The organism is Amycolatopsis speibonae (genome assembly GCF_042647925.1).
GTDB classification, from domain to species: domain Bacteria; phylum Actinomycetota; class Actinomycetes; order Mycobacteriales; family Pseudonocardiaceae; genus Amycolatopsis; species Amycolatopsis speibonae.
This window is the reverse complement of the sequence record NZ_JBHRWK010000005.1, coordinates 1-53,878: the sequence shown is the minus strand read 5'-3', so window position 1 is coordinate 53,878 and position 53,878 is coordinate 1. Positions and strand designations below refer to the sequence as shown.

Sequence of the window (53,878 nt, the reverse complement as noted above, 5' to 3'; positions counted from 1 at the left end):
CGATCGCGACCATCGACAACACGACCAGCACCGGATCCAGTGAGACCCAGGTGGCGATGCCCGGCGGCCCCGGTTCGGGCAGTTCCGGGCGCAGCGCCGGGCCCGCCGGACCGAAGGCGATCCCGAGACCGAGCGTGACCACCACGGCGGTGAACGCGACGCGGGACGCCTCCCGGCGCCGGGCGAGCAGCCAGCCCGCCGCGGGCAGTGCCAGCAAGGCCAGCGGCGAGGTGAGGACGGCCGCGAGAAGGCACAACGCGGCGAGGACGTCGTGCCATGGCCGCGCTCGCGCGCGAGGGGTGGCGACGAGGACCAGCGCCGCCAGGATCCAGGCGACCGCGAGATGTTCGACGATCGCCACCCGCTGCAGCCCGATCGCGAGCGGCGAGACAGCCATCAGGACGACGGCCGTGGTCGCCGCCCAGAACGGCAGGCCCAGCCGCCGGGCGAGCACCCACAGCAGGACCGTGCACACCACGGCGGCGAGCACCATCGTCTCGCGGACGGCCGTGACCGGCACGGTGTTCCGGTCGAACGCCCGCGAGATCAGCGCGTACCCGGCGAGCTGTGCCCAGCCGAACGGCGACGTCCCGGTGTCACCGGTGTCGGTGAAGGAAGTGAGGTGGCTCAAGGCGAAGACGTGCGCGACGGTCGCCGGCTCGGTGGTGGGTGACGGCGTTTGCGAGATCAGGTTGAGCACCCGCGCGCCGCCGGTGAGCACAAGGAGCGTGAGGACGACATCGATCGACAGCAGGCGGACCGCGGCCGTCCCGATCAGGCGACGGCCGTCGTCGCTGACGGGGACCCGGCCCGGTGGCGCGTCCCCCCAGTACTGGGCCACTCGCGAAGCGTAGCCCCGAAAATTCGGCGTGACCACGGCCGAAATGACGAAAGTCCTTTGATCTTCCGAAATCGCGTCTCGAATTCGCCGGGAATTTCTTACAGGGTACGAGAGAGCGCCAAGGCGGCCGTCCGGACGGCGGGCGCGACACGGTTGGTGTGCATGCGATTCGCCCAGCCGGAGATCGACAAAGCCGCGACCGCGACACCTTGCGAGTCGAGCAGCGGGCTCGCGGCGCAGACGACGCCGACGCCGGATTCTTCCCGCTCCAGCGCGATTCCTTCGTCGCGGACCTTGGCGAGCTGACGGCGCAGCAGACCGGCGGCGGTGATCGTCCGGACGCTGACCCTGGGCAATCCGGCGTCGATCACTTGTGTCACCACGGATTCCGGGGAAAACGCGAGAATGGCCTTCCCGACTCCGGTGGCATGCGCCGGAAAACGCCCGCCGATCCGGGACGGGAGTGACGGCGCGTCGGGCCCTCGCAGGATGTCGAGATAGACGACCTCGGTGCCTTCCAATACCGCGAGATGGACGGTGTTCCGGGTCGCCTCGCGGAGATCGGCGAGATACGGACGCGCCGCCTCGACCAGTCCGCGGCGCCGGACCGCCAGTTGGCCGATTTCGAACAATTTCAGCCCGAGCCGGAGCGTCGCGCCCTCGCGTTCGAGCAGTCCGGTGGCGACCAGATGCCCGGTGAGCCGGTGGACGGTCGACTTCGCCAGCCCTGTCCGCCGCGCCAGTTCGGAAACGCCGAGCGCGTCGTCGCCGGGACGGAAGGCGGAGAGCAGCGCCGAGATCCGGGCGGCGACGAGGCCGTCCGCTCCGGTTCGTTCCGGGTCGTCGTTCCGCCCAGCGGCACGCATGGGTTGAGTGTGCCCTATCCGGACGAGGAGCGTCACCTGACATGGCGCAACGGAAAGCGGTGGCCGCGATCGTCGGTCCCGGGAACATCGGAACCGACCTGCTCGCGAAGCTGAGGCGCAGCGAGCACGTCGAGGTGCGGTACATGGTCGGCGTGGACCCGGAGTCGGACGGTTTGGCCAAGGCGGCCGAGCTGGGCCTGGAGACCTCCGCCGGCGGGGTCGACTGGCTGCTGTCCCGCGACGAGCTGCCGGACCTGGTCTTCGAGGCGACCTCGGCGAAGGCGCATCTGGCGAACGCGCCACGTTACGCCGCCGCCGGGATCCGCGCGATCGACCTGACCCCGGCCGCGGTCGGCCCGTTCACCTGCCCCGCGGTCGGCCTGCCGGACCGGCTGGACGTGCCGAACGTCAACCTCATCACCTGCGGCGGCCAGGCCACGATCCCGATCGTGCACGCGGTGTCCCGCGTGACGCCAGTGCCATACGCCGAGATCGTCGCGTCGGTCTCGTCTCGCTCGGCCGGGCCCGGCACCCGGGCGAACATCGACGAGTTCACCGCGACGACGGCGCGCGGGATCGAACTCGTCGGGGGAGCGAGTCGCGGCAAGGCGATCATCATCATCAATCCCGTCGAGCCGCCGATGATCATGCGCGACACGGTGTTCTGCGCGATCGACCCGGACGCGGACTTCGACGCGGTGACCGAATCCGTGCACCGGATGGTCGAGACCGTCCAGGGCTACGTGCCGGGCTACCGGCTCAAAGCGGATCCGCAGTACGACCCGCCCCGGCCGGGCTGGAGCGGGCAGGCGCGGGTCGCGGTGTTCCTGGAGGTCGCCGGGAACGGGGACTTCCTGCCGAAGTACGCCGGGAACCTCGACATCATGACGGCCGCGGCCGCCCGCGTCGGCGACCTGCTGGCGACCCAGGAGGTGGCGGCGTGAAGTGGGACGAGATCGACCGTGAGGTCCGGCTGGTCGACACCAGCCTGCGCGACGGCAGCCACGCCATGGCGCACCAGTTCACCGAGCGGAACGTGCGTGACACCGTCCGGGCACTCGACGACGGCGGGGTCTCGCTGATCGAGGTCAGCCACGGCGACGGGCTCGGCGGCTCGACGTTCAACTACGGGTTCTCCCTGGTCGACGAGCGGAAACTGATCACCGCGGCGGTCGACGAGGCACGCCGCGCGAAGATCGCGGTGCTGCTCCTGCCCGGCCTCGGCACGGTCGGCGACCTGCGGGTGGCGGCCGATCTCGGCGCGGGCGCGGTCCGGATCGCGACCCACTGCACCGAGGCCGACGTCTCCGTCCAGCACTTCGGCGCGGCACGGGATCTCGGGCTGGAGACAGTCGGTTTCCTGATGCTGTCCCATATGTCCACGCCGGAGGCGCTGGCGAAACAGGGCCGGATCATGGTCGACGCCGGATGCCAGTGCGTGTACGTCGTCGACTCCGCCGGGGCACTGATCCTGGAGGACGCGGGTGAACGCGTCGCCGCGCTGGTGGCGGAATTCGGTGACGAGGCGCAGGTCGGCTACCACGGGCACCAGAACCTGAGTTTCGGCGTCGCGAACTCGGTGCTCGCCTACCGGGCCGGTGCCCGGCAGATCGACGGCTCGCTCGTGGCGCTCGGCGCCGGCGCGGGCAACTCGCCGACCGAGGTCCTCGCGGCGACGTTCGAGCGGCTCGGAATCCGCACCGGCGTCGACAAGGACGTGCTGATGGACGCGGCCGAGAACGTCGTGAAGCCCTACATCACGCGGCTGCCGGTGATGGACCGATCGTCGATCGTGCAGGGATTCGCGGGGGTGTATTCGAGCTTCCTGCTGCACGCTGAGCGCGCCGCCGAGCGTTACGACGTCCCGGCGCACGAAATCCTCTACCGCGTCGGCGCCGCGAAATACGTGGGCGGGCAGGAGGACATGATCATCGACATCGCGTTGCAACTGGTCGCCGAGCGGGCTCAGGCCTGACGGTCCGCGCCGAGGACGAGGCGGACGCAGTGGTCGATCAGGCGCTCGCGGCTCACCTTGAGCGAGCCGTCGAGGTAGGCGATGAACACGTTGCTCAACGCGCCGACCAGCCCGATCGAGGTCATCTGGCGTTCCGCCGCGTCGCCGTGGGACAACTGCCCGCTGACCAGTTCGGCGAAGGAGGGGAGGAGCGCGATCCCGCGGGTGGTCAGCGCGGGATCGGTGATCGGCGCGAGCAGGAGCACGCGGCCCTTGCGCGGGTCGTCGAGCATCAATTCGACGAAGGCGCGGACGGCGGCCTTCGCCCGCTCGGCGGGTTCGGCCGTGTCGCTGACGGCGTCGACCAGGGCTTGGCGGGCCTGCTCTCCGATGTGCTCGTAGACCGCGACGACCAGTTCCTCGCGGTCGGCGAAACTCTCGTAGAAGTACCGCTCGGTCAGCTTGGCGTGGCGGCACACCGCGCGGACACTCACCCCGGCGCTGCCCTGGGTGCCGAGCAGGTCGAGGCCTGCCTCGACGAGCTGTTCCCGGCGCGCGGCCTTGCGGTCGTCCAGGGTCGTGCCTGCCCAGCTCCGGCCGGCCATGATCGGCTCCTCCCCTTGATACGGCAGTTGACTACGGCTGTTGTCAACTTTAACCTGACAACAGTTGTGGTCAATTTAACCAGCTCAGTGAGGAGACCGGGGATGACACAGCCGCGGCCGCTCGGACCGGATTCGCTGACCTGGAAGTACTTCGGCGACTGGAGAGGGCTGCTCATCGCGCTCTGGGCCGGATCCATGCAGAACATGCATCCCGAGCTGGGCGCGGGCGTCGAGGAACATTCGCGGTTCTTCGAGGAGCGCTGGCAGCGGCTGTTCCGCTCGCTGTACCCGATCGGGGGAGTCATCTACGACGGCCCGCGCGCCCGGCAGACCGCGCTCGAAGTGCGTGGCTACCACGACCGGATCAAGGGCATCGACAAACACGGGCGGCGCTATCACGCGCTCAACCCGGACACCTTCTACTGGGCGCACTCGACGTTCTTCATGAGCGCCATCCTCATCGCCGACAACTTCGTCGGCGGGATCGGCGAGGCCGAGAAGCGGAAGCTGTTCGACGAGCACGTGCAGTGGTACGAGATGTACGGCATGAGCATGCGTCCGGTGCCGGAGTCCTGGGAGGACTTCCAGCTGTACTGGAAGCGCATGTGCGAGGACGTCCTGGAGGACAACAAGGCCACCCGCGACGTCCTCGACATCAAGGACCTCCCGAAGCCGCATTTCCTGCCGTGGCTGCCGGACTTCGCGTGGAAACTCGTGCGCGGGCAGGTGGCGCGGAACTTCGTCTGGCTGACCGTCGGGTTGTACGACCCGCCGATCCGCGAACGGCTCGGCTACACCTGGACCGAACGTGACGAGCGGCGGCATCGGCGGACCGGGAAACTGATCAACGCGGCGTTCGGCCTGGTCCCGCGAGACCGTCGCTACCATCCTCGCGCCAGGGCGGGCTGGCGTCGCGAGCGTGGCGAACTGGCCGCGGACGCGCCGTCGGTCGAGACTCCGGCGAGGAACCTTCCGCCGCTTTCGGAGCGGGGCAAACCCGAGCACTACTCACCGAACGTCTGACGAGGAGCCTCGATGAAGCTTGGTTACCACCTCGGTTACTGGTCGGCCGGTCCGCCCGAGGGCGCGCTGGACGCGGTCTTGCGCGCCGAAGAACTCGGCTTCGATTCCGTGTGGACCGCCGAGGGCTACGGGTCGGACGCGTTCACCCCGCTCGCCTGGTGGGGCGCGTCGACGAGCCGGATCAAGCTCGGCACCAACATCGTCCAGATGTCGGCGCGGACCCCGACCGCGACAGCCATGCACGCGCTGACCCTGGACCACCTGTCCGGCGGCCGGTTCGTGCTCGGGCTCGGCGCGTCCGGGCCGCAGGTGGTCGAGGGCTGGTACGGCCAGCCCTATCCGAAGCCGCTGGCCCGCACCCGCGAGTACGTCGACATCGTGCGGAAGGTCGTCGCGCGTGAGGCGCCGGTGACCCACGACGGGCAGCACTTCCAGCTGCCGCTGCAAGGCGGGACGGGGCTGGGGAAGGCGCTGAAGTCCACAGTGCACCCGTTCCGCGAGGAGATCCCGATCTTCCTCGCCGCCGAGGGGCCGAAGAACGTGGCGCTGTCGGCGGAGATCTGCGACGGCTGGCTGCCGCTGTTCTTCTCGCCCAAGAGCGACGCTTTCTATCGGACGGCGCTGCAGGAGGGCTTCTCGCGCCCCGGCGCCAGGCGCGGCTTCGACGACTTCGAGGTCGCCGCGTCCGTCCCGGTGCTCGTCCACGACGATGTCGAGGAGGCCGCGAGCTGGATCAAACCGTCGCTGGCGCTCTACATCGGCGGCATGGGCGCGAAATCGGTCAACTTCCACCACGACGTCTTCGCCCGGATGGGGTACGAGGACGTCGCCGACAAGGTCCAGGAGCTGTATCTGGCCGGCCGCAAGGACGAGGCGACCGCCGCGATCCCGACGTCGCTGGTCGAGGACACCTCGCTGATCGGGCCGGCGGAGAAGATCCGCGACGAACTCGCCGCGTGGGACGAGACCGTCGTGACCACGCTGCTCCTGCGGGGCGACGCCGCGACGCTCACGAAGGTCGCGGAGACCCTCTCGTAGCTGGACCAGTCAAAAGTCCGCCTGTGTCATGAAAGGGTCGTTCAGGACATATTTCGTCCTGAACGACCCTTTCATGACATTTCCGGCTCGGGTGGCCCGGCCTTTCGTGGGTTGCGACCGTGAGGCCCATCACGTAGCGTCCCGGCCACGAACATGAAGTCGGTTCATGTTCGTGGCCGGGAGGTACTGCTCATGACGGTGAGTCGCAGGCGTGTTCTCGCGGGCGCGGCGGCAGTGCCCATCGCGGCGAGCGTGCTCGGCGCCCGGCAGGTGCAAGCGGCGCCGGCACAGGGTTTCCGCGTCGGCGCGGGTATCTCCGACGTTACCGGCCCGGCCGCCGAGAACGGCATGATGGGCTACTCGATGCCGCAGCAGCAGACCGCCGGCATCCACCTCCGCACCCGGGCGCGGGCCTTCGTGGTCGACGACGGCGTCAAGCGGATCGCCTTCGTCACCGCCGACCTCGGCGCGCTGTTCCAGTCCGTCCATCAGGGCGTCCTGCGCAAGCTCCAAGCCGCGTACGGCGATCTCTACACCGAGCAGAACGTGCTCCTCAACGCCACGCACACCCACTCCGCGTGCGGCGGGGATTCCCACTACGTCGCCTACGATCTGGCGATCCTCGGGTTCCAGCAGGAGGTCTACGACGCCGTCGTCGACGGGATCTTCGAGGCCATCGCCCGGGCGCACGCGAACCTCGCGCCCGGGTCGATCCGGCTGGGCCGAGCGGAACTGACCAAGGCGAGCGTCAACCGTTCCCGCAAGGCCTTCGACCTGAACCCGCAGGCCGACAAGGACCATTTCCCGCAGGCGATCGACCCGGCCGTCACGGTGCTGCGGTTCAGCCAGAACGGCGTCGACGTCGGCGCGATCAGCTGGTTCGCCACGCACGGGACGTCGATGAGCAACGGCAACCACCTGATCAGCGGTGACAACAAGGGTTACGCCGCCTACGAGTGGGAGCACGACCACGCCGCCGTGCGCTACCTCGACGGGAACCCCCGGTTCGTCGCCGCGTTCCCGCAGACCAACACCGGCGACATGAGCCCGAACCTGAACCTTTCGCCGGGGACGCCCGAAACCGAGTTCGAGAACACCCGCACCATCGGCGACCTCCAGTTCCGCGCGGCGAAGAGCGCCTTCGACGCGGCCGCCGAAGCCGTGACCGGCGGCGTCGACCATCGGATGTGCTACGTGGACATGTCCGATGTGGCCGTCGACGCGAAGTACACGCCGAACGGGCGGCCGCAGCACACCTGCACGGCCGCGATCGGGGTGTCGATGCTCGCGGGCAGCCGCGAGGACGGCCCCGGCCTGCCGCTCCCGGAAGGCGTGAAGAACCCGTTCATCGACTGGCTCGGCGGCATCGACGCGCCGATCCCTCAAGCGCTCGCCGACGCGCAGGCGCCGAAGGTGGTCGCCGTCCCGTTCGGCGCGATGAAGCCGTATCCGTGGACACCCGAGGTCCTGCCGCTGCAGATCGTCCGGATCGGACAGCTGCACCTCGTGGCCGTGCCCGCCGAGCTGACCATCGTCTCCGGGCTGCGGCTGCGCCGGACCGTCGCCGGCGAACTCGGCGTGCCGCTGGAGAACGTGCTCGTCCAGGGCTACTCCAACGCCTACAGCCAGTACGTCACCACGCCCGAGGAGTACGACTCGCAGCAGTACGAAGGCGCGTCGACCCTCTATGGCCGGTACACACTTCCCGCCTACCAGCAGGAATTCGCCAAGCTCGCGGCCGCGATGAAGGCGGGGAGGACCGTCCCGCACGGCCCGACGCCACGGGACCTGCGCGGCAAGCTGATCAACTTCCAGCCCGGGGTCGTCTTCGACAGCGCGCCCGCGTTCAAGAACTTCGGCGACGTCTTGGCCGACGCGAAGAGCACCTACGCGCGCGGCGAACAGGTCGCGGTCGAGTTCGTCACCGGGCATCCGAAGAACGACCTCCGCCGCGGCGGCACGTTCCTGGAGATCCAGCGCCTGGTGGACGGCAAGTGGGTCCGGCACGCCGACGACGGTGACTGGGACACGAAGTACCACTGGGCCCGGACCTTCGTCGCCGAATCGAAAGCCGTCGTCCACTGGAAGATCCCCGCGAACGCCCCGATCGGCAAATATCGCGTGGTCCACTTCGGCAACTGGAAGAACGGCTGGAACGGGGCGATCTCCGCGTTCAGCGGTACCTCGCGGACGTTCGTCGTCTCCTGACACCGGAAGGGTCTTTCGTGCGGAAACTCGCCGTACTCGCCATCGCCGCCGCGATGTTCGCCGGAACCGCCGTCCCCGCCCAGGCCGCGGTCTCGGTGAACGTCATGGCGTTCAACATCTGGCAGCTGCCGTGGATCGCCAGCCCGAACACCTCGGACAAGCAGGCCAGGGCCCGCGCGGCGGAGGACGTCATCCGCGCGAACGACGCCGACGTCGTCGTGCTGGACGAGGCTTTCAGCGCCCAGGCAGAGGAAATGCGGACCCGGCTGAAGGACGTCTGGCCGTACCAGACGCCGCTCGTCGGCCAGTACTGCAAGACGTCACCGGGCTGGACCACGGTGAACGGGAACTGCTCGAATTCGCCCATCGTGGTCAACGGCGGGGTCACCGTGCTGAGCAAGGCACCGGTGACCGAGCAGCACCAGCTGGTCTTCCGCAACTCCTACTCGGGCACGGCGGACTACCTGTCGAACAAGGGTGCCGCGCTCGCCCGGCTGGTCGTGAACGGGAAGCCGCTCTGGATCGCGGGCACCCACATGCAGGCCGACGAAGGGCCGGAGACGCTGCCGAAGGCGCACGACATCCGGATGGCGCAGCTCGGCGAGATCCGTGACCTGGTCACGAAATACGCGCCGCCCGCCGAGCCGGTCGTCATCGCCGGTGACCTGAACATCGAGTACTGGGCGGGACAGGGGCGCAAGGACTCCCTCGGCCGGACCCAGGTTCAGCAGGGCGAAGCCTTCCTCGGCGGCGTCCTCCGCACGACCGGCGAAGGCGCGTACACCTTCGACGCGGCGACGAACCCGAATGCCGCGAAGTCCGTTCCGGCGACCTATCGCGACTCGCTGGACTACGTCGGAGCCGTGCGCGCGGGCGGGCGTCCACTCGCCGCTGTCGGCCCGGTACAGCTCGTGCATTACGACGGTGGCACGATTCCTTCCGACCACTACCCGGTGGTGGCCAAGATCCAATACTGAGGCCTTCATCGGGAGAATCGCCTCGAGGAGGATCATGGCATCGCTGCCAGCACGGACGAGGTATCGCTACTCGCTCGGCTCGTTCGTCACCGGCCCCTTCGGCACGGTCCCCGGCCTGCTCCTCCTGAAGTACCTCACCGACACGATGGGCGTCGCGGCGGGCGTGGCCGGCTTGATCGTGTTCGTTCCCAAGGCCTGGGACGTGCTGTTCAACCCGATCGCGGGCAGGCTGTCGGACGCGGACATGGTCCGCACCGGCAGCCGGCGCCGGTTCCTGCTCTTCGGCGGTATCGGTGTCTCGATCCTCTTCGCGGCCCTGTTCGCGCACCCGGGCTTCGGCGGCCCGGTGCCCGACGCGATCTACGTCGTCGTCATCTTCCTGTTGTGCGCCACCGCGTACGCGTTCTTCCAGGTGCCGTTCAACGCGCTGCCCGCCGAGCTGACCGACTCGGCCGACGAACGCACGAAGCTGACCAGCATCCGGATCGGGTTCCTCGCGGTCGCCATCCTGATCTGCGGTGGCGGCGCCCCGGCGATCACCGAACTCATCGGCGGCGTCGCGGGCTACCGCGTCATGGGCGTGTTCATCGCCGTGATCATCCTGCTGGCGACACTCGGCGTGTACTTCGGCCTGAAGGACGCTCCGGTCGGCGCACTGCGGCCGAACACGGTGAGCCCGCGCGAACTGCTCCGGACGCTCGCGCAGTGGCGGCCGTTCCGCTGGCTGCTCGGGGTCTACTTCGTGCAGGCGCTCGGCATCGGCACGGTGCTCGCCGCGATCCCGTTCTTCGCCGAACGGATCCTCGGCAGCTCCGGCTACTCGACGCTCCTGTTCGTCGGCTTCGTCGGCCCGGCGCTGTTGACCATGCCGCTGTGGCCCAAACTCGGCGCGAGTGTGGGGAAGCTGGTCGGGTTCCGGCTCGCCACCGCCGCGTTCGGCATCGGCCTGTTCGGCCTGCTGGGCGCCAAAGTGTTCTCGCTCCCCGTCACGATGGTGTTCGTCGCCTTCTGCGGCGTCGGCTACGCGGGGATCTCGGTGTTCCCGCTGGCGATCCTGCCGGATCTGATCAGCGACGAGGAGGAGCGGACCGGCGAGACCAGGGCCGGGGTCGCGGCCGGTGTCTGGACGGCGTCGGAGACGCTGGGCCTCGCGCTCGGCCCGGGTATCTGGGGCCTGGTTCTGCAGTTCGGCGGCTACCAGTCGAGTCTCGGCGCCGACGCCGCGCAGCCGGACAGCGCGCTCACGGCGATCCTGCTCGGCGCGTCGATCCTCCCGGCGGTGCTGATCCTGTTCGGGATCCCGCTGCTGCGGAAATCGGTGCTGGAGCGGCGGTCATGACCGCCGAGGACGTCCTGGCGGAGCTCCGGGAACTGCGCGCGGGGGATCTGCCGACGCACGGCGGCCGGACGCTCGCCTACGTCTACGACAGCGGTCTGTCCGAAGTGGACGAACTGGGTGCGGCAGCGCACGCGCTGGCGTCGTCGGCCAACGGCCTCGACCCGACGGCGTTCCCCAGCCTGCTGCGGATGGAGAACGACCTCGTCGGCACCGCCGCGCGCCTGCTGGGCGGGACGGCGGAGACGGTCGGTTCGGTGACCTCGGGCGGCACGGAGTCGTGCATGCTCGCCGTCCTGGCCGCCCGCGACGCGCGTCCTGAGGTGGCTTCGCCGAACATCGTGCTGCCCACGACCGCGCACGCCGCGTTCCACAAGGCCGCGCATTTCTTCGGTGTCCGCGCGGTTTCGGTTCCGGTCGATCCGGTGACCTTCCGCGCCGTGCCCGAGGCGATGGCCGCCGCCGTCGACGACAGCACCGTCCTCGTCGTGGCGAGCGCGCCGTCGTACGCCCACGGCGTCCTCGACCCGATCGCGGAGATCGCGGCGCTGCTGGACGGCGTCCGGTTCCATGTGGACGCCTGCATCGGCGGCTGGGTGCTGCCGTACCTGGGGCTCGGCCCGTTCGGCTTCGACGTTCCCGGCGTCACCAGCGTCTCGGTGGACCTGCACAAGTACGCCTACTGCCCGAAAGGCGTGTCGGTTCTCCTGCACGCCGACGCGGGGTTGCGCCGCTCGCAGTACTTCGCCAGCGCGGACTGGCCCGGCTACACGATGCTGAACACCACGCTGCAGAGCACGCGGTCCGGCGGCCCGCTCGCCGCGGCGTGGGCGGTCGTGCGTCATGTCGGCGACGAGGGCTACGTGAAGCTGGCATCGGCCGCGCGTGAGGCGGCGGTGGAGATCCGTGCCGGGATCGAGGCGCTGGACGGATTGCGTGTCCTCGGCGATCCGGTGTCGACCCTGCTCGCGTTCACTGTGGACGCCGACGCCGGATTCGACCTGTTCACCGTCGCGGACGAGATGCGTGAGCGCGGGTGGTACGTCCAGCCGCAGTTCGCCCACGAGTCGTCGCCCGCGAACCTGCACCTGACCGTCACAGCCGCGAACAGGGGGAGCGAGAAGGAGTTCCTGGCCGATCTCGCCGCTTCCGTGGTCGCCGCCCGCGAGTCCGGCCCGGTCGTCATCGATCCGCAGGTGGCGGAGTTCGTCGCCGCGCTGGATCCGGCGACCTTGACGCCGGAACAGTTCGCCGGGCTGCTGGCGGCCGCGGGTCTCGGTGGCGACGCGGGCCTGCCCACCCGGATGGCGGAGATCAACGCCCTGCTGGCCACGGCGCCCGGCCCCTTGCGGGAGCGACTGTTGCTGGAGTTCCTCGGCGCGTTGTACACGGCTTCCTGATTTCGCCCTTGACGCAATCAGCCGGTTGCTATACAAAGTTATAGCAACCGATTGATTGCTACTTGAGGAGATGTCATGGGATTCCCCGACCGCATCGAACGCACCGTCGAGATCGCCCATCCGCCCGCGAAGGTCTGGTCCGCGCTGACCACGGCCGAGGGGCTCGGCGCCTGGTTCGGGAACGAGGCGAGCATCGACCTGCGGCCCGGCGGGGCCGCGGAGATGAGCTGGGAAGGGCACAAGGCGAACATGCGCGTCGAGCGCATCGAGGAGCCGGAGATCTTCGGGTTCACCTGGCACATCTACGGCCTGCCCGAGGACGACCCTCGCCGCACCTACGTCGAGTTCACCCTCGCGGCGGCCGGCGCGGGCACGCGGCTCACCGTCGTCGAGACCGGCTTCTCGCAGCTTCCGGACGACGCCCACCGTGTCGCGTTCGAAGGGAACACGAAGGGGTGGGCGGCCGAGCTGGGCGAACTGATCGAATACCTCGATGCCGCCTGACAACGAAGCGATCGCCGAACAGGTCTTCGTCGCACTGGCCGATCCGAGCAGGCGGAGCATCCTCGCCACCCTGGCCTCGGGCGGCCCCGCCACGGCGACCGACCTGGCCGACCGGCTGCCCATCACGCGGCAGGCCATCGCCAAACATCTCGCGCTGCTCACCGACGCCGGACTGGTGACCCCGGAGCAGGGGGAGCGGCGGCGCGTCCGCTACCGGCTGCGCTCGGCGCCCATGCAGGTCGCCCAGCGGTTCCTCGCCGCGCTCGCCCGCGATTGGGACGGGCCGCTCGCGGCTCTGAAAGACCATTTGGAGAGATCATGACCGGCTTCACGACGAGTTTCACGGTGGACCAGACACCACAACAGGTCTTCGACGCCTTCACCGACGTCCGCCGGTGGTGGTCGGAGGAGATCGAGTACACCGGCGACGAGTTCGAGTACCACAACGAGGAGATCCACCGCTGCCGGATGCGGATCACGGAGTCGGTGCCAGGCCGCAAGGTCTCGTGGCTGGTCCTCGAGAATCACTTCGACTTCATCAGCGACGAGACCGAATGGGTCGGCACCACGATCACGTTCGAGATCGGCGAGAAGGACGGCAAGACCGAGGCGCACTTCACCCACTATGGACTGGTCCCGGAGTACGAATGTTTCGAGGTCTGCCGCAAGGCGTGGACCTTCTACGTCGGCACCAGTCTCCGGGACCTGGTCACCACCGGTGAGGGGCAGCCGAATCGGCGAAGTGTCCTGCCCTCGGAGGCCGCGTGATGGACACGGTTTCCCCGGCTGAATGGGAAGAAGCACGGCTTCGCCTGCTGGTGAAGGAAAAAGAGCTCACCCGTGCCCGCGATGCCCTCGCGGCCGAGCGGCGGCGGATGCCTTGGGTCGCGATCGAAAAGTCCTACGGGTTCGACGGCCCGTCCGGGACGATGAGCCTGCTCGACCTGTTCGAGGGACGCCGCCAGCTGATCGTCTACCGGGCCTTCTTCGATCCCGGCGTCGAAGGCTTTCCCGACCACGCCTGTAAAGGCTGCTCGCTGGTGGCCGATCAGGTCGCGCACGTCGCGCATCTGAACGCTCGCGACACCACCTTGGCCTTCGCCTCGCGAGGCACGCAACCGGACATCGCGCGGATGAAGGCGCGGATGGGCTGGACGATGCCGTGGTACACGATCACCGGCGATTTCGACGTCGACCACGGTGTCGGTGAATGGCACGGCACCAACGCCTTCATCCGCGAAGGTGACCAGGTGTTCCGGACGTACTTCGTCAAGGATCGCGGCGACGAGGTCATGGGCGGCACGTGGAGCTACCTCGACATCACCGCGCTGGGGCGGCAGGAGGAGTGGGAAGACTCGCCGGAGGGCTATCCGCAGACTCCGCCGTACGAATGGTGGAACTGGCACGACTCGTACGAGGATTCCGCTTCGTCGGGTGGAGGGTGCTGCTCGGGGTCGTGAGCCTGGGTTAGGGTCCGGCCGGTGGAGAGTTTGTTTCTGACCCGGGTGCTGGACGCGCTGCGCTCGGGCGGCGAAGAGGTGCTGTTCGTCCAGGACGGTGTGGAGACTGGTTACGCGCAGGCATTCGAACTGCTGCGTCGGCTGTACGCGGGACTGCCGGAAGGCGGGGTGGTCGCCATCGACGCCGGTAACCGGCCTGAGACCGTCCTCCTGCAGATCGCCGCCCAACTACGGGGTTCGACGGTGCTGCTCGTCGCCGCGTCGGCGAGCTCGCCGGATCGTCTCGCCGCGGTCGAGATGGCCGGTGTCACCACCCTGGTGGCAGAGAACCCGGAGGACTGGCCTGCCGGCGACGCGAGGGTGACCACACTCGGCGAACTGATGGACCGCGACGGTGCCGACCCGGCGGGGCTGCCGGGGTCGGTCGCCGTCGTCTTTCCCTCCGGTGGCACCACCGGAACGCCGAAACTGATCCGGCACAGCGGGATCTACGACGGGATGGCTCATATCTTCGCGCCGGATCCGCCCGCGCCGGGACGCACCCTGCTGATCGCGCCGATGACGCATATGACCGGTAACGCCACCGTGCTGGGGGCGATCCTGCGGCGGGAAAGCGTGGTGCTGCTGCGGGGCTTCGACGCGGGCGCCGTGCTGGACGCGATCGCGGAACACCGGATCACCACGTTGTCGCTCACCCCGGCGCGGCTGGCCGCGGTGCTCGATCATCCGGCCATGACGTCGTGCGACGTCAGCAGTGTGCGCGGACTTTCGCTGGGTGCCGCCCCGCTTTCGCCGCGGCGGCTGGCGCAGGCGCTCGACGTGTTCGGGCCCGTGGTCGGGCAGGGATACGGGCTCACGGAGGCGCCGATGATCGCGAGCATCTCCGCGGCGGAACTCGACGGCCGGCCGGAGCGACTCGAGTCCGTGGGCCGGATCGTCCCGGGTATGGAGGCGCGGATCGACGACGGGGAGGTCCTGGTGCGCGGACTGTCCATGATGGACGGATACCACGGGGCGGAGCCGATCGGGGACGGCTGGCTGCGGACCGGCGATCTCGGTCGGTTCGACCACGAAGGGTATCTCTACCTCCTGGACCGGGCGAACGACGTCATCATCACCGGCGAGCACGGCACCAAGGTGCACTCGACCGTGGTCGAGAACGCGCTCACCCGGCATCCGCTGATCCGTTCCGTGGCCGTGTTCGGTGTGCCGGGCGACGACGGCGAGCTGGTCCACGCTGTGGTGGTCCCGGTCGCGCCAGGAGCGCTGTCGGCCGACGAAGTCCGGGCACACGTCAGGGAGTTCTTCGGGCGGGAGCATTTCGTACCGTCCGATGTGGACTTCGCCGAGGCGCTGCCCCTGACGGCGATCGGCAAGGTCGACAAGCGGGCGCTCCGGGCGCCGTTCTGGGCCGGGCATCGTCGCCACATCGCGTGAGCAAGTACATGAAGGCCCCTTCCTTGTGCTAGCCGCAAGGAAGAGGTCTTCATGTACTTGGCCCGGGACCTCAGTGAACGTGCACCGCTTCCCATTCCGGAAACGGATCCGCACCGCCCGAACCGGTAGCCAGACAAGCCCGGAGCGAGTCCACCAGCGCGTCCTTCTCCAGTCCCACCCCGATGAACACGAGTTCCTGCCGCGGCGCCTCCTCGACTCCTTGCGGCTCGAACCGCGCGACCGACCCGGCCTGCGACCACAGCCCGGTCACCCCAGGCCGCGAAGTCAGCGAGAAGAACCCCTTCGACCGCAGCACCGTCCCGAACTCCCCGGAATCGAGCCTGCCGAGGAAGTCCCACAACCGCTCCGGATCGAAGGCGAGCGACGCGCGGAAGACCACGCTGGAGATCCCGTACTCCTCGGTCTCCGGTACATGATCACCGTTGAGTTCGGCCACCCAGCCTGGCGCTTCCTGCGCCCGCTCGACGTCGTAGCGCCCGGTGCCGAGCAGCCGGTCGAGTGGGATTCGGCCGTGTGTCGAGACGAGTACCTCCGCGGCCGGGTTGAGCCGCCGCAGCACCGCCGTCAGTCGTTCGAGGCAACCGGCCGGGACGAGATCCGCCTTGTTCAACAAGAGGACGTCCGCGAACTCGATCTGGTCCATCAGCAGGTCGCTGACCGTCCGCTCGTCGCCGTCGTACTGGTCCAGCCCACGTTCGGTCAGCGCGTCCCCGGCCGCCAGTTCCCGCTCGAAGTTCACCGCGTCGACCACGGTCACCATCGTGTCCAGCCGCGCGGTGTCCAGGAAAGAGAACGTCGCCGCCACGGGCATCGGCTCGGAGATCCCGCTCGATTCGATGAGCAGGTAGTCGAACCGGCCGTCCGCGCAGAGCCGCGACACCTCTTCCAGCAGGTCGTCGCGCAGGGTGCAGCAGATGCATCCGTTGGTCATCTCGACGAGCCGCTCCTCGGTGCGGGACAGGCTGTTCCCGTCCCGCACCAGCGCGGCGTCGATGTTGACCTCGCTCATGTCGTTGACGATCACCGCCACCCGCAGCCCGTCGCGGTTGCCGAGGACGTGGTTGAGCACGGTCGTCTTGCCCGCGCCGAGGAACCCGGACAGCACCGTGACCGGCGTCGTCATTCCCCGCCTCGGTGGAAGTGTTTCATCAGCTTGCGCGGCACGAGTTTCGTCTCGCCGTTCACCTTGATCGGCACCAGATCCGGCACGGCCGCCTTCCACTGCGACCGCCGGGACCGGGTGTTGCTGCGCGACATCTTCCGCTTCGGGACGGCCATTACTTCGAACCTCCCCGGCGGCCGTAGCGGCGGTGGAACTTCTCGACCTGGCCCGCGCTGTCCATGATCCGCTGGTTACCGGTCCAGAACGGGTGCGACCACGAGCTGATCTCGACGTTCACCACCGGATAGGTGTTGCCGTCGCTCCACTCGATGGTCTGCTCCGACGTCGCGGTGGACCGCGTCAGGAAGGCGTCCCCGGTGGAGAGGTCCTTGAACACCACGGGGTGGTAGTCGGGGTGGATTCCGGGTTTCACTGCGTTTCGTCCTTTCGGTTCGACGCGTTCACGTCGTGCTTCTCGGGGTCGGTTTCCGTGTCCTCACAAGGTTCTTCGTGCCACTCGCCGAACGGATCCGGGTAACGGAGCCATTCCTGTTCACCGGCGGCGAGTTCTTCCTCGGTCAGCAGGGCCCCGTTCAGGGCGGCTTCGATCTCGTCGGGCGTGGCCTGATCGGTGACGACGACCAGTTCCTGCGCGCGGTCGCCGAACAACGGGTCCCAGCGCAGGGAGGCGAGCGTGCGGCGCTCGGGGGAGACGTCGGCCCAGTCCGGTCCGTCGGGGGCGGCGAGCCACGCCCCGGCGTGCCCGACGCCGAGACCGCCGCCCGCGGACTCGATCCACAGCGCCATGTCCGGCTGGCTCGCCACCCACAGCCGTCCCCGGGTGCGGACGACGCCGTCGAGCAGGACGTCGATCGCGTCGTGGAGTCGCTCCGGGTGGAACGGGCGCTGCGAGGTGAAGGTGAGCAGCCCGATGCCGCAGTCGGTGTGCAACGGCGGTTCTCCCCGCAACAGGGGGCCGTGCATGTCGGTGACCTCGCCGCGCCGGGCGTCGGACGGGACGGCGTCGAGGACGGTCTTCCCGTCCACCGCGGACAGTTCGACGCGGGGGATCGAGGGTGCGACCCGGTCGAGCACCGCGGACGCCTTCGCCGCGGACCAGGCGTCCGTCGCCGAGCCGGCGAGGACGAGCAGGTCGGCGAACTCGACCTGGGACAGCGCGACCTGGGCGACCGTGCGCTCGTCCTCGGGGCTGGCCCGCAGGTCCCGTTCGGCGAGGGTGTCGTCGCCGGTGCTGTGGGCCAGCCAGTTCGCGCAGTCGACGACGGTCAGCACGGCCCGCAGGTCGACGTCCTCGATCACCGGCCGCTCGCCGACGAGGACGTGGTGCAGCGCCCAGCTGACCGGCTCGGGCTCCATGGCCTCGTCGAGCCGCACCACGATGCGCCGCACCTGCGGCGTCCGCGAAAGCTTCCGCAGCAGCGGCAGGAGGTCTTCGCGCAGCGTGCAGGAGACACAGCCGTGCGCGAGTTCGAGGACCGTCAGCTGGTCGCGTTCACCGAGCCGGATCCGGCGCCTGACCACGCCGGAGTGGATCTGCCTCAGGTCGTGGTGCACGACGGCGGTGCCGGTCTCGGCCGAGCGCAACCGCTCGGCGAGGTCGGCGTTCGGTCCCGGTGCGAGGCCACTGATCAGGACGAGGGGCACGCGCGGGTTTTCGGTCACTGAAGCTCCGGGGCGTCGATTGCGGGCTGGTTCGGCTGTGTACAGTAAATGAAAACGACAACCGATATCAACTCGGGAGGGTGTATGTCCGCCGTGTGCCAGGTCACCGGCCGCAAACCGGGCTACGGGAAGCAGGTGTCGCATTCGCATCGGCGCACGTCCCGGCGCTGGGAGCCGAACCTGCAGGCCAAGCGGTACTTCGTGCCGAGCGAAGGACGCTGGGTCCGGCTGCGGGTCTCGGTCAAGGGCATGAAGACCATCGACAAGCGGGGGATCGAGGCCGTCGTGGCCGAACTCCGCGCGAAAGGGGTGAAGCTCTGATGGCCAGGAGTACCGACATCCGGCCGGTCATCAAGCTCCGCTCGACGGCGGGCACCGGCTACACCTACGTCACGAAGAAGAACCGCCGGAACGACCCGGACCGCATGGTGCTGCGCAAATACGACCCGGTCGCGCGCAAGCACGTCGAGTTCAAGGAGGAGCGCTGATGGCCAAGAAGTCCAAGATCGCCAAGAACGACCAGCGCAAGGTGGTCGCCGCCCGCTACGTCGAACGACGGCGTGCGCTGAAGGCCATCATCGCTTCGCCGTCCGCGTCGCCCGAGGAGAAGGGGGCGGCGGTTTCGGCCCTGCAGGCGATGCCGCGGGACGCCAGCGCGACCCGGATCCGCAATCGCGACACCGCCGACGGCCGCCCGCGCGGCTACCTGCGGAAATTCGGGCTCTCGCGGGTCCGGATGCGGCAGATGGCACACAACGGCGAACTGCCCGGCGTCACGAAGTCGAGCTGGTGAGCGCGATGGCCAAGCCGAGCCGGGACCGCCCCGCCAAGCGCAAGACGAACCTGTTGCACGCCAACAAGATCACCGAGGTCGACTGGAAGGACGCGGACCTGCTGCGGAAGTTCATCTCCGACCGCGGCAAGATCCGCGCCCGCCGGGTCACCGGGCTGACGCCACGGCAGCAGAAGCAGGTCGCCACGGCGATCAAGAACGCCCGTGAGATGGCGTTGCTGCCCTACCCCAACGCGGGCCGCTGACACCGCCGGTCCGGGCGGTGCGACACGCCGCCCGGACCGCGGTTCCTGTGGAAGAATCGGCTCCATGACGGAGAACCCCGGACAGGCCGAGGAATTCGACCCCGAACTGCTGGAGCTGTGGGCGAAGGTGTTCGGTTTCGCCCGATCGGGGTCGACGGCGGAGATCATCGCCTACGTCGACGCCGGTGTGTCGGCGAACCTGACCAACGACAGGGGCGACACGCTGGTCATGCTCGCGGCCTACCACGGTCACGCGGAGACCGTCACGGCGCTGCTCGAACGCGGCGCCGATCCGAACCGCGAGAACGACCGTGGTCAGAGCCCGCTGGCGGGCGCTGTCTTCAAGAACGAGCCCGACGTCGTGAAGGCGCTCCTCAAGGGCGGCGCGGACGCGACGGCGGGGGAGCCGTCGGCGATCGACGCGGCCAGGATGTTCGGCAACACCGAACTGCTGGCGTTGCTCCAGGGCTGAGGTAGTTCTCACTCGGATCGCGGTCCGGGCCGCTGAATCCTTACACTGCCCCGCATGGATGACCCGCATTACCTCTCCGGCCTCGACCTGGCCGGCCGTCGTGTCGTGATGATCGGTGGCGGGACGGTCGCCCAGCGCCGCCTGCCGCGGCTGATCGGCGCCGGCGCGCGGGTCGAGCTGGTCTCGCCGCACACCACGCCGTCGGTGAGCGCCATGGCCGACGCCGGGGAGATCGTCTGGCACGAACGCCGCTATGCCGAGGGCGACCTCACCGACGCCTGGTACGCACTGGCGTGCTCGAACGATCCCGAGGTCAACGCCGCCGTCTGCGCCGAGGCCGAACGTGCTCGGGTGTTCTGCGTCCGCGCCGACGACGGAGACCTCGGCAGCGCGGTCACCCCGGCGTCGGGCAGGCACGGCGGACTCCTGGTCGGCGTCCTCTCCGGCGGCGAGCCGCTGCGGTCGGCCACCGTCCGGGACAGCATCCTCGACGGCCTCCGCGCCGGGACCGTCGCCGACGGCCGCGTCCCGGACGCCCGCGACGACCTGCCCGGCGTCGCCCTGGTGGGCGGTGGCCCCGGCGACCCGGAACTGATCACCGTCCGCGGCCGCCGTCTCCTCGCCAGGGCCGACGTCGTCGTCGCCGACAGGCTGGCCCCGCGCGAACTGCTCGACGAGCTCGCACCCGACGTCGAGATCGTCGACGCCGCGAAGATCCCGTACGGCCGCGCCGCCAGCCAGGAAGTGATCAACTCCACCCTGATCGACCGGGCCAAGGCGGGCAAGTTCGTCGTCCGGCTCAAGGGCGGCGACCCGTACCTGTTCGGCAGGGGCTTCGAAGAGGTCCTGGCCTGCGCCGAAGCCGGCATCCCGGTGACGATGGTCCCCGGCATCACGAGCGCGTTCTCCGTGCCCGCCGCCGCGGACGTCCCGGTGACCCATCGCGGTGTCGCCCACGAGGTCGTGGTGGTGTCCGGCCACGTCGCGCCGGACGACGAGAAGTCGCTGGTGGACTGGGATCTGCTGGCGAAGATGCGCGGCACGATCGTGCTGATGATGGGCGTCGAGCGCCTTCCGCTGTTCACCAAGGCGCTTCTGTCGGGGCGGCCGGGGGACACGCCGGTGGCGATCGTCGAGGACGGCACCATGCGCACGCAGCGGGTTCTTCGCTCTACTTTGGACAGTGTGGTCGAGGACGCCGCCGCGGCCGGGGTGCGCCCGCCCGCGGTGATCGTCTTCGGCCCGGTGGCGGGGCTGGCTCAGCCCTCGTGGTCACTGTCCGAGACGTAGCACCGGGCGCGTGCCGGGTCAGCGGTCGTGACAGCGCGCCGCGAAGCCGGTGATGGCGTCGGTCAGGCGGCTCGGGTCGAAGCGCAGTTCGACCGGGCTGCGGGCCTGGACGAACTCGGCCGTCGGCATGTCCGCGGCCAGGGTGTCGGCGTCGCCGAAGGGGTGGATCGGGTCGCCCTCGTGCCCGATGACCAGGGCCGGGGTCTCGATCTTCCGCCGGATCGACTTGGGCGGCGCGATCCGGCCGAAGAGCACGCCGTGCAGGAGCGCCGCCATCGGCGCGGGCTGCTGGGACAGCGTGTCGGTGACGACGTCGACCCACTGGTTGCCGTGCGGGACGAGCTTCGCCGCCAGCGCCACCCCCTGCACGGTCACCGGCAGGAACCGGGCGGCCATGAGCAGCGGTGTGAAGGTGATCAGCCCGGCGACGATCGCGTTGTCCAGCACCGGCATCTCCACGACCAGGCCGAGCGCGCGTTCCGGCGCGGAGACGCCCACTTCGAGCGCGACGTTGGCGCCCAGCGACGTCCCGCCGATGACGGCGGCGTCGACGTCCAGGTGGTCGAGCAGCGCGACTGTCTGCTCGGCGAACGCGGGCATCGAGTACAGCCACGAGTCGGTGGGCCGGTCCGAATCACCGTGCCCGAGCAGGTCGAGGGTCACGGCCCGGAAGCCGGCCCGGGCCAGCCTGCGGGCGAGCGGGGCGTGCATCCGCCTGGTCAGCATGATGCCGTGGGTGAGCACGACCACCCGGTCGCCGGAGCCGAACTCGGTGTAGGCGAGCCGGTGACCCTCATGGGTGAAGGACCCCGAAAGCTCGATCGGCCGGGAGGGTCGCTCCCGTCGCCGCCCCGGGATGAGTGCGGGCAGGTCGGCGACCGCGATGGCGCTGCTGGCCGGGCTCATATCCCACCGTCCTTCGTCGATCGTCGGTACTCGCCGGTAGTACTCGCTGGTACCAGGAAAGCATCTCAGGTGCGGCCGGGCACAGTGGCCGTTGGCAGCCTGTCAATCACATGAGTCAAGATGACCCCATGACCGCTACAGCTGACAGTCTTCCCGATCTCGTTTCGCTCAAGGTGGAGATCGACCGGCACGTCGCCGAAGTGACGCTGCTCGGTCCGTCCAAGGGCAACGCGATGGGCCCCGATTTCTGGCGTGAGCTGCCGATCGTCTTCCGCGCGCTCGATGCGGACTCCCGTGTCAGGGCGGTCGTGCTGACCGGGAGCGGCAAACACTTCTCCTACGGGCTGGATCTGCCCGCGATGATGCCCAGCTGGGGTGAAATGCTCGGCGGCGACGCGCTCGCGGGCCCGCGGACGAAGTTCCTCGATGAGCTCAAGACGCTCCAGGCGAGCGTGTCCTCGGTCGCGGAATGCCGCAAACCGGTCATCGCGGCGATTTCCGGCTGGTGCATCGGCGGTGGTGTCGACGTGATCGCGGCCGCGGACATCCGCCTCGCGAGCGCCGACGCGAAGTTCAGCGTCCGCGAGGTCAAGGTCGCGATCGTGGCCGACCTCGGCAGCCTGCAGCGGCTCGCGCCGATCATCGGCGAAGGGCACCTGCGGGAGCTGGCCTACACCGGCAAGGACATCGACGCCGCCCGCGCGGAGAAGATCGGCCTGGTCAACGACGTCTACGCGGATCAGGACACCGTCCTCGCCGAGGCGCGCGAGATGGCGGGGGAGATCGCCACCAACCCGCCGCTGGTCGTGCACGGCACCAAGAACGTCCTGTCGGCCAACACCGAACGCCAGGTCGCGGAAGGCCTGCGCTACGTCTCGGCCTGGAACGCGGCGTTCCTGCCCAGCAAGGACCTCGGCGAGGCCGTGCAGTCCTTCCTCGAGCGGCGCGCGCCCGAGTTCAAGGGAGAGTAGAAAGAACCGGCGGCCAACCAGCGGACCAGGAGGACGATCGTGAGCGCTTCGGAGGCATACCGCACGTTCCGCGAGGCACGGGACTATCTGCAGGCCCATCGCGAGGACTACGAGACCGCCTATCGGGACTTCACCTGGCCGCGGCCCACCGAGTTCAACTGGGCGCTGGACTGGTTCGACGTCGTCGCCGCCGACCCGGCCAATCAGGACCGGTACGCGCTGTGGATCGTCGAAGAGGACGGCATCGAGAACCGCTGGACCTATCCGGAGATGGCTCGCCGGTCCGACCAGGTCGCGAACTGGCTGCGCTCGCTCGGCGTCGCGAGGGGCGACAGGCTGATCTTGATGCTGGGCAACCAGGGCGAGCTGTGGCAGACCATCCTCGCCGCGATCAAACTGGGCGCGGTCATCATCCCGGCCTCGACCCTGCTCGGCCCGGCGGACCTCGCCGATCGGGTCGAGCGTGGCGCGGCGAAACACGTGGTGATCCGCTCCGTCGACGCGCACAAGTTCGAGAACGTCGAGGGTGACTACACCCGGATCGCCGTCGGTGAACAGGTCGAGGGCTGGCGGTCCTTCGTGGACGCCTACGAGGAAGCGGACACTTTCACCCCCGACGGCCCGACGCTGTCGGAAGACCCGCTCTTGCTGTACTTCACCTCGGGTACCACCGCGAAGCCGAAACTGGTGCAGCACACGCAGGTCTCGTACCCCGTCGGCCATCTGTCCACGATGTACTGGATCGGCCTCGAACCGGGCGACGTCCACCTCAACATCTCCTCGCCGGGCTGGGCGAAACACGCGTGGAGCAACGTTTTCGCGCCGTGGAACGCCGAAGCGACCGTGTTCCTCTTCAACTACGCGCGTTTCGACGCGGTTTCCTTGATGGCACAGATGGAGCGGTGCGGCATCACCAGTTTCTGCGCTCCGCCGACGGTGTGGCGGATGCTCATCCAGGCGGATCTGACCGTGCTGAAGACGCCGCCGTCCAAGGTGGTCGGCGCGGGCGAACCGCTCAACCCCGAAGTGATCGACCAGGTCGAAAAGGCTTGGGGCGTCACGATTCGCGACGGTTTCGGGCAGACCGAGAGCAGCGTCCAGATCGCCAACACCCCCGGACAGGACGTCGTGCCGGGCTCGATGGGCCGTCCGCTGCCCGGCTTCACCGTCGCGCTCGTGGACCCCGTCACCGGCGAGCGCGCGCAGGAGGGCGAGATCTGTCTCGACCTCGACAAGCGACCGGTCGGGCTGATGACCGGGTACGCGGACGACGACGAGCGTTCCGCGGCCGCCTTCGCTAACGGCTTCTACCACACGGGGGACGTCGGCTCGATCGACGAACGCGGCTACATCACCTACGTGGGCCGGACGGACGACGTCTTCAAGGCGTCGGACTACCGGATCTCACCCTTCGAACTGGAAAGTGTCCTGCTGGAACACGACGCCGTCGCCGAAGCGGCCGTGGTCCCCGCACCCGACCCGATCCGGCTCGCCGTGCCGAAGGCGTACGTCGTCCTCACGAACGGGCATGAGCCCACGGCCGACACCGCGGCGTCCATCCTGGCCTTCTGCCGGGAGCATTTGGCGCCGTACAAGCGAATCCGGCGGCTGGAGTTCACGGAGCTGCCGAAGACGATCTCCGGCAAGATCCGGCGGGTCGAACTGCGAGGACGCGAGAACGACGCCGCCGAGCGGCCGGCGGGGGAGTTCCGCGAGGAGGACTTCCCGCAACTGAAGGGCTGACCCCCGCCCCGCCCCCGCCACGCCGCACTCACGTGATCAGACGGGAAACTCACGTGATCAGACGGGCGACACGTGTGATTGGACGGACATGTCTTGTGTCGCCCGTCTGATCACGCGAGATGTCCGTCTGATCACGCGTGATCGCCGCGCCGGAGAGAGGGTGTGGGTCGAACGACCCACAGCATGGTGCCAGGAACCGGGTTAGCATCTCGGGCAGTGAATCGTTGACAACCCGTGGGGGTCACGGGTCTCACCTTCCCTGCTTTGAAAGGTGTTCCTGTCATGCGCATTCGTTTCCTCCTGCCGATGCTCGCCCTCGTGGCCGGGCTCGGTACCGCGGTGGCCACCCCGGCCGCCGCCGATCCGGGCCCGGTGACGGCGGGCGACATGGCCGCCGCCGACGCCTGTTACTCCTGGGGACGCACGTTGTCCGAGGGCGCGTCCGGTGAGGACGTCCGGCAACTGCAGATCCGGGTCGCCGGTTATCCCGGTTACGGTGGCGTGCTCGCCATCGACGGCCAGTTCGGCGCGGGCACCAAGGCCGCGGTCACCCGCTTCCAGCAGGCGTACGGGCTGGGCGCGGACGGCATCGCCGGATCGGCCACGTTCACGAAGATCTACGCGTTGCAGGACAACGACTGCTCGCCGGTCAACTTCACCTTCGCCGAGCTGAACCGGTGCAACTCCGACTGGTCGGGCGGCAACGTCTCAGCGGCGACGGCGAAAGCCAACGCACTGGTGTCGATGTGGAAGCTGCAGGCGATGCGGCACGCCATGGGTGACCGGCCGATCACCGTGAACGGCGGCTTCCGCAGCGTCGCCTGCAACAACGCGGTCGGCGGAGCGGCCGCCAGCCGTCACCTCTACGGCGACGCGGTCGACCTCGGGGCGGGCTCGCAGGGCTTCTGCGGGCTGGCGAAGCAGGCCCGTAACCACGGGTTCAGTGAGATCCTCGGGCCGGGCTACCCCGGCCACAGCGATCACACGCACGTCGCCCACCGGGCCAACCGGTTCTGGTCGGCGTCCTCCTGCGGGATCTGACCGGCGTCATTCCCAGCGCCACAACGACGGCGGTCGTCCTCCCTTGGGGAGGGCGGCCGCGTGTTCGGTGGTGCGCCGCAACCCGGGGACCCGCTCCATGATCCGGCCAAGATTGGCCGGATACGGGCGGTCCCCGGTCAGCGCTTCGGTCGCGTCCAAGGCTTGCGCCGTGGTGAAGATCGGGCCCAGCAGCCCGGCGGTGAAGGTGATGTCCCGCCACAGTTTGTCGGCCAGCAGCGGACGGCAGTCCGCCACGATCCGGTCGTGGTCGAAAACCAGCGGAGGCACCTCGGCCAACGGCGTCCACACCACGTTCCCCGGATCGTCGAGCGCGGGGGACGTGGTGGCCCACAAGGCGACCGACAGCGTCGGGCCCCGGGGATCACGGTTCGGCTCGTCGAAGGTGGCGAGCTGTCCCGTCGCCGAGAGCGCGTCCGGCGGGAGCCCGAGTTTGGTGACGGCCGCCCTCCCGGCCGCGTCCCGCAGCCGCTCCCCGAGCCCGAGCAGCACTCCGGGCAGGGCGAGTTCCCCCGCGAACGGCTCGGCGGCTCGCGGCGCGATTCCCAGCAGCACTGTCCTGGTGTCAGGGGCGAACCGCACCACGAGCACGTCCACGGACACCGGCGTCGACTCGATCACGCGTTGATTGTCGACCTTGCCTCCGTGACCCGGTAACCGGCCCTGTCCGGGCCGTACCCGGCGACGGCCACCGGCAGCCGCGCGCCGAACCACGCCAGTGGATCCGAGAGTTCGACGGCGGGGGAGCCGTCGCCGGACACGACCCGCAGGCCGGTCGCGTCGAGGTGGGTCACCGCGAGCGCGTCCACGCCGTCGCAGGCCGCGATCGCGTAGTCCAGCAGCGCCGCGTCGAGATGGCCCGCCCGCCACGCCCCCTGGAACTCGCCGGTTCCGTTGTGCGCCTCGGGAAAGCGGGCGAGCACAGCGGCGGACTCGGTGGGCAGCGGCCCCGCGCCGTGCCGGGTGAGATAGGTCCGCGTGACACCCACGACCGTGTGCGGGCGCCCGCCCAGCAGCTCGCGGGCGTTGTGCGGGGTGGTGGTGGACCAGGTCGTATGCGGATGGAACCCGTGGTGCTGGTCGAGGAGAACCCCCTGCGCTCCCTCGAAAACCAGCCTTCCGGCATCCGCGAGCCGTCCCGTTTCGCCCCTGTCGGTGATCCGCACCGCGTCCGCGAAGTCGCGGTACAGCGCCACCAGTTCGGCCACGCCGTGCGACGGCGTGGCGAGCGGGGCGTAGAACCGCGCGAGCGCGTCCAGTTTGCGCCGCAGCACCGACGGCCGGGCGCAGTCGGCGACCGTGGGCGCTTCCCCCGGCGTCCCGATCACCTCCTGGTTCTCGACCATCTCGCCCGGCCCTGCCCCGGGCAGCAGCGAGTACCAGACGGTCTCGCCGACGCCCTTCCCGCACGAGCCGTGCCGGTTCGCGCCGCGGGCGTCCTCCCGCGCCCGGTTGGCATGGATGTGGAACGGCGTCGTGAGGAGGGCCTGACCGTCCACACTCAGCAGTGACAGTGGATTCCGGACGCCGACGGCTTCGAGCCGGCGGGATTCCGAGGCCAGCGCGAACGGCTCGACCAGCACGAACCGTGAGAGGTGGGTGGGCACGCCGGCGAACGTGCCCGCCCCGAACTGGCTGAAGGTGTGGTGCCGCCCGTCCGCGACGACGTTGTGCGCGGCCTGCGCGCCGCCGTTGAAGCGGACGACGGCGGTGGTGGGCCGGTCGGCGCAGAGCGCGTCGACCACGGCCCCCTTGCCCTCGTCGCCGAAGCCGAGCCCGACCACCACCACGTGCCCGGCAAGCGGACTCATCGCAGCACCACGTCGCTCGGGCCGCCCGGCTCCGGGATCGCCGAGGTGACGACCGACCTGGTGCCCAGTTTCGCCAGCGCCTTGCCGACAGCCTTGCTCTCGGCGACCGAGCCGACGTCCGCGAGATCGGCGAGCGCCCGGTCGACGTCGACGACCCGTTCCTCCAGCCCGATCGTGGCCGCGATCAGTTCGCACACCGCGCCGGGGTCGTCGAGTTTGAGGAAGTTCTGGCCGAGCAGGCCGCTCCAGTGCTCGCCGATCTCCGGGTCGTTGTAGTACGAGGACTGGTTCGGCAGCACGAAGTAGACGTGCCACTTGCGGGCCAGCTCCCGGTACACCGACGCGGGATCGATGTCTTCCCGGACGTCGTCGCCGAGCACACGGCGGATGTGGCGGGCCTCCAGCGCCGGCTTGTTCAGCTCGTCGCCGATCAGGAACAGGTAGCCCTTGCGGCCGCGGTTCCGCCACGCGTCGGTGACCACGTGCCGGGCCATGAAGTAGGCGGCCAGCTCGTAGGACTCGCTCTTCTGCCCGCCGCCACCGCCTTCGAGGAAGATCGTGCGCAGCTGCTCGTCCATCCTGTTGTCCGATTCGAACTGCCCGATCTGCAACGGGACCCGGTCGCTGTCGGCGTCGCCGATCGCGCCGAACAGCACCTGCGGGTCGGCGAGATAGCCCCGGCGCTTCAGCAGACCGTGCAGTTTGCCGAGCTTGCCCTGCATGATCCGCGGTACCCGGCGCATCGAGCCGGTGACGTCGAACAGCACCGCGATCGGCGTCGAATCGGTATGGTCGGCCGAATCCCGGCATTCCCGTACGGCGTTCTTCGGGTCGAGCGCGGCCGCGGCCTTCCAGTCCTTCGCGGGTTTGGCGCGGAGATCGGCGCTGTAGCCGAAATCGTCCTCGCCCTTGGCCGCGCGGAAGGTCTTCGCGGCGGCGTAGGCGTTGTCGTCCCAGTGTCCGTGTCCCATGTCAGGCTCCTGTCTCGGGGATGGTTAAGGGGCGGAAGGTGCGGGGGCCGTACAGCTCGCCGAGCAGGTCGTCGTACTCGTCGAGCAGATCGACGGCTTCGGGTCGCTGTGCCGGGTCTTCTTGCGTGCACCACGTGGCGAACGCACGCTGCCGGGTTTCCGCAGGCGCCAGCAGGGAAAGCATCAGTTCGTGGAGCATGTGGACGTCGGTCGCCGCGGTCATCGAAAGTCCCTTGTGGACTTCGGGCGGGTATCGGAGGGAGTTGTCCGCCGCCAGCGGAAGCGCCCCGTCTTCGACCGCGAAGGACCAGCCGATCAGGACGATCCCGTGCCGTCCGGGGTGGACGAGCACGTTGTCCGCGGTGAGATGGCCGTGGACGACGCCGGCGCGGTGCGCGCCCGCCACGGCGCGCAGCAGGCGCCGGTGCATCCAGGCGTAGTCGCGGCCCTCGAGTCCGGCAGGGAAGGCCTTCGCGATGTCGGCGAGGGTGACGAACCCGTCGACGAGCGGATCGAGGACGCTGAACGCGCGGTCGCCCCGCGCCACCGGACCCGAGGTGTCGAGCAGCCGCGGGTAGTAGGGACGCAGCCAGCGGTGCCGTTCGGTGAAGCCGTCGAGCGTGCGCAACGCCGCCCATTCGGCGTGGATCAGCGGGTTGAGCGCCGGGTCTCGGACGAGTTTGACCAGGTGAGGGCCGGTGGTGCGGTAGGTCGTCGAGACACTGCCCACCGCGTGCGGGGCGGTGAGGGTGTAGGCCGAGGTCGCCGTCGTGACGGTCTGGCGCCGGGCACGTTTCCAGTCGGAGTGAAGACGATTGAGGGTGGCGGCCGCCCGGTGGGCGCGGGGGTCGCCGGGGTTGCGGTCGGGGTGGAGCGCGGCCGCCAAATCGCGGTAACGGTGGTGAGTGAACAGAGTGGCCGCATCGATCGAACTCTCGACCACTGTCACGGCGTCGTCCCCGGTGAGCATGGTTTGAGTCTAGACGACTCTTACCTCGGCCCGCAAGGGGCCCCCGGTGGGCGAGGAGGACGAAATGACCGCGGAAATGGTGGGCGTAGGTACAAATCCCGTGCCGTCGGACCACGTCGAAGAATAGACTGGATCGGTCGGACAAGGGGGTGTCGATGACTTTTCGGGAAGTGTCTCCAAAAGGCAAGACGCGGCCGGAAACGGTGGCCGTTCTGGTCGTGCTCGGAATCGTCCTGGGATTCATCGCGGCTTTCGCCGGACGGTGGGTCGTCGAAGGGCTGGCCGATTCTTACGACGTGCGCGCGGTGGTTTCCGTATCGGACTCCACGACGACCGAAGGGCAGAACGGTCCGCACACCACCTACGAGACCCTGGCGATCACCGAGGACGGCCGCGCGATCGAACTGCCGACGGATCGGGCGTTCGGTCTCGCGGAGCCGGTGGTCGCGAAGCTCTCCTCGGTGACCGCCAGGGTGTTGTCCGTGCGCGGGGCCACCGCGGTCGTGGAGGTCCACCATCCGTGGGAGAAGACCGCGGTGATGTCGATCGGCGGAGCGCTCTTGATGCTCGGGGCCGTCGTGGCGTTCTCGGTCGTGAGGCCGGTGACCGCGCGGAAGTCGCTGTCGTTCCTGGCAGGCTTCGTCTTCGCCGCGTATGTCGTGCTGGCGCCACTCGGTTTCGGCGGGACGGCGTACCGCGACGCGGCAGATCCCGTCCCGAACCTGTGGGAACACCGCCGTGAGGCGTGGGGGCCGCCGCCGGTGATCGGCAAGGGGCAGACAGCCGCGTCCGGGGACTCCGCCGTGCGTGTCGTCGACAGCCTGCCGAAACCGCCCGAAGGGGCCGAGGCGTGGCTGAGTGGATTCCACGTCCTCACCTTGCGGATCGAGGCGTCCCGCCTGGGCGATACGGCACTGGAGCTGTCAGCCGACGAGCACGGCGCCCCGCGGCGGGTCGGTGACTGCGCGGGTGCTCCCGGCGCGTTCGAGGGCACCGCGGGTCTCGTCTGTTTCGTGGTCCCACCCGGATATCAGCCGAAGTACCTGGTCGTCGGCAAACTCGACCGGGAAACCCTGTTGTCTCTTCGTTGATCGAGGAAAGGAATTCAGTGCCGGGCAAACCGCGGAATTCCAGAATGCTTTTCCAGGTGCTGGCGGCCGGGATCCCGTATGTCGTCCTCTTGTGGTTCGTCTGGGGGGCCTTCGGTGACCACGTCGGTGAATTGAGAACCGGCGAGGACGTCACGGTCACCGATGTCTCGGGATGCACGGAGGAGGGATCGCCGATGAGCGGTCAGATCCCCTACTGTGCGGGTGACTGGCGGTTCGACGACGGGCGAACCGGTCGCGGGCAGATCGAGGGTGCCAGGGTCGCGGAGGGCGACAGGATCTTCGCCGGCGACGGATTCGTCTACCCGTCGAGGTCTTCGCTGATCTGGCGACTGTCGGTGGGCGGGGTGGTCGGCCTGATCCTGCTGGGCATGGCGATCGGCCTCGGGGTCCTGTACCGGCTGGACCGGACCCGGCAGCGTCGCGAGAAGTGACGCCGCCGGGTGCCCGTCAGAGCCGGGTCGCTTCGATCTGCCGCTCGTCCTCGGTGGAACAGCTCGTCACCGGATCGTTCGGCCCGCTCCCGCAGGTCCAGGAACCGATCACCACCGGCCCGGGGCCCTGCGGCGAAGCGGCTTCGGCGGGCGTCAGCTTGGTGAAGTAGTCCGTGAGCACCTGGGTCGCTTCGGCGCACTCGGTCTTTCCGTGCGCGACGACCTTGTTCTTCGAACCCTGGGGCCCGGCCACCTCTCCACAGGGTGTTCCGGCGGCGACCGGCGCGGCCGCGGGGGAGGACGGCTGCGGCGCGGCCGCGGGGGCGGGATCGGCGCCGCAGCCGCTCAGCAGGACGACGGCGAGCGCGGCGGGAACTACGGCGAGGCTCTTCATGGGCCCTTCTTCTCGGGGGTGGTTCATTCGACGGGGACGACGGCGGCGAACACGTTCTGCTCGCCCTTGCTGCAATTGGTGCCGCCTTGCGCGGCGGGGGCGCCGGAGACGCACAGCCAGCCGTCGACGGTCTCGCTGACCGGCTCGTCCGAGCCCGCGGACTGGCGTCCGGCGATCCTCTTGTGGAACGAGCCGACGATCCCGGTCGCGTCCGCGCAGGAGACCCCGGGCCCGTTGAGCACCTGAAGGGTCAGCCCGCTCGCCGCGGTCACCGTGCCGCACGAACCCTGTACCGGTTCAGCCGGCTTCGGCTTGGGGGCGGGATTCGGGGCGACGGAAGAACTCGGCGCGGTCTGGGACGGGATCGGCGGTAGCGACGGGCTGGTCACGACCGAGGGGAGAACAGGCGGCGAGGCCGACATCGAGGTGACAGGCGGTGGCGGAGCTTCGCCCGAACAGGCGGCGAGCGTTCCGGCGACGGCGCAGGCCGCGAACAGGCGCCGCCAGGTTCCCGTGGTCGTCGAGACGGGCAAGGCGATCCTTTCGTCGGCCGGTCGTGGCCGGCCCATTCTGACCCGGCCGGGCCCGATGCCGTGGCATTGAGCCACGTTCGATTCGCGGGAGGTTATCGCGCCGACGGCGCGGCGGTACGCGAGGACCGCCCAAGTACTGTCCATTGTGGACAATTAACATGCCGTTCACGGCGTGACAACACCCTGCTGTCGTCGCGAACCGATCGGACGAATCCGGCCCGGAACCGTTAACACGCGGGCCCGTTCTGCCGAAAACAAAGGTAGCGCTCCGGCGTGTCCCAGTCCCCGTCACCGAAACCGTGAGAGCGATGAAGACCGACGAACAGACCGATCCCGCGTCACCCCAGGCCACCGCACCGGCGAACACGGAGCTGCCACCGACGGCACCGTGCACCGTCGTCTGGTGCGGCGGCCGCCCGTACGTCCTCGAGAGCTCCGCCGGCCACACCCGCTGGATGGGCACCGACCACCGAGGCAGGCCCGTGGCGCTGACCAGCGCGGACCTGCAACGCCGCGGCTGGACCCACACCCGGGCCAGCTGACGCGGGAGGACCTGCCGCCGCTGGATAGGCTGAGCGGGTGAGTACGCCCCCCGAACCGAGCGTGACCAGTGAAGAGCCGTCTTTGCTGCGGCAGGCCCTGAACGTCCCCAACATGCTTTCGATCCTCCGGCTCGCCGGGGTGCCGGTCTTCCTCTGGCTGCTGCTCGGCCCGAAGGAGGACGGCTGGGCGCTCGGGCTGCTCGTGTTCAGCGCGCTCACCGACTGGCTCGACGGCAAACTCGCCCGCTGGCTCAACCAGATGTCGAGGCTCGGCCAGCTGCTCGACCCCGCCGCCGACCGGCTCTACATCCTCGCGACGCTCATCGCGTTCCTCATCCGCGACATCGTCCCGTGGTGGCTGGTGGTCCCGCTGGTCGTGCGCGAGGCCGTGCTGGGCGTCTGCGTGCTGGTGCTCCGCCACCGCGGGTTCGCCCCGCCGGAGGTCACCTACATCGGCAAGGGCGCCACCTTCGTGCTGATGTACGCCTTCCCGTTCCTGCTGGTCACCCAGGGCGGCTCCGACATCGCGGCCATCGCCCGGCCGATCGGGTACGCGTTCACGGCGTGGGGCGCCGTCCTGTACGTCTATTCGGGCGTGCTGTACGTCGTCCAGACGACCCGGGCGCTGCGAACGGCCGATCCGGCGGGCTCACGGGAGGCGCCGGGCGCGTGACCGGGCGGGATGCGAAACTGCGCGCGTCGGTTTCGAGCGAGAGCATCGGAAAGGGGAGCGGCGTTGTCCACTCCAGAAGAACTGCGCTACACCGAGGAACACGAGTGGGTCTCCGTCCGTGACGGAGGGCTCGTGCGCGTGGGCATCACGGAGTACGCCCAGGACCAGCTCGGTGACGTGGTGTTCGTCGAACTGCCCGAGGTCGGCAAGCAGGTCGGCTCGGGCGACGCGTTCGGCGAGGTCGAGTCGACCAAGAGCGTTTCGGAGCTGTTCGCCCCGCTCGACGGCGAGGTGGTCGCGGTCAACGACGCGGTGACCGACTCACCCGAGCTGATCAACAGCGACCCCTACGGCGAGGGCTGGCTGATCGAACTCCGTCTCGACGACGCGAGCTCGGTCGAATCCCTGCTCGAGGCGGAGGCGTACCAGGCGCTGATCAAGGAATAGCCGCAGGCCGCGGCCCTCCGGGAAGAGTAGGGGGAGCCGCGGGCCGGAGTTTCGATCAGGCACGGTACGTTTGACCTCCACACGTTCTTGAGTAGTGGCAACACACATGCGTTAGGAGAGCTCAGGTGAGCACGAACGACGGGCCCGGCGTTCCCCCGGAGCAGTCTCCGGAGCGGACTTCTGTCTTCCGGGCCGACTTCCTGGCCGACGTCGAAGGCACTGAGGCTCCTCCGGCTGCCGAGGCCCCCGTCCAGGGTGTGGACGCGCTTCCCGCGGGTTCCGCGCTGCTGGTCGTCAAGCGCGGCCCGAACGCGGGTTCGCGCTTCCTGCTGGACCGCGACACCACCAGTGCGGGACGGCACCCGGACAGCGACATCTTCCTCGACGACGTCACGGTTTCCCGGCGGCACGCCGAGTTCCGCCGTGAGGGTGGCGAGTTCGTCGTCATCGACGTCGGCAGCCTCAACGGCACCTACGTCAACCGCGAGCCGGTCGACCAGGCCGTCCTCGCCGGTGGCGACGAGGTGCAGATCGGCAAGTTCCGCCTGGTCTTCCTGACCGGCCCGGGTTCCGGGGGCCAGGGGGCACGGTGACGGCGGCCGGGCGGCCTGATCGGGATGCGTCGCAGCGCGATGGGTTGAGCATCGGGGCCGTGCTGGCACAGCTGCGCGGCGACTTTCCCGATGTCACCATCTCCAAGATCCGGTTCCTCGAGGCGGAGGGTCTGGTCCAACCGGGCCGGACCCCGTCCGGGTACCGGCAGTTCGCTCCGGCGGACGTGGAGCGGTTGCGGTTCGTCCTGTCCGCCCAGCGGGATCACTACCTCCCGTTGAAGGTCATCAAGGAACAGCTGGACGCGGCGGATCAGGGCGCCGCGCCTTCGGCGGAACTGCCCAAGCCGCCGCGGAAACTCGTTTCGCTCGAAGCCCCCGGGGAAAACGGCGGACTGCCGTCCCCCGGGGACTTCGAGACCGATCGCGAGATCAGGCTGACCGAGGAAGATCTGCTCCGCCAGGCAGGCATCGACGCCGCTACCCTGGCTGAGCTGCGGCAATACGGTCTCGTCCGCCCAGGAGCGGCGGGTTTCTTCGATCCCGACGCGGTCCTCGTGGCGAAGACCGTGAAAGCGATGACCGAATTCGGTATAGAGCCGAGACATCTGCGTGCCTTCCGGGCCGCGGCCGATCGCGAGGTCGGCCTGCTGGAGCAGATCGTGACCCCGGTGTATCGGCATCGTGACGAGGATGCCCAGGCGAGGGGCGACGAGGTCGTCCGAGAGCTCGCCGCACTGACCGTGGCGTTACATACGCTCTTGGTGAAGGCCGGAATACGGGCTGTCACGGGCGGTTGAGTGGTTCCGGGGACCGGAAACCGCCGTGAGGCCACTTGTCAATGACTGAATGTTCGGCATCCAATGCCGTACCGTGGAGTTGGGTTTGCCGCGGGCGAACCGGGAATGTCGGAGACAGCGAGCACAGCGCTCGGAAGACGGGTAGCGTCGGGACTGCCGTCGCTTGGTCGTCGAGACAAGCGTTGCGGCCCGTGCGCACGAGAGGGAGGCGAAGCCCGATGAGCGAGATGCGCGTCGTCGGCGTGCGGGTGGAGCTACCCGCGAATCAGCCGATCTTGTTGCTGCGGGAAACCGAAGGCGAGCGTTATCTGCCGATCTGGATCGGCTCGGTCGAGGCCACGGCCATCGCCTTGGAGCAGCAGGGAGTCCGCCCGGCCCGTCCGCTCACCCATGACCTGCTCAAGGAGGTCATCGGGGCGCTGGGCCGCGAGCTGGAACAGGTCGTCATCACCGATCTGAAGGAAGGAACGTTCTTCGCGGAACTGGTCTTCGACGGGGACATCCGGGTTTCGGCGCGACCGAGCGATTCGGTGGCACTGGCGCTGCGGGTGGGGGTGCCGATCCACGCCGTCGACGCGGTGCTGGAGGAAGCGGGCCTCATCATCCCCGACGAGCAGGAGGACGAGGTCGAGAAGTTCCGCGAGTTCCTCGACTCCGTCTCGCCCGAGGACTTCCGCGGCGCGGACACCTGATCACATCCTGAAATCTTGAACGAAGGGGCGGCGCCGGTGGCGCCGCCCCTTCTTCTTGCGTGTGGTGATTCTTCGGCCAGGTGCGCGCCGAGGGTGTCTTGGGTGCCGGGCTCTGGCTGGGGTTGCTCGCCGGTCCGGTCCGTGAAGGGCCCCTTGCCTACCTTGAGGGTAGTGAAGGAGGCCTTCGCTACCCTCCAGATCGCCACGCTGGCCCCAGCAGTCACAGCGGCTGCGCGTGAAGGACCCCTTCCCCAAGTACGTGAAGGGGGCCTTCACGTACTTCAAACGAGCCAAGGGCTCGGAACCGAGTTGGTCCAGATGGTCGTGAGTGTCTCAGGTCGTCAGAACGACCCAAAACGCTCACGACTGCCCCCCGGCGGCCCCGGGACCTCAGGCCGCGGTCGCCTTGACGAACAGGTCCGCCAGTTCCCGCCCGTACCGCTCCAGGTCCGACTTCGGGTCCGCCGCGAACTTCGCGGCGACACCGTCGACGGCCTGCGCGATCGACAGCGCCATCACGTCCGCTGCGAAGTCGCCGAAAGAGCCGTCCTGTTGCCCCTGCCGCAGCTGGCGTTCGAGCCGCCCGGTCCGGAACTCCTCGACCATCGGCGCCGACATGAACCAGCCCTCGGCGTCCGAGCCGCTCGACCCCAGCTCGACCATGACCCGCACCAGTTCCGGGTACGAGCCGAGGAACGCGATCTCCGATTCGATGTAGCCGCGCAAGAGCCCGGCCCGGTCGGTCGTGCCCTGGATCCGCTCCTCGAGGAACTTGTCCTTCATCCCGGTCGCGGTGGTGACCACGGCCTGCATCAGGCCGGCCTTGTTGGTGAAGTGGTACGAGATGATCCGGGTGCTGGACAGCCCGGCCCGTTCCTTGATCTTCGCGAACGACGTCTTGTGGTAGCCGAGCTCGGAGATCGTCGCGATAGTGGCGCCGATGATCTGGGCCCGCCGCGCGGCTTCGGTGACCGACAGCCCCAGCTCCGCCTGGACCTCTTGCATGGCACTTTGGGTGGAGGGGTTTACTTGCATGAGTAAAAAATAACACGGCTGAGTAAAAGTGGCAAGAGCGCGGCCGAACGGGGGACTGGCGCTGGCAAGCCTCAAGAAGAGCTTGAGGTCGACCGCGCGTCGCGTTGACCGCTTTGCCGGACGCGCTTACCGTCAATGGAGGTAAATCGCCAAGGTGTGATTCGGATGTCTGGGGCATTCGTCTTGACGGTTGACTCCGGTGCGGACTCACGTGGGTCCGCGCGGCTTTGTTCGCCGGCCGCCAGGTCGGGCGAGGGGAGGCATGGCGTGGTCGAGGCTGGTAGCCCTCAAGAGCCGCTCGTTCCGGTCGCTGACGGCGAGCAGGGCGAGCTGTTCCCAGACTCTTCCCTCCCGGACGAACTCGTCGGCTACCGCGGTCCCGCCGCCTGTCAGATCGCCGGGATCACCTACCGGCAGCTCGACTACTGGGCCCGGACGAAGCTGGTCGCGCCGAGCATCCGCACGGCGCACGGTTCCGGTTCGCAGCGGCTCTACTCGTTCAAGGACATCCTCGTCCTGAAGGTCGTCAAGCGCCTGCTGGACACCGGCGTCTCCCTGCAGAACATCCGCGTCGCCGTCGATCACCTCCGGCTGCGTGGCGTCCGCGACCTCGCCAGGGTCACCCTGTTCTCCGACGGCACCACCGTCTACGAGTGCACCTCGCCCGAAGAGATCGTCGATTTACTCCAGGGCGGACAGGGCGTTTTCGGCATCGCGGTCAGCGGGGCGATGCAGGAGATCAGCGGCACCATCCACGAGTTCCAGGCCGAGCGGGCCGACGGCGGCGTGATCGAAACCGTCACGCCGGACGAGCTCACGCAGCGCCGTAACGCACGTCGCACCGGCTGATCATGAGGCCGCGTGAGCGGCAGGGTAGGCTCACTTCCGCGGTCGACGAATCCGCGCGGGAGAGACCGAGCCGATAACAGCTCGGCGCCGAAGGAGCAAGTCCTCCCCGGAACCTCTCAGGCACCCTGGACCGCGCGGACTAGACGCCTCTGGAAAGTGAGTCGCCAGGTCACCACCTGGCGGCCCCGCCGACGGTGCAAGCCCGACTCAACCCACGGGCGAAACTCTCAGGCGCCCCATGGGGGTACGGACAGAGTGGGGAGGGCCAGGACAAGCCGTCCCGGCCGCACCCCCGCGTCTTGGGAGGTCCCCGATGGAGCCCGTGTCACTGGCCGCCCTCGAAACCGGAACCCCCTTCGCGGACCGGCATATCGGTCCCGGTGCCGAAGAGCTCGCGCGCATCCTCGACGTCGTCGGCGTCGCCTCTCTCGACGAGCTCGCCGAGCGGGCCGTCCCCGCGTCGCTGCGGGAGTCGGCGACACCGCCGGAGCTGCCGCCGCCCGCCACCGAGACGGGCGCGCTCGCCGAACTCCGCGCCCTGGCCGCGCGCAACCGGCCGATGGTCCAGATGATCGGCCTCGGTTACCACGACACCGTGACCCCGCCGGTGATCCGCCGCAACGTGCTGGAGAGCCCGGCCTGGTACACCGCGTACACGCCGTATCAGCCGGAGATCTCGCAAGGCCGCCTCGAAGCGCTGCTCAACTTCCAGACCATGGTCGCCGACCTGACCGGCCTGCCGATCGCCAACGCGTCGATGCTGGACGAGGCGACCGCCGCGGCGGAGGCGATGACGTTGGTCCGCCGCGCGGGCAAGGCGAAATCGAACCGGTTCGTGGTCGACGAGGACACCCTGCCCCAGACGATCGAGGTCCTGCGCACCCGCGCCGAGCCGCTCGGGATCGAGCTGGTGACCGCGGACCTTTCCCAGGGCATCACCGGACTCGGCCTCGGCGGCGACTTCTTCGGGGTACTGCTGTCGTATCCGGGCGCTTCGGGTGCCGTCCGCGAGTGGGACCACACCATCGCCGAGGCCAAGGCACTGGGCGCGGCCGTGGTGATGGCGGCGGACCCGCTGGCCCTGACCCTGCTGCGGTCGCCGGGCGAGCTCGGCGCCGACGTCGCGGTCGGGTCGACGCAGCGGTTCGGGGTCCCGATGGGCTTCGGTGGACCGCACGCGGCATATCTCGCCGTCCGACAGGGCCTCGAACGGCAGCTGCCGGGGCGACTGGTGGGGGTGTCGAAGGACGCCGACGGCGCGCCCGCGTACCGGCTCGCGCTCCAGACCCGCGAGCAGCACATCCGCCGCGAGAAGGCGACGAGCAACATCTGCACCGCCCAGGTGCTCTTGGCGGTGATCGCGTCGATGTACGCGGTGTACCACGGTCCCGAAGGCCTGCGCGCGATCGCGAACCGCGCGCACCGGATGGCGACCGTGCTCGCGGCTGGGCTCGCCGAAAGCGGTGTCGACGTCGTGCACTGCGAGTTCTTCGACACCGTCATGGTTTCCGTCCCCGGCCGGGCGGCAGGGGTCGTCGGCACGGCACGGGAACTCGGGGTCAACCTCCGGCTCGTGGACGCGGATCACGTCGCCGTCGCCTGTGACGAGACGACGACCCGCGAGCATCTTTCCCTGGTGTGGAAGGCGTTCGGGGTCGCGGTGTCCGATGTGGACTCCCTCGACGCGGACACCGCCGACGGTTTCCCGCCGGATCTGCGCCGCACGAGCGACTACCTGACCCATCCCGTCTTCCACGCGCACCGTTCGGAGACGGCGCTGCTGCGGTACCTGAGGGCGTTGTCCGACAAGGACGTCGCGCTCGACAGGAGCATGATCCCGTTGGGCTCGTGCACGATGAAACTCAACGCCACGGCCGAAATGGAGCCGATCACCTGGCCCGAGTTCGCCGGTCTGCATCCGTTCGCGCCCGCCGAAGACGCGGCCGGACTGCTCACCGTCGTGAAGGATCTGGAGCGGTGGCTCGCCGGCATCACCGGCTACGACGCGGTTTCCCTGCAACCGAACGCCGGAAGCCAGGGCGAGTTCGCGGGACTGCTGGCGATCCGGGCCTACCATCGCGAACGCGGGAACGCGGCGCGTGACGTCTGCCTGATCCCGTCGAGCGCGCACGGGACGAACGCGGCCAGCGCGGTGATGGCGGGCATGCGGGTGGTCGTCGTGAAATGCGACGACGAGGGCAACATCGACCTCGGGCACCTCAAGTCCACCGTGGACGAGCACGCGGCCGATCTGGCCGCGATCATGATCACCTATCCCTCGACGCACGGCGTCTACGAGGACACCGTCCGCGAGGTCTGCGCGCTGGTGCACGACGCTGGCGGCCAGGTGTACGTCGACGGGGCCAATCTGAACGCCCTGATCGGCGTGGCGCAGTACGGCAGGTTCGGCGCCGACGTCTCCCATCTCAACCTGCACAAGACCTTCTGCATCCCGCACGGCGGCGGTGGACCCGGCATCGGGCCGATCGGCGTCCGCGCGCATCTGGCGCCGTACCTGCCGAACCACCCGCTGCAGCCGGACGCCGGCCCGGCCACCGGCGTGGGCCCGATCAGCGCCGCGCCGTGGGGGAGCGCGTCGATCCTGCCGATCTCCTGGGCCTACGTCCGGATGATGGGGGCGGAAGGCCTCAGGCGCGCGACGCTGACCGCGGTCGCGAACGCCAACTACGTCGCCAAGCGCCTCGCGGAGCACTACCCGGTGCTGTACGCCGGGCACGACGGCCTGGTCGCGCATGAATGCATCCTCGACCTCCGCGCGCTCACCAAGCGGACCGGTGTCACCGTCGACGACGTCGCCAAGCGGCTGGCCGACTACGGCCTCCACGCGCCGACGATGTCCTTCCCGGTCGCGGGAACGCTCATGGTCGAGCCCACCGAGAGCGAGGACCTCGGCGAGCTCGACCGGTTCTGCGACGCGATGATCGCGATCCGCGGCGAGATCGAGAAGGTCGCCGCGGGGGAGTGGCCGGTGGAGGCAAGCCCGCTGCGGAACTCGCCGCATACCGCCCGCTGCCTCGTGGGGACGTGGGATCGCCCGTACAGCAGGGAGATCGCGGTCTTCCCCGCCGGTATCGGCGCGGCGAAGATCTGGCCTCCGGTGCGGCGGATCGACGGGGCCGCGGGTGACCGCAACCTCGTCTGCTCCTGCCCGCCGCCGGAGGCCTTCGCCTGAGCCTCAGCCGGGCATCTTGTCCAGAAAACCCAGCACCTGCTTGATCCGCCCGTCCTCGACGGTGATGACGTCGAAACCGATCGCCAGCGGCTCTTCCACGCCCTCCGGGCCGAGGTACCACTGGAACCGCGCGATGTCGTGGTGCGCGTCGGGGGCCGCGGGCAGGCTGAACCTCAGGCCCGCGAACTGGGCCTGAGCGCCGGCGATGAAGCCGTCGACACCGTCGTGGCCGGCAACGGCACCGAGTGGGTCGGTGTAGGCGGCGTCCTCGGTGAACAGTTCGGCGATGAGCGCGCGGCGCTGGTCGGCGTCGGTCTCGTTCCACACGGCGATGTACTGCTCGGCGACGCGCTGGATGTCCGACATGGTGTCTCCTCGTTTTCGTTGGGGCCACTGCGTTGCGGGGTGACCGATGCCGCAACTCTGTCGGCTGGAGATGGGTCCCGTCGATTACGCGGGAGGTAATGGCGGCCCGGCACGGGTGGTGCGTAGGTTCGTGATCGTGACGACCACACTGACCGCGAGCCGCGCGGGCCGCCCCGTCGGCGAACTCCTGCGGGAATGGCGCGACCGCCGCCGGATCAGCCAGCTCGACCTCGCCATCTCCGCGGAGATCTCCACCCGGCATCTGAGCTTCGTGGAGACCGGCCGGTCCAAGCCCAGCCGTGACATGGTGCTGCGGCTCGGCGAACACCTGGAGGTGCCTTTGCGGGAACGCAATCAGCTGCTCCTGGCGGCGGGCTACGCGCCCGCGTACGCCGAAAGCGGCCTCGGCGCCCCGGAGATGGCGGCGGTCCGCAAGGCGGTCCGTCAGCTGCTGACCAGTCACGAGCCGTACCCGGCCGCCGTCGCCGACCGCTGGTGGAACCTGGTCGACGCCAATTCGAGCGTCTCGATCATGACCGACCTCGTCTCGCCCGCCCTCATGACGCCACCGGTCAACGTCCTGCGGCTGACCCTGCATCCGGAAGGAATGGCGCCGCATGTGCTGAATCTGGGGGAGTGGCGCGCCCATCTGCTCGGCAGGCTGCGGCGGCAGGTGTCCCAGACGGCCGATCCGGTGCTGACCGGGCTGCTGGAGGAACTGCTCACCTATCCGTGCGCGGATCCCGTCCCCGAGGTGGAGGTGCCCGGACCGGGCGACATCTTCGTCCCGTTGCGGCTGCGGCACGAGGGCGCCGAACTCACGTTCTTCAGCACGGTCTCCACTTTCGGGACACCGCTGGACATCACGGTCGCCGAGCTGGTGATCGAGTCCTTCTTCCCCGCCGACGCGGACACGGCGGAGCATCTGCGCGCCTACGCGGCGCGAAGGGTGGAATGATGCGGGGCAAGAAGCCCTGCCACAGACCCCAGTGAGGATTTTGCTTCCATGGCCGTGCCTTCCGTCGTCCTGAACAACGAGGTAGCCATCCCCCAACTCGGTTTCGGCGTCTGGCAGGTGCCCGCGGGCGACACGGCCAAGGTCGTCCGGACCGCCATCGAGGCCGGGTACCGCAGCATCGACACCGCCGCGTCGTACCGGAACGAAGCCGGTGTCGGCGAAGCGATCCGCTCGGCGGGTGTGCCCCGCGACGAACTGTTCATCACCACGAAGCTGCCGAATCCTGGCCACGGGTACGACGAGGCGCTCCGCGCGTTCGACGCGAGTCTCGCGGCGCTCGGCCTCGACCGCGTTGACCTGTACCTGATCCACTGGCCGATGCCGACGCGCGGCAAATACGTCGAAACCTGGCGAGCACTGGAAAAGCTCTACGCGGACGGCCGGGTGCGTGCCATCGGGGTGTCGAACTTCCACGTCCCACATCTGCGGCGGCTGTTCGGCGAAACCGGGATCGTGCCCGCGGTCAACCAGGTCGAGCTGCACCCCCGGCTCCAGCAGAAGGCGTTGCGGGAGTTCCACGCCGCGCACGGCATCGTCACCGAGGCGTGGAGCCCGCTGGCGCAGGGCTCTCTGCTCTCGGACGCGACGCTGACCGCCCTCGCGGCCAAGTACGGCAAGAGCCCGGCGCAGCTGGTGCTGCGCTGGCATCTGCAGCTCGGCACGGTGGCCATCCCGAAATCCGTGACACCGTCCCGGATCCGCGAGAACTTCGACGTCTTCGACTTCGAGCTGGCCGACGACGATCTCGCGGCCCTCGCCGACTTCGACGACGGGACCCGCACCGGCCCCGACCCGGACACCTTCGACCTGGTCTGAGCCCGGATGTCAGGAACGCCCCTTTCGTGACACTCCTGGAACGTGAAAGGGCCCTCCCCGCGACGGGAAGGGCCCTTTCAGGCGAAACTCAGGTGGCCTTGATGCCCGCGGCGGCGAAGTCGGCCTGCTGGGCGGGCTGCTGCAGGAACTGCCGGAACGTCTGCGAGGCGCGCATCTGGACCTCGTCGATGCTCTTGCCGGCGAGCCCGACGAGCGGGTAGTCGGCCGAACGCGCCGTCGCGACCGACTGGGCGGGCGAACCGACCAGTTCGGGCTTGGCGGTGTTCAGCTCGGTCACCCAGTAAGAGGACTCGGGGATCCAGGCGGCGGGAAGACCGCCGATGGAGTCCAGGTTCGTCCGGCCGACGAGGCCGTCGAGCACGCCCGCGGAGGGCAGAGCGTCGATCTGGATGACCACGCAGTGATCGCGGACCACGGTCGCGGCGTTGTTCCACCGCTCGGCCGCCGCCCGGACCGGCTTCTCGATGCTGGGGGTGACGATCACGCGCATCGGGGTGTCGCCGGCGACGCAGGCCTTGGCCTGGGCCTCGGCGCGGGTGCTCAGCTCCCCGTCCGCCCAGTTCCAGCCGAAGACGCCGATGGCGATCAGGGCGACCAGGACCACAGCGGCGATGGGCCACATGGCGACCTTGCGCCGCGGTGCCTTCTTCCCGACGATCCGGTGCGAACCGGTCGCCTCACCGCGCCCCTCGAGCCGCTTCGGCGGGTCGAGGGGGTGCGGCACCGGCTCCTCGGCCACGCTGTGTCGCCCCATCGTTGTCCTTTCGAAACGTGCGCGCTCGCGCTGCGTATGCAATCAAACCGTTATCACTCTAACAGGGGAGGATGTTACGGGGAATGCGACGACTCACAGTTGTTTTCCGCGTGTCGCGGGAACTTTCCTTAACCCGCCCAGGAGCCGTTGGCAATGCGCTATCAGGTGCTCACGCAGCGGCGCGGCCCGGTGGGCGAAACCAGCCTGCGCGCGAGCGTACTCGGCCCGGCCTTCCGGGCTCTCGATACGCACGGGCGAGTACCCGAACGACGCGAGATCGTACGGGCTGGCCCGCATGTCGAGCTCCCGGATGTCCGCCGCCAGCTCGAAGCAGTCCCCGACCAGTTCGGCGGGGACGAACGGGTCGAGTTTGTACGCCCATTTGAACAGGTCCATGTTGGCGTGGAGGCAGCCCGGCTGCTCGAACTCGATCTGGTTCTCCCGCTCCGGCCGCAGCGTGTTGCGCGGCCGGGCGGGCTCGGTGAAGAACCGAAAAGCGTCGAAATGTCCGCACCGGATCTCCTGCGACTCGACGACGCCGTCCGTTCCGGCCGAACCGAGCCGGAGCGGAAGTTGTGAGTGACGCACCTCACTCGCGGATTCCCGGTAAACCATTGCCCATTCGTGAAGCCCGAAACAACTGAGCCTCGGCGCGCGGGACGCCGTCGCGGAAAGCAGCCCGAGTACGAATTCTGCGGTCTTGGCCCGGCCCTCGGTGAAGCCCGCCGGATCCAGCATGACTCCGTCCGGCGTGTCGAGGTAGCCCTTCCGCTCCAGGAACCGGCGCGCGGACGGGCCTTCGAGCGCGACGTCCGGCCCCGGCTGCCAGCGTTCGACGTGCCCGGGCCGGTGCGAGTAGTAGGAGAAGAGGAAATCGAGCACCGGATGCTTCTCGCCCCGCGAGCGGCGCCGCTGGTGCGGTGTCGTCCAGCGCCGCATCCTCGTCACGTGGTCGTCCTCCCGAGCCCGCCAGACGGACTCGGGAAGGACGATCAGGCCGGTCATGACATGACGTGGGTACCGTCGCGGACAGTTCCCACGTATTCCTCTACGAGGTCCTCCAGCGCGACGACGCCGACGGCGGTCCCCGCCGGGCTGAGCGCCCGCGCCAGGTGACTGCCTTCCTTGCGCATCGCCGACAACGCCTCGTCCAGCCGGGCGTCGGCGTGCAGTTCGGTCAGCGCCCGGGTCTTGTCCGACGGCACCACGGTCGTCGGATCCTCGCCCACGAGGTCGAGGATGTCCTTGACGTGGATGTAGCCGGTCAGCGTCCCGTCGTCGGTGCACACCGGGAAGCGGGAGAACCCGGTCGAGGACACCGCGCGCTCGACGTCGCCCAGTGTGGGCGAGCAGGGCAGAGTGGTCAGCTGCGCCGTCGGGACCAGGACGTCGGCCACCGTCTTCTCCACCGACGACAGCGTCTTGCTCAGCCGCTGGTGTTCGGAGTGCTCCAGCAGCCCCTCGCGCCGCGACTCGCTGAGCAGTTCCGCGAGCTCTTCGGAGGTGTAGGCGGTTTCGAGCTCGTCCTTCGGTTCGACCTTGAACACCCGCAGCAGCGAGTTCGCCACGAAGTTCAGCAGCCAGATGAACGGGTTGGCGACCTTCACCCAGGCCACGTGCACCGGGACCAGCCACAGCGCCAGCCGCTCCGGCTCGGCGATCGCGAGGTTCTTCGGCACCATCTCGCCGATGAGGACGTGCAGGATGGTGATGAAGGCCAGCGCGATCGCGAACGAGATCGGATGCAGCAGGACTTCGGGAATCCCGAACAGCTCGAAGAAACCGGCCAGCCGATGCGCGATGGCGGGCTCACCCAGCCGTCCGAGCAGCAGCGAGCAGATGGTGATGCCGAGCTGCGCGCCCGCGAGCATCAGCGAGACGTTCCTGCTCGCGTTGATCACGATCTTGGCGCGGGTCTTTCCCTGCTCCAGCAAGGCTTCCAGCCTGTCGCGCCGGGAAGAGATCAGCGCGAACTCGGCGCCGACGAAGAACGCGTTGGCCAGCAGCAGGACCACGACGAGGAAAATGTTGAACCAGTCGCTCATCGGGCGGGCTCCTGCTCGGCGGGTGCGGGGCTTTCCTCGACGCGGCGCACTTCGACCTCGGAGATCCTCAGCCGGTCCATGGTGGTCACCGTGAGCCGCCAGCCGTCGAGATCGGTGGCGTCGCCGGGCGAGGGGATTCGGCCGAGCCGCTCGAGGATCAGCCCGGCGATGGTCTCGTAATCGCCGTCGGGCATCCGGAACCCGGTCTCGTCGGTGACCTCGTCGGCGCGAAGCTGCCCGGACACGAGCCAGTTTTCGGCGCCGACCTGCTGGGAGGAGGGCGCTTCCCGACCGTCGTGCTCGTCGCGGACGTCACCGATGATCTCCTCGACGACGTCCTCCAGGGTCACCAGTCCCGCGGTGCCGCCGTATTCGTCGACGACGATCGCGAGCTGGAACCGGGAGTCACGCAGCCGGTTGAGCAGTGAGTCGCCCGGCAGCGATTCGGGCACGGTCGGGATCGGCCGCATGACCGAGCCGATCCGCACCGTGGCGCGCTGCGCGGACGGGACGGTGAACGCCTGTTTGATGTGCACCGCGCCCTGCACGTCGTCGAGATCCTCGGTGTAGACCGGGAAACGCGAAAAGCCGGTGCGGCGCGAGATCTCGATGAGGTCGTTGATCGTGTCGTCCACGGTCAGCGATTCGAGCTGAACGCGCGGGGTCATCAGCTCTTCGGCCGTCCGCTCGCCGAAGCGCAGCGACTTGTCCAGCAGTTCGGCCGTCGACGTGTCGAGGGTGCCGCTTTCGGCACTGGAGCGCACGATCGAGCCGAGTTCCTGCGGCGAACGGGCCGACCGCAGCTCTTCCTGCGGCTCGACGCCGAACTTGCGGACCAGGAAGTTGGCGCTGTTGTTCATCAGCGTGATGAGCCAGCGGAACAGTGACGAGAACCGCGAGTGGTATCCCGCCACGGCGCGCGCGGTCTGCAGCGGCCGGGCGATCGCGAGGTTCTTCGGCATCATCTCGCCGAGGATCATCGAGAGCGACGTCGCCAGGATCAGCGCGACCGCCAGCGACACGCCGTTCGCGACGCCTTCGGAGAATCCGACGGCGGTGAACAGCGGGTGCAGCAGGTCACCGATCACCGGTTCCGCGAGGTAACCGGTGATCAGGGTGGTGATGGTGATCGCCACCTGGGCGCCGGAGAGCTGGAACGAGAGGGTGCGGTGCGCCTTCTGCACGGTGTGCGCGCGACGGTCGCCGACCTGGCGGACGTTCGCGTCGACCGTGCTGCGCTCGAGCGCGGTGAGGGAGAACTCAGCGGCTACGGCGAGGCCGGTACCCACGGTCAGCAGGAGGAACAGGAGAATGCCGAGAACGGCGAGCAGGATTTCCATCATTTCCTGCCGGCGGGGACGGGATCGGCAAGAAGGTCCACGGAACAGCCGGGTTCGCCACCCGGCTCGATACTGTCACCAGGTGACTGCGCGTCGCGCACGAAAAGAGTCACTCCTCAATCGGGATCAACAGACACCGCCGCTGTACTGCGGCGATAGGACAAGCTTAACGTGTTCCCCCGGCCGCGTGGGCGCGGTGCCGCCGCACGCTCTCCTCGACCAGGTCGAGGACGGGACCGAGATCGTCACCGGGCTGGCCCATCGCGAGGTGGGAGACGAGTCCTTCGAGGACCAGTTCGAGGTACGCGGTCAGGACGTCGACGTCCACGTCGTCGCGCAGGATCCCGGCGTCGCGCTGCCGCAGCAGGCGGCGGCGGGTCGCGGCGGTCAGCTGGTGGGACCGCTCGGCCCAGCGGGCGCGGAATTCGGGGTCGGTGCGCAGCCGTCGGGAGACCTCCAGCCGCGTGCCGAGCCAGTCGGCGGGGTGCTCGCTGCGGTTCGACAGCAGTTCGCGCATCACCTGGACGAGACCCTGCTCGGCGACGATGTCCGCCATGCGGACCGCGTCGTCCTCGGCCAACGCCAGGAAAAGGGACTCCTTGTCGCGGAAATGGTGGAAGATCGCGCCGCGGGAAAGACCGGTGGCTTCCTCCAGCCGCCTGACGGTGGCACCCTCGTAGCCATAGCGTGCGAAGCACACGCGGGAGCCGTCGAGGATCTGGCGCCGGCGTGCGTCGAGGTGATCCTGGCTGACCCGTGGCATCCTGGAATCCTGTCACCGACGACCGGGTTAATGCAATCCGTACGTACGTACTGTGACCAGTTCGCGGGATGATTGGTCCATCCGGGAACCGGACGGTTCCGAAACACGTCCGATCACTCGGCCGGATCGGCTGACACGCAGTCCGCCGCTTGGCTACTCTTTGTCCATCACGGTGAGTGAGTGCTGAGGGGAAGGTGCGGGCGTGAACATCATCGACGACGCCGCGAGAGCGATCAAGGCCGTCTGGGGTGACCTCACCACGCCGAAGGAACCGACCGTTTACGGCGGTGGGGGCGGCGGTGGTGGCGGGTTCGAGATGAGCCCGGAGGAGCTGAAGACCGTCATCGGGCTCTGGGAAGACGAGCTGAAGAAGGTCGTCGACGACGGCGAGCGGATCCGCCGGATCTCGGAGGACCTGATGCCGCCGGGGCAGGACGAAGCCAGTTCGAGCTATGTCAATTCCGGTATCGACTCCGTGATTTCGCTGCAGAAGCAGAACGACTCGATGAAGGCCTACATCGAGGGCTACATCGCGAAGCTCGAGATCGCCCGGACGAAGACCATGGCCACCGACCAGGCCAACACCCTGCGCACGACCTGAGGATGCCGAACGTGTTGAGGAATCGCGCCGCGGTGGCGGCGCTCGTGCTCGTTTCCGTCGCGGTCGCCGGTTGCACGGGGGAGACCCCCGGCACGCCGACGCCGACCCCGGGAACGTCTGCGTCGTCGGGTTCGTCCGCCGCGCCCGAGGACCCGAACGTCCCGAAGGTGGCGGTTCCGCTGGACGCCTCGGCGTACGTCAGTGACGCCTGCAAACTGCTGCCGGCCGCCGCGGCTGCGGAACTGGGCTTCACCGAGCCCGGTGAACCGAAGAACGACACCAGCAACCCCGCGTGCAGTTGGGGGATTCGAGGCAAAGCCGACAGCCTGCAGATCATCCTCGGCAGCGGCAACCGCGAAAAGGGCATGGGCGGCCTGGCCGGCCTGCACAAGGCCAAGAAAGCCGGGCAACTGAGGTTCCTGGAGCCCGGCCCTGAAGTCGACGGCTATCCGACCGTCTACTACGGACTGGCGGATCGGCGAGCGGCAGGCAACTGCGATCTTTCCGTCGGCGTCGCCGACGACCTGACGATCAGTGCCCAAGCCGAGGGCTACAAGAGCGAACAGGATTCCTGTGGGAACGCGCAGAAAGTCGCGTCGGCCATGATCAAGACACTCAAGGGGGCATGAGGGTGGACGGCAAACAGATCTACGAGAACTTCACCCAGGGCGACACCCGTAACCTGCGCAGCGCGGCCGATCGCGTCGCGGAACTCTCGGACGCCTATATCGAGCGCGGCATGGCCATCAAGTCCTTGCAGTCGCGGATGGCGACGTCCTGGACCGGGTCCGCGGCCGACGCCGCGAATGCCGGAGCGGGCCCGCTGGAGCAGGCCTTCAAGGAGACGGCGGATCCGCTGTTCACCACGAAGGCCTCGGTCACCGAGCAGGCCGACAGCTTCGACGATTCAGGGTCGTCCGTCGTCCCGGTGCCGCCGAAGCCGGACAAGCCCAACCCCTGGAGCACCGGCCTGAAGGGCGCGATCCCGATCGCCGGGCCGTTCATGGTCAACAACGACATCAAGAACTACCAAGAAGGCGTCGCGAAGCACGAGGCGGCGAACCAGAACAACGTCCGCGTGATGGACCAGTACGACTCGGTCACCAGCAGCACGAGGTCCAGCCTGCCGACCGACTACGGCGTGCTGAAGAACGACGGCGCGAACGTCAGCGTCAAGGTCGGTGGCGGTCCGCCGCCGATCCACCCGCCGATCCTGCCGCCGGTCATCCCGGTGAAGCCGGGCCGGAACGGTGGCGGGGACGACCACGACGGCACCGACACCAGCGGCACCGATGACAACGGCACCGACCGGAACCAGAACAAGCCGGGCGGCGACCACAACCAGACCAAGCCGGGCTCGACCGACGATCGTCCGGTCAACCCGAAGGACCGGCCGAATCCCCCGGACATCACCACGCCCACGAGGAAACCGGGCCCGGGGGACACGACGCTCCCGTCCGGCGGCGGACGCGGCAGGACCGGCGGGGGGACCACGGAGATCCCGGGCCGGACCCCCGGACGCGGTACCGGTGACCTGGACAACGTGATCGGCCTCCCGAACGGCAATGGCCAGAACTACAACAACCCCGGTGGCACCGGGCAGAACCCGCCCGGAAGCACCGGCGGCCGCAACGCTCCCGGACCCAACACCGCCGCGGGAAGGCTTCTCGGCGAAGGCGGTACCGGTGGTCGCGCGGGCGGTCCCGGTGGAACCGGTTCCGGTGGTCTTGGCGGCGGCAGGGGCTCCGGCATGGGGGGTCTCGGCGGCGGCATGGGTGGCGCCGACCACCTGGCCGGTGGCCGTGGCGCGGGAGGTCGTGGCGGCGGCCAGATGGGTCCGATGGGGGCGGGCGGCAGGCGCGCCGAAGGGGACGAGGACGACGAGCACCAGCGTCCCGACTACCTCATCGAGGCCGACCCTGACGCGATCTTCGGCACCGACCAGCGGACCAGCCCGCCGGTCATCGGCGAGTAGCGGATGACCGTCAGAACAGGCCGGGTGGACGTCCCGGTCGAAGCCTTGGCGGTGCTCGCCGAACGCGAACGCGTCGGCGACCTGCACATCACGCTGCGTCCCGAACCGCGCTGGCTGTCCAGGACGGCCCGCGCGGAGGCGGACAAGCGAGTGGAAGCCGCGTTGGCGCAAGCCGGGCTGCTGGACTCGAGCGGCCGCGCGTCGGTCGACTTCCTCGACTGGCTCCCGGTGCTCACGAAACCGGCCATCGAGTACTACGGCTGGGTGAACACCGGCGGTGAGACGTACGGCCTTCTCGCCGCCTCCCTGGGGCTGCAGGCGGTGCTCGCGGTGTCGTCCGGCGACTGGGTCGGGCTGCAGGAGATCGACCGCCGTCGGCTGCCCGAGACGCTGGTCGAGCAGCTGCCGCCCGTTCCCGCGGGCGGCGGCAGGCTGCGCACGATCCGCGCGTACGAGCTCGAAGAGGCGGCCCGGCGTGGCCCGGACACGCATTCGCTGCCGCCGGTGATCGCCGACATCGTCAGCCTCGTGCAGCGGCCTGTCGAGGGGAGCGGTGAGCTCTACGTCGGCAAGCGGGACGAAGTCGGCAGGCACGTGGCCGTCGAGGATCCGCTCCACTTCGCCGACACCGACTGGGGCCGGTACCTCAGCTACACGACCGGGCAAGGCAGCGACGCGGTGGTCCACATCGGACCCGCCGGGCAGGTGGAGCTGGCAGACGCGCTCCGGCACGTCTCCAGCACCTTGGGCAACTAGGTCGTCACCACGGGAAGTCCGCCTGGATGGCGGCCGAGATCGGCTTGAGGTCGGTGACCAGACGGTCGAGATCGCCGGCGTCCAGGGCGTCGTACGGCGCCTCCGCGAGTCTGTCGGTCATCGCCTCGACGCGCTCCTTCGCGGCCCGGCCGGCGGCGGTGAGCCAGCCGTCGCTCCCGACTAGGCCGCGGTCGCGCATGCCGTCGATGACCGCGGTCAGCTGCGCGGCGGGAAGATGCCCGACCCGGCCGAACTCGTGCGCGGGCATGTCGACGGACAGGGCGTGGAGGACGTGGGCCTCGGTCCCGCCGATGCCCTCGGCCAGCAGAGCGACGATGTGGCCGTCGCCGCGGTGCTCGCGGAGCAGGGTGGCGGCGTGCCACAGCCGGGCCAGGGGCTCCTGCGGTACCGGGACTGCGCGGAGGGCGGCGTAGAGGGCGCGGCCCTCCACCGGTGCGCTGATGGCCGCCTTCAACAGGAGGTCGGCGGCGTGCTCGACACCGGGGGCGTCGGCGAGGTTACCGAGGATCCGCCGTAGCCCCGCGACGCATCCCCGTTCGCGGGCGGCCAGCGCCGCTTCGGGGGTGGTCAGGTCCCAGACCTTCGGGATGTGGCGCGCCACCTCGCCCGGGGCGAAGTTGTAGAAGACCGCGTGGACCACTTCGGCGGGCACCGACCGGCCGAACGGCGCGGCCCGTCCGGCGAAGTAGGCGTCCCACTGGTTGCGCAGCCCGAGCGCGATCAGGGCCTGGTCCGACTCGTCGGCGAGGTAGGGCACCAGACCGATGGGCTCGATCAGGTCGTACATGCGGCGGGCGACGGGTTCCTGGTGAGACATCTGATCCCCTGTGGCTCGTGGCGGTGCCTTCGTGGCGGCCGCTCACCTCCTCCACGAACGGCTCAGGCCGGATCCGACACTCGAGCCTCAAGATTTTTCGAGAGGTCCAGGTCGTGAGTGGCGATTCGGGTTCCCTTTGAGGGGTGAGGCAAACGCGGTGTGGTTGTGGGCGGTGTCAGTGACTCTGCGCGACGCCGGGCCTCGGGTGCCGACTGTGTGGATTTTGGTGCGTTGGATGACCAGAAATCCACACAGTCCCCCGTGATCGGACCGGTCACGGCGGCCGGGTAGCCCGAGAGGCTTGAGAGGTGTGTGGAAACAGGGACGTTGAGCGTCCCTGTTTCCACACACCAATCACCCCGAGTGACACGACACCTTTGCCGCACCTCTCAACAGCCCGAATCGCCACTCACGACCAACCCGGCCCGCCGCGCACCGCCGCACGACAAACCCTGCGCACTGGGCACCCTCCAGGGGCTACTGTGACAGCGCTGTTGTATTTCTGGTGGGACTGGGAGGACGAGAACGTGACACGGCTGTATCCGGAAATCGAACCGTACGACCACGGGATGCTCGACGTCGGCGACGGGCACCTCGTGTACTGGGAGGTCTGCGGGAACCCCGACGGCAAACCCGCCGTCACGCTGCATGGCGGCCCGGGCACCGGCTGCAGCACCGGCCTGCGCCGCTACTTCGACCCGGCCAAGTACCGGGTAGTGCTGTTCGACCAGCGAGGCTGCGGCCGGAGCACGCCGCACGCGGGGGAGCCCGAGGCCGACCTCTCGGCCAACACCACCGACCACCTGATCGCCGACATGGAGCGGCTTCGCGAGCATCTGGGCATCGAGAAGTGGCTGCTCTTCGGTGGTTCCTGGGGCTCGGCGCTCGCGCTGGTCTACGCCGAGCGGCATCCGGACCGGGTCTCGGAGATGGTCCTGATGGGCTTGGCCACCGGCCGACGGAGCGAGACAGACCTGCTCACCCGCGGCCTCGGCGGTGTCTTCCCCGAGGCCTGGGCCAAGTTCCGCGACGGCGTTCCCGAAGAGGATCGCGACGGCGACCTGGCGGCGGCGTACCTCAAGCTGCTCATGGATCCGGACCCGGCGGTGCACGAGAAGGCGGCCGCGGACTGGTGTGCCTGGGAGGACGCGATCATCCCGACTTCCCCGCCGTACAAGAGCTTCGAGACGGCGAAGTTCCGGCTCGCCTTCGCCAGGCTCGTCACGCACTACTGGAGCCAGGGGTCCTTTTTGGAGGAAGGCGTCGTCCTGCGGGAGGCCAAGACGCTGGCCCATATCCCGGCGGTGCTCGCCGAAGGCTGCCTCGACCTGAACCATCTGATCGGGACCCCGTGGGAGCTGGCGCACGCCTGGCCGGGCAGCGAACTGGTCATCATCGACGAGGTCGGCCACAGTACCCAGGACGAGCCGATGCGTGAAGTCCTCATCGGCGCTACAGACCACTTCGCCTCCTGAAGCACCGAACGCGCCCTCCGCTGGGGTCTGGTTTCGCCTCGGCGTCTTCGTGCTGGGTGGAAAGGTGTGACGGGGGAAGATTTCGGACGTTGAGGGCGCGCCGATAAATAAACCGTATATTTTGATTTCGGCTGTCATGCTTGTGTTATGGGTTCGGTGGAGGATGTCGAGG

General features: G+C 68.9%; 61 protein-coding genes and 1 riboswitch (1 of these 62 cut by a window edge). Of the genes, 39 read left to right on the top strand and 22 right to left on the bottom strand.

The features are described 5' to 3' along the window. A protein-coding gene (locus ACFOSH_RS02335) for a glycosyl transferase (protein WP_378236918.1) crosses the window boundary here: on the bottom strand, window positions 1–841 show its beginning. The gene continues 983 nt to the left of window position 1, outside the view; only the first 841 of its 1,824 coding nucleotides appear in the window; it begins with the start codon at window positions 839–841; its stop codon lies beyond the left edge, outside the window. Between the two features lie 98 nt (window positions 842–939). Continuing rightward, the gene (locus ACFOSH_RS02330; RefSeq protein WP_378236917.1) at window positions 940–1,707 is read right to left on the bottom strand and encodes an IclR family transcriptional regulator; all 768 of its coding nucleotides are present in this window, start codon (window positions 1,705–1,707) and stop codon (window positions 940–942) included. Between the two features lie 41 nt (window positions 1,708–1,748). Here ACFOSH_RS02330 and ACFOSH_RS02325 point away from each other — a divergent pair, with 41 nt between their 5' ends. Both ACFOSH_RS02325 and dmpG read left to right on the top strand, forming a co-directional pair. Beyond that, window positions 1,749–2,651 (top strand): acetaldehyde dehydrogenase (acetylating), encoded by a 903-nt coding sequence (locus tag ACFOSH_RS02325; RefSeq protein ID WP_378236916.1) that lies wholly within the window; start codon window positions 1,749–1,751, stop codon window positions 2,649–2,651. Beyond that, window positions 2,648–3,682: a 4-hydroxy-2-oxovalerate aldolase gene (gene dmpG / locus ACFOSH_RS02320; protein ID WP_378236915.1), complete on the top strand. Its 1,035-nt coding sequence runs from the start codon at window positions 2,648–2,650 to the stop codon at window positions 3,680–3,682. The genes ACFOSH_RS02325 and dmpG overlap by 4 nt, the downstream gene beginning before the upstream one ends. Here the strand turns inward: dmpG and ACFOSH_RS02315 are convergent. Further along, the gene (locus ACFOSH_RS02315) at window positions 3,673–4,266 is read right to left on the bottom strand and encodes a TetR/AcrR family transcriptional regulator (protein WP_378236914.1); all 594 of its coding nucleotides are present in this window, start codon (window positions 4,264–4,266) and stop codon (window positions 3,673–3,675) included. The two genes, dmpG and ACFOSH_RS02315, sit on opposite strands and share 10 nt — an antisense overlap. Window positions 4,267–4,368: 102 nt before the next feature. On the opposite strand from ACFOSH_RS02315, the gene ACFOSH_RS02310 reads away from it, so the two are divergent. The 11 genes from ACFOSH_RS02310 to ACFOSH_RS02260 all read left to right on the top strand — a co-directional run bounded on the left by ACFOSH_RS02310 (window position 4,369) and on the right by ACFOSH_RS02260 (window position 15,649). Further along, on the top strand, window positions 4,369–5,289 hold the full coding sequence (locus ACFOSH_RS02310; protein ID WP_378236913.1) for an oxygenase MpaB family protein: 921 nt from the start codon (window positions 4,369–4,371) through the stop codon (window positions 5,287–5,289). A 12-nt stretch (window positions 5,290–5,301) separates the two neighbouring features. Beyond that, window positions 5,302–6,327, top strand: a complete 1,026-nt coding sequence (locus ACFOSH_RS02305) for an LLM class F420-dependent oxidoreductase (RefSeq protein WP_378236912.1) — start codon at window positions 5,302–5,304, stop codon at window positions 6,325–6,327. A 192-nt stretch (window positions 6,328–6,519) separates the two neighbouring features. Next, window positions 6,520–8,535, top strand: a complete 2,016-nt coding sequence (locus tag ACFOSH_RS02300; protein WP_378236911.1) for a neutral/alkaline ceramidase — start codon at window positions 6,520–6,522, stop codon at window positions 8,533–8,535. A gap of 17 nt (window positions 8,536–8,552) precedes the next feature. Continuing rightward, window positions 8,553–9,512: a sphingomyelin phosphodiesterase gene (locus ACFOSH_RS02295; protein ID WP_378236910.1), complete on the top strand. Its 960-nt coding sequence runs from the start codon at window positions 8,553–8,555 to the stop codon at window positions 9,510–9,512. A gap of 34 nt (window positions 9,513–9,546) precedes the next feature. Then, on the top strand, window positions 9,547–10,851 hold the full coding sequence (locus ACFOSH_RS02290; protein ID WP_378236909.1) for an MFS transporter: 1,305 nt from the start codon (window positions 9,547–9,549) through the stop codon (window positions 10,849–10,851). Then, the gene (locus ACFOSH_RS02285) at window positions 10,848–12,248 is read left to right on the top strand and encodes a pyridoxal phosphate-dependent decarboxylase family protein (protein ID WP_378236908.1); all 1,401 of its coding nucleotides are present in this window, start codon (window positions 10,848–10,850) and stop codon (window positions 12,246–12,248) included. Before ACFOSH_RS02290 ends, ACFOSH_RS02285 begins: the two co-directional genes overlap by 4 nt. Before the next feature lie 75 nt (window positions 12,249–12,323). Continuing rightward, window positions 12,324–12,752, top strand: a complete 429-nt coding sequence (locus ACFOSH_RS02280) for an SRPBCC domain-containing protein (RefSeq protein WP_378236907.1) — start codon at window positions 12,324–12,326, stop codon at window positions 12,750–12,752. Continuing rightward, window positions 12,742–13,074: an ArsR/SmtB family transcription factor gene (locus ACFOSH_RS02275; protein WP_378236906.1), complete on the top strand. Its 333-nt coding sequence runs from the start codon at window positions 12,742–12,744 to the stop codon at window positions 13,072–13,074. Before ACFOSH_RS02280 ends, ACFOSH_RS02275 begins: the two co-directional genes overlap by 11 nt. Continuing rightward, window positions 13,071–13,520: an SRPBCC family protein gene (locus ACFOSH_RS02270; protein ID WP_378236905.1), complete on the top strand. Its 450-nt coding sequence runs from the start codon at window positions 13,071–13,073 to the stop codon at window positions 13,518–13,520. Before ACFOSH_RS02275 ends, ACFOSH_RS02270 begins: the two co-directional genes overlap by 4 nt. Then, window positions 13,520–14,212, top strand: coding sequence for a DUF899 domain-containing protein (locus ACFOSH_RS02265; protein ID WP_378236904.1), 693 nt, complete (start codon window positions 13,520–13,522; stop codon window positions 14,210–14,212). The genes ACFOSH_RS02270 and ACFOSH_RS02265 overlap by 1 nt, the downstream gene beginning before the upstream one ends. A gap of 21 nt (window positions 14,213–14,233) precedes the next feature. Continuing rightward, window positions 14,234–15,649: an AMP-binding protein gene (locus ACFOSH_RS02260; RefSeq protein ID WP_378236903.1), complete on the top strand. Its 1,416-nt coding sequence runs from the start codon at window positions 14,234–14,236 to the stop codon at window positions 15,647–15,649. 70 nt (window positions 15,650–15,719) lie between these two features. Here ACFOSH_RS02260 and ACFOSH_RS02255 read toward each other — a convergent pair whose 3' ends face one another. The 4 genes from ACFOSH_RS02255 to mrf are packed head-to-tail and all read right to left on the bottom strand — an operon-like array spanning window position 15,720 to window position 18,455. Next, entirely contained in the window at window positions 15,720–16,793 is a 1,074-nt protein-coding gene (locus ACFOSH_RS02255; RefSeq protein WP_378236902.1) for a GTP-binding protein, read from the bottom strand. Then, window positions 16,790–16,948: a 50S ribosomal protein L32 gene (gene rpmF, locus ACFOSH_RS02250; RefSeq protein WP_378236901.1), complete on the bottom strand. Its 159-nt coding sequence runs from the start codon at window positions 16,946–16,948 to the stop codon at window positions 16,790–16,792. The genes ACFOSH_RS02255 and rpmF overlap by 4 nt, the downstream gene beginning before the upstream one ends. Further along, a complete protein-coding gene (locus tag ACFOSH_RS02245; RefSeq protein WP_020635049.1) occupies window positions 16,948–17,205 on the bottom strand; it encodes a type B 50S ribosomal protein L31 in 258 nt (85 codons plus the stop codon). Before ACFOSH_RS02245 ends, rpmF begins: the two co-directional genes overlap by 1 nt. Beyond that, the gene (mrf, locus tag ACFOSH_RS02240) at window positions 17,202–18,455 is read right to left on the bottom strand and encodes a ribosome hibernation factor-recruiting GTPase MRF (protein ID WP_378236900.1); all 1,254 of its coding nucleotides are present in this window, start codon (window positions 18,453–18,455) and stop codon (window positions 17,202–17,204) included. Before mrf ends, ACFOSH_RS02245 begins: the two co-directional genes overlap by 4 nt. An 84-nt stretch (window positions 18,456–18,539) precedes the next feature. On the opposite strand from mrf, the gene rpmB reads away from it, so the two are divergent. The 6 genes from rpmB (at window position 18,540) to cobA (ending at window position 21,255) form a co-directional block, all read left to right on the top strand. Beyond that, window positions 18,540–18,776, top strand: a complete 237-nt coding sequence (gene rpmB / locus ACFOSH_RS02235) for a 50S ribosomal protein L28 (RefSeq protein WP_005149951.1) — start codon at window positions 18,540–18,542, stop codon at window positions 18,774–18,776. Next, window positions 18,776–18,943 (top strand): 50S ribosomal protein L33, encoded by a 168-nt coding sequence (gene rpmG / locus ACFOSH_RS02230; protein WP_378236899.1) that lies wholly within the window; start codon window positions 18,776–18,778, stop codon window positions 18,941–18,943. The genes rpmB and rpmG overlap by 1 nt, the downstream gene beginning before the upstream one ends. Continuing rightward, window positions 18,943–19,248, top strand: a complete 306-nt coding sequence (rpsN, locus tag ACFOSH_RS02225; RefSeq protein ID WP_378236898.1) for a 30S ribosomal protein S14 — start codon at window positions 18,943–18,945, stop codon at window positions 19,246–19,248. The genes rpmG and rpsN overlap by 1 nt, the downstream gene beginning before the upstream one ends. Beyond that, on the top strand, window positions 19,245–19,493 hold the full coding sequence (gene rpsR / locus ACFOSH_RS02220; RefSeq protein ID WP_378236897.1) for a 30S ribosomal protein S18: 249 nt from the start codon (window positions 19,245–19,247) through the stop codon (window positions 19,491–19,493). The genes rpsN and rpsR overlap by 4 nt, the downstream gene beginning before the upstream one ends. A gap of 64 nt (window positions 19,494–19,557) precedes the next feature. Continuing rightward, entirely contained in the window at window positions 19,558–19,965 is a 408-nt protein-coding gene (locus ACFOSH_RS02215; RefSeq protein WP_378236896.1) for an ankyrin repeat domain-containing protein, read from the top strand. A gap of 54 nt (window positions 19,966–20,019) precedes the next feature. Beyond that, window positions 20,020–21,255: a uroporphyrinogen-III C-methyltransferase gene (cobA, locus tag ACFOSH_RS02210; RefSeq protein ID WP_378236895.1), complete on the top strand. Its 1,236-nt coding sequence runs from the start codon at window positions 20,020–20,022 to the stop codon at window positions 21,253–21,255. Window positions 21,256–21,273: 18 nt separating this feature from the next. On the opposite strand, the gene ACFOSH_RS02205 is transcribed toward cobA, so the two are convergent. Continuing rightward, a complete protein-coding gene (locus ACFOSH_RS02205) occupies window positions 21,274–22,161 on the bottom strand; it encodes an alpha/beta fold hydrolase (RefSeq protein WP_378236894.1) in 888 nt (295 codons plus the stop codon). 128 nt (window positions 22,162–22,289) lie between these two features. Here ACFOSH_RS02205 and ACFOSH_RS02200 point away from each other — a divergent pair, with 128 nt between their 5' ends. The 3 genes from ACFOSH_RS02200 (at window position 22,290) to ACFOSH_RS02190 (ending at window position 25,916) form a co-directional block, all read left to right on the top strand. Further along, the gene (locus ACFOSH_RS02200) at window positions 22,290–23,132 is read left to right on the top strand and encodes a crotonase/enoyl-CoA hydratase family protein (RefSeq protein WP_378236893.1); all 843 of its coding nucleotides are present in this window, start codon (window positions 22,290–22,292) and stop codon (window positions 23,130–23,132) included. Window positions 23,133–23,171: 39 nt separating this feature from the next. Continuing rightward, window positions 23,172–24,875 (top strand): AMP-binding protein, encoded by a 1,704-nt coding sequence (locus tag ACFOSH_RS02195; protein ID WP_378236892.1) that lies wholly within the window; start codon window positions 23,172–23,174, stop codon window positions 24,873–24,875. Window positions 24,876–25,157: 282 nt separating this feature from the next. Then, window positions 25,158–25,916: a D-Ala-D-Ala carboxypeptidase family metallohydrolase gene (locus ACFOSH_RS02190; RefSeq protein ID WP_378236891.1), complete on the top strand. Its 759-nt coding sequence runs from the start codon at window positions 25,158–25,160 to the stop codon at window positions 25,914–25,916. 6 nt (window positions 25,917–25,922) lie between these two features. Here the strand turns inward: ACFOSH_RS02190 and ACFOSH_RS02185 are convergent, their stop codons facing one another. From ACFOSH_RS02185 to ACFOSH_RS02170, 4 genes are read right to left on the bottom strand one after another with little or no spacing between them, the layout of a single operon-like run. Further along, a complete protein-coding gene (locus ACFOSH_RS02185; protein WP_378236890.1) occupies window positions 25,923–26,555 on the bottom strand; it encodes an NUDIX domain-containing protein in 633 nt (210 codons plus the stop codon). Further along, window positions 26,552–27,745 carry an adenylosuccinate synthetase gene (locus tag ACFOSH_RS02180; protein WP_378236889.1) on the bottom strand — a complete coding sequence of 398 codons (1,194 nt, stop codon included), beginning with the start codon at window positions 27,743–27,745 and terminating at the stop codon, window positions 26,552–26,554. The genes ACFOSH_RS02185 and ACFOSH_RS02180 overlap by 4 nt, the downstream gene beginning before the upstream one ends. After that, window positions 27,742–28,716, bottom strand: a complete 975-nt coding sequence (locus tag ACFOSH_RS02175; RefSeq protein ID WP_378236888.1) for a hypothetical protein — start codon at window positions 28,714–28,716, stop codon at window positions 27,742–27,744. The genes ACFOSH_RS02180 and ACFOSH_RS02175 overlap by 4 nt, the downstream gene beginning before the upstream one ends. A 1-nt stretch (window position 28,717) precedes the next feature. Then, window positions 28,718–29,686, bottom strand: a complete 969-nt coding sequence (locus tag ACFOSH_RS02170) for an adenylate cyclase (RefSeq protein WP_378236887.1) — start codon at window positions 29,684–29,686, stop codon at window positions 28,718–28,720. 155 nt (window positions 29,687–29,841) lie between these two features. Here ACFOSH_RS02170 and ACFOSH_RS02165 point away from each other — a divergent pair, with 155 nt between their 5' ends. Both ACFOSH_RS02165 and ACFOSH_RS02160 read left to right on the top strand, forming a co-directional pair. Further along, window positions 29,842–30,777 (top strand): hypothetical protein, encoded by a 936-nt coding sequence (locus ACFOSH_RS02165; protein WP_378236886.1) that lies wholly within the window; start codon window positions 29,842–29,844, stop codon window positions 30,775–30,777. Window positions 30,778–30,821: 44 nt separating this feature from the next. Further along, complete coding sequence (locus ACFOSH_RS02160; protein WP_378236885.1) at window positions 30,822–31,229, top strand: hypothetical protein; 408 nt, start codon at window positions 30,822–30,824, stop codon at window positions 31,227–31,229. A gap of 16 nt (window positions 31,230–31,245) precedes the next feature. Here the strand turns inward: ACFOSH_RS02160 and ACFOSH_RS02155 are convergent, their stop codons facing one another. Continuing rightward, a complete protein-coding gene (locus tag ACFOSH_RS02155; RefSeq protein WP_378236884.1) occupies window positions 31,246–31,623 on the bottom strand; it encodes a hypothetical protein in 378 nt (125 codons plus the stop codon). Window positions 31,624–31,646: 23 nt separating this feature from the next. Further along, window positions 31,647–32,156: a hypothetical protein gene (locus tag ACFOSH_RS02150; protein WP_378236883.1), complete on the bottom strand. Its 510-nt coding sequence runs from the start codon at window positions 32,154–32,156 to the stop codon at window positions 31,647–31,649. A gap of 308 nt (window positions 32,157–32,464) precedes the next feature. Here ACFOSH_RS02150 and ACFOSH_RS02145 point away from each other — a divergent pair, with 308 nt between their 5' ends. The 6 genes from ACFOSH_RS02145 (at window position 32,465) to ACFOSH_RS02120 (ending at window position 35,861) form a co-directional block, all read left to right on the top strand. Beyond that, a complete protein-coding gene (locus tag ACFOSH_RS02145) occupies window positions 32,465–32,698 on the top strand; it encodes a hypothetical protein (protein ID WP_005150017.1) in 234 nt (77 codons plus the stop codon). A gap of 37 nt (window positions 32,699–32,735) precedes the next feature. After that, the gene (locus tag ACFOSH_RS02140) at window positions 32,736–33,371 is read left to right on the top strand and encodes a CDP-alcohol phosphatidyltransferase family protein (RefSeq protein ID WP_378236881.1); all 636 of its coding nucleotides are present in this window, start codon (window positions 32,736–32,738) and stop codon (window positions 33,369–33,371) included. Window positions 33,372–33,434: 63 nt separating this feature from the next. After that, window positions 33,435–33,818 (top strand): glycine cleavage system protein GcvH, encoded by a 384-nt coding sequence (gcvH, locus tag ACFOSH_RS02135; RefSeq protein WP_378236880.1) that lies wholly within the window; start codon window positions 33,435–33,437, stop codon window positions 33,816–33,818. 125 nt (window positions 33,819–33,943) lie between these two features. Then, the gene (gene garA, locus ACFOSH_RS02130; RefSeq protein WP_016334077.1) at window positions 33,944–34,411 is read left to right on the top strand and encodes a glycogen accumulation regulator GarA; all 468 of its coding nucleotides are present in this window, start codon (window positions 33,944–33,946) and stop codon (window positions 34,409–34,411) included. Next, the gene (ftsR, locus tag ACFOSH_RS02125) at window positions 34,408–35,169 is read left to right on the top strand and encodes a transcriptional regulator FtsR (RefSeq protein ID WP_378236879.1); all 762 of its coding nucleotides are present in this window, start codon (window positions 34,408–34,410) and stop codon (window positions 35,167–35,169) included. The genes garA and ftsR overlap by 4 nt, the downstream gene beginning before the upstream one ends. A 218-nt stretch (window positions 35,170–35,387) precedes the next feature. Beyond that, window positions 35,388–35,861 (top strand): bifunctional nuclease family protein, encoded by a 474-nt coding sequence (locus tag ACFOSH_RS02120; protein WP_005150031.1) that lies wholly within the window; start codon window positions 35,388–35,390, stop codon window positions 35,859–35,861. A gap of 390 nt (window positions 35,862–36,251) precedes the next feature. Here the strand turns inward: ACFOSH_RS02120 and ACFOSH_RS02115 are convergent, their stop codons facing one another. Further along, window positions 36,252–36,866 (bottom strand): TetR/AcrR family transcriptional regulator, encoded by a 615-nt coding sequence (locus ACFOSH_RS02115; protein WP_378236878.1) that lies wholly within the window; start codon window positions 36,864–36,866, stop codon window positions 36,252–36,254. Window positions 36,867–37,163: 297 nt separating this feature from the next. Here ACFOSH_RS02115 and ACFOSH_RS02110 point away from each other — a divergent pair, with 297 nt between their 5' ends. Together ACFOSH_RS02110 and gcvP are read left to right on the top strand one after the other, a co-directional pair. Then, a complete protein-coding gene (locus ACFOSH_RS02110) occupies window positions 37,164–37,745 on the top strand; it encodes a MerR family transcriptional regulator (RefSeq protein WP_125794182.1) in 582 nt (193 codons plus the stop codon). A 46-nt stretch (window positions 37,746–37,791) separates the two neighbouring features. Beyond that, window positions 37,792–37,888, top strand: a riboswitch (glycine riboswitch). 170 nt (window positions 37,889–38,058) lie between these two features. Beyond that, window positions 38,059–40,938, top strand: coding sequence for an aminomethyl-transferring glycine dehydrogenase (gene gcvP, locus ACFOSH_RS02105; RefSeq protein ID WP_378236877.1), 2,880 nt, complete (start codon window positions 38,059–38,061; stop codon window positions 40,936–40,938). Between the two features lie 3 nt (window positions 40,939–40,941). Here the strand turns inward: gcvP and ACFOSH_RS02100 are convergent, their stop codons facing one another. Next, window positions 40,942–41,304 carry a nuclear transport factor 2 family protein gene (locus tag ACFOSH_RS02100; RefSeq protein WP_378236875.1) on the bottom strand — a complete coding sequence of 121 codons (363 nt, stop codon included), beginning with the start codon at window positions 41,302–41,304 and terminating at the stop codon, window positions 40,942–40,944. Window positions 41,305–41,434: 130 nt separating this feature from the next. Here ACFOSH_RS02100 and ACFOSH_RS02095 point away from each other — a divergent pair, with 130 nt between their 5' ends. Next, window positions 41,435–42,262 (top strand): helix-turn-helix domain-containing protein, encoded by an 828-nt coding sequence (locus ACFOSH_RS02095; protein ID WP_378236874.1) that lies wholly within the window; start codon window positions 41,435–41,437, stop codon window positions 42,260–42,262. A 48-nt stretch (window positions 42,263–42,310) separates the two neighbouring features. Further along, the gene (locus ACFOSH_RS02090; protein ID WP_378236873.1) at window positions 42,311–43,138 is read left to right on the top strand and encodes an aldo/keto reductase; all 828 of its coding nucleotides are present in this window, start codon (window positions 42,311–42,313) and stop codon (window positions 43,136–43,138) included. An 88-nt stretch (window positions 43,139–43,226) separates the two neighbouring features. Here ACFOSH_RS02090 and ACFOSH_RS02085 read toward each other — a convergent pair whose 3' ends face one another. The 5 genes from ACFOSH_RS02085 to ACFOSH_RS02065 all read right to left on the bottom strand — a co-directional run bounded on the left by ACFOSH_RS02085 (window position 43,227) and on the right by ACFOSH_RS02065 (window position 48,061). Next, the gene (locus ACFOSH_RS02085; protein ID WP_378236872.1) at window positions 43,227–43,913 is read right to left on the bottom strand and encodes a hypothetical protein; all 687 of its coding nucleotides are present in this window, start codon (window positions 43,911–43,913) and stop codon (window positions 43,227–43,229) included. A 93-nt stretch (window positions 43,914–44,006) separates the two neighbouring features. Then, window positions 44,007–44,918 (bottom strand): 3-methyladenine DNA glycosylase, encoded by a 912-nt coding sequence (locus tag ACFOSH_RS02080; RefSeq protein ID WP_378236871.1) that lies wholly within the window; start codon window positions 44,916–44,918, stop codon window positions 44,007–44,009. Further along, a complete protein-coding gene (locus ACFOSH_RS02075; protein ID WP_378236870.1) occupies window positions 44,915–45,958 on the bottom strand; it encodes a hemolysin family protein in 1,044 nt (347 codons plus the stop codon). Before ACFOSH_RS02075 ends, ACFOSH_RS02080 begins: the two co-directional genes overlap by 4 nt. Further along, complete coding sequence (locus ACFOSH_RS02070) at window positions 45,955–47,301, bottom strand: hemolysin family protein (RefSeq protein WP_378236869.1); 1,347 nt, start codon at window positions 47,299–47,301, stop codon at window positions 45,955–45,957. Before ACFOSH_RS02070 ends, ACFOSH_RS02075 begins: the two co-directional genes overlap by 4 nt. 163 nt (window positions 47,302–47,464) lie before the next feature. Further along, window positions 47,465–48,061 (bottom strand): TetR/AcrR family transcriptional regulator, encoded by a 597-nt coding sequence (locus ACFOSH_RS02065; protein ID WP_005150059.1) that lies wholly within the window; start codon window positions 48,059–48,061, stop codon window positions 47,465–47,467. Window positions 48,062–48,263: 202 nt separating this feature from the next. Here ACFOSH_RS02065 and ACFOSH_RS02060 point away from each other — a divergent pair, with 202 nt between their 5' ends. Genes ACFOSH_RS02060 through ACFOSH_RS02045 form a run of 4 tightly spaced genes read left to right on the top strand, consistent with a single transcriptional unit; the run spans window position 48,264 to window position 51,393 of the window. After that, window positions 48,264–48,662, top strand: a complete 399-nt coding sequence (locus ACFOSH_RS02060; protein WP_378236868.1) for a hypothetical protein — start codon at window positions 48,264–48,266, stop codon at window positions 48,660–48,662. Window positions 48,663–48,664: 2 nt separating this feature from the next. Next, entirely contained in the window at window positions 48,665–49,291 is a 627-nt protein-coding gene (locus ACFOSH_RS02055) for a DUF3558 domain-containing protein (protein ID WP_378236866.1), read from the top strand. Then, a complete protein-coding gene (locus ACFOSH_RS02050) occupies window positions 49,288–50,637 on the top strand; it encodes a hypothetical protein (protein WP_378236865.1) in 1,350 nt (449 codons plus the stop codon). The genes ACFOSH_RS02055 and ACFOSH_RS02050 overlap by 4 nt, the downstream gene beginning before the upstream one ends. A gap of 24 nt (window positions 50,638–50,661) precedes the next feature. Then, entirely contained in the window at window positions 50,662–51,393 is a 732-nt protein-coding gene (locus ACFOSH_RS02045) for an ESX secretion-associated protein EspG (RefSeq protein WP_378237079.1), read from the top strand. Window positions 51,394–51,397: 4 nt separating this feature from the next. Here the strand turns inward: ACFOSH_RS02045 and ACFOSH_RS02040 are convergent, their stop codons facing one another. Then, window positions 51,398–52,231 carry an SCO6745 family protein gene (locus tag ACFOSH_RS02040; RefSeq protein WP_378236864.1) on the bottom strand — a complete coding sequence of 278 codons (834 nt, stop codon included), beginning with the start codon at window positions 52,229–52,231 and terminating at the stop codon, window positions 51,398–51,400. A 482-nt stretch (window positions 52,232–52,713) separates the two neighbouring features. On the opposite strand from ACFOSH_RS02040, the gene pip reads away from it, so the two are divergent. Continuing rightward, a complete protein-coding gene (gene pip, locus ACFOSH_RS02035) occupies window positions 52,714–53,706 on the top strand; it encodes a prolyl aminopeptidase (protein ID WP_378236863.1) in 993 nt (330 codons plus the stop codon). The last annotated feature ends 172 nt before the right edge of the window (window positions 53,707–53,878 follow it).

Bases quoted from the DNA above. Each gene is read 5' to 3' on its own strand.
- ACFOSH_RS02330 (WP_378236917.1), bottom strand. From the start codon at position 1,707: ATGCGTGCCGCTGGGCGGAACGACGACCCGGAACGAACCGGAGCGGAC.
- ACFOSH_RS02325 (WP_378236916.1), top strand. From the start codon at position 1,749: ATGGCGCAACGGAAAGCGGTGGCCGCGATCGTCGGTCCCGGGAACATC.
- ACFOSH_RS02315 (WP_378236914.1), bottom strand. From the start codon at position 4,266: ATGGCCGGCCGGAGCTGGGCAGGCACGACCCTGGACGACCGCAAGGCC.
- ACFOSH_RS02310 (WP_378236913.1), top strand. From the start codon at position 4,369: ATGACACAGCCGCGGCCGCTCGGACCGGATTCGCTGACCTGGAAGTAC.
- ACFOSH_RS02305 (WP_378236912.1), top strand. From the start codon at position 5,302: ATGAAGCTTGGTTACCACCTCGGTTACTGGTCGGCCGGTCCGCCCGAG.
- ACFOSH_RS02300 (WP_378236911.1), top strand. From the start codon at position 6,520: ATGACGGTGAGTCGCAGGCGTGTTCTCGCGGGCGCGGCGGCAGTGCCC.
- ACFOSH_RS02290 (WP_378236909.1), top strand. From the start codon at position 9,547: ATGGCATCGCTGCCAGCACGGACGAGGTATCGCTACTCGCTCGGCTCG.
- ACFOSH_RS02285 (WP_378236908.1), top strand. From the start codon at position 10,848: ATGACCGCCGAGGACGTCCTGGCGGAGCTCCGGGAACTGCGCGCGGGG.
- ACFOSH_RS02280 (WP_378236907.1), top strand. From the start codon at position 12,324: ATGGGATTCCCCGACCGCATCGAACGCACCGTCGAGATCGCCCATCCG.
- ACFOSH_RS02275 (WP_378236906.1), top strand. From the start codon at position 12,742: ATGCCGCCTGACAACGAAGCGATCGCCGAACAGGTCTTCGTCGCACTG.
- ACFOSH_RS02270 (WP_378236905.1), top strand. From the start codon at position 13,071: ATGACCGGCTTCACGACGAGTTTCACGGTGGACCAGACACCACAACAG.
- ACFOSH_RS02265 (WP_378236904.1), top strand. From the start codon at position 13,520: ATGGACACGGTTTCCCCGGCTGAATGGGAAGAAGCACGGCTTCGCCTG.
- ACFOSH_RS02255 (WP_378236902.1), bottom strand. From the start codon at position 16,793: ATGACGACGCCGGTCACGGTGCTGTCCGGGTTCCTCGGCGCGGGCAAG.
- rpmF (WP_378236901.1), bottom strand. From the start codon at position 16,948: ATGGCCGTCCCGAAGCGGAAGATGTCGCGCAGCAACACCCGGTCCCGG.
- rpmB (WP_005149951.1), top strand. From the start codon at position 18,540: ATGTCCGCCGTGTGCCAGGTCACCGGCCGCAAACCGGGCTACGGGAAG.
- rpmG (WP_378236899.1), top strand. From the start codon at position 18,776: ATGGCCAGGAGTACCGACATCCGGCCGGTCATCAAGCTCCGCTCGACG.
- rpsN (WP_378236898.1), top strand. From the start codon at position 18,943: ATGGCCAAGAAGTCCAAGATCGCCAAGAACGACCAGCGCAAGGTGGTC.
- ACFOSH_RS02215 (WP_378236896.1), top strand. From the start codon at position 19,558: ATGACGGAGAACCCCGGACAGGCCGAGGAATTCGACCCCGAACTGCTG.
- cobA (WP_378236895.1), top strand. From the start codon at position 20,020: ATGGATGACCCGCATTACCTCTCCGGCCTCGACCTGGCCGGCCGTCGT.
- ACFOSH_RS02205 (WP_378236894.1), bottom strand. From the start codon at position 22,161: ATGAGCCCGGCCAGCAGCGCCATCGCGGTCGCCGACCTGCCCGCACTC.
- ACFOSH_RS02200 (WP_378236893.1), top strand. From the start codon at position 22,290: ATGACCGCTACAGCTGACAGTCTTCCCGATCTCGTTTCGCTCAAGGTG.
- ACFOSH_RS02190 (WP_378236891.1), top strand. From the start codon at position 25,158: ATGCGCATTCGTTTCCTCCTGCCGATGCTCGCCCTCGTGGCCGGGCTC.
- ACFOSH_RS02180 (WP_378236889.1), bottom strand. From the start codon at position 27,745: ATGAGTCCGCTTGCCGGGCACGTGGTGGTGGTCGGGCTCGGCTTCGGC.
- ACFOSH_RS02175 (WP_378236888.1), bottom strand. From the start codon at position 28,716: ATGGGACACGGACACTGGGACGACAACGCCTACGCCGCCGCGAAGACC.
- ACFOSH_RS02170 (WP_378236887.1), bottom strand. From the start codon at position 29,686: ATGCTCACCGGGGACGACGCCGTGACAGTGGTCGAGAGTTCGATCGAT.
- ACFOSH_RS02165 (WP_378236886.1), top strand. From the start codon at position 29,842: ATGACTTTTCGGGAAGTGTCTCCAAAAGGCAAGACGCGGCCGGAAACG.
- ACFOSH_RS02160 (WP_378236885.1), top strand. From the start codon at position 30,822: ATGCTTTTCCAGGTGCTGGCGGCCGGGATCCCGTATGTCGTCCTCTTG.
- ACFOSH_RS02155 (WP_378236884.1), bottom strand. From the start codon at position 31,623: ATGAAGAGCCTCGCCGTAGTTCCCGCCGCGCTCGCCGTCGTCCTGCTG.
- ACFOSH_RS02145 (WP_005150017.1), top strand. From the start codon at position 32,465: ATGAAGACCGACGAACAGACCGATCCCGCGTCACCCCAGGCCACCGCA.
- ACFOSH_RS02120 (WP_005150031.1), top strand. From the start codon at position 35,388: ATGAGCGAGATGCGCGTCGTCGGCGTGCGGGTGGAGCTACCCGCGAAT.
- ACFOSH_RS02115 (WP_378236878.1), bottom strand. From the start codon at position 36,866: ATGCAAGAGGTCCAGGCGGAGCTGGGGCTGTCGGTCACCGAAGCCGCG.
- gcvP (WP_378236877.1), top strand. From the start codon at position 38,059: ATGGAGCCCGTGTCACTGGCCGCCCTCGAAACCGGAACCCCCTTCGCG.
- ACFOSH_RS02100 (WP_378236875.1), bottom strand. From the start codon at position 41,304: ATGTCGGACATCCAGCGCGTCGCCGAGCAGTACATCGCCGTGTGGAAC.
- ACFOSH_RS02090 (WP_378236873.1), top strand. From the start codon at position 42,311: ATGGCCGTGCCTTCCGTCGTCCTGAACAACGAGGTAGCCATCCCCCAA.
- ACFOSH_RS02085 (WP_378236872.1), bottom strand. From the start codon at position 43,913: ATGGGGCGACACAGCGTGGCCGAGGAGCCGGTGCCGCACCCCCTCGAC.
- ACFOSH_RS02080 (WP_378236871.1), bottom strand. From the start codon at position 44,918: ATGACCGGCCTGATCGTCCTTCCCGAGTCCGTCTGGCGGGCTCGGGAG.
- ACFOSH_RS02075 (WP_378236870.1), bottom strand. From the start codon at position 45,958: ATGAGCGACTGGTTCAACATTTTCCTCGTCGTGGTCCTGCTGCTGGCC.
- ACFOSH_RS02070 (WP_378236869.1), bottom strand. From the start codon at position 47,301: ATGATGGAAATCCTGCTCGCCGTTCTCGGCATTCTCCTGTTCCTCCTG.
- ACFOSH_RS02065 (WP_005150059.1), bottom strand. From the start codon at position 48,061: ATGCCACGGGTCAGCCAGGATCACCTCGACGCACGCCGGCGCCAGATC.
- ACFOSH_RS02055 (WP_378236866.1), top strand. From the start codon at position 48,665: ATGCCGAACGTGTTGAGGAATCGCGCCGCGGTGGCGGCGCTCGTGCTC.
- ACFOSH_RS02050 (WP_378236865.1), top strand. From the start codon at position 49,288: ATGAGGGTGGACGGCAAACAGATCTACGAGAACTTCACCCAGGGCGAC.
- ACFOSH_RS02040 (WP_378236864.1), bottom strand. From the start codon at position 52,231: ATGTCTCACCAGGAACCCGTCGCCCGCCGCATGTACGACCTGATCGAG.